Source organism: Kaistella palustris DSM 21579 (genome assembly GCF_000422265.1).
GTDB lineage: Bacteria > Bacteroidota > Bacteroidia > Flavobacteriales > Weeksellaceae > Kaistella > Kaistella palustris.
This window is the reverse complement of the sequence record NZ_AULL01000020.1, coordinates 1-57671: the sequence shown is the minus strand read 5'-3', so window position 1 is coordinate 57671 and position 57671 is coordinate 1. Positions and strand designations below refer to the sequence as shown.

The 57671-nt window shown below is 44.1% G+C and carries 50 protein-coding genes and 1 tRNA gene (1 of these 51 running past the window's edge); 26 read left to right on the top strand and 25 right to left on the bottom strand.

Annotated elements, in window-relative coordinates:
* Positions 1-2200 carry the 5' portion of a putative Ig domain-containing protein gene (locus H562_RS0109990; protein WP_027377378.1) on the bottom strand. Its footprint begins 1280 nt before the window's first position, so only the first 2200 of its 3480 coding nucleotides appear in the window; the start codon lies at positions 2198-2200; the stop codon falls past the left edge of the window.
* Positions 2201-2566: 366 nt separating this feature from the next.
* On the opposite strand from H562_RS0109990, the gene H562_RS0109980 reads away from it, so the two are divergent.
* The 4 genes from H562_RS0109980 to H562_RS0109965 are packed head-to-tail and all read left to right on the top strand — an operon-like array spanning position 2567 to position 11350.
* Positions 2567-6487, top strand: coding sequence for a response regulator (locus tag H562_RS0109980; protein WP_034691058.1), 3921 nt, complete (start codon positions 2567-2569; stop codon positions 6485-6487).
* 2 nt (positions 6488-6489) lie between these two features.
* The gene (locus H562_RS0109975) at positions 6490-6849 is read left to right on the top strand and encodes a response regulator transcription factor (RefSeq protein ID WP_027377375.1); all 360 of its coding nucleotides are present in this window, start codon (positions 6490-6492) and stop codon (positions 6847-6849) included.
* 17 nt (positions 6850-6866) lie between these two features.
* Positions 6867-7916: a HEAT repeat domain-containing protein gene (locus tag H562_RS0109970; RefSeq protein ID WP_027377374.1), complete on the top strand. Its 1050-nt coding sequence runs from the start codon at positions 6867-6869 to the stop codon at positions 7914-7916.
* Positions 7916-11350, top strand: a complete 3435-nt coding sequence (locus tag H562_RS0109965) for a sulfatase-like hydrolase/transferase (RefSeq protein ID WP_027377373.1) — start codon at positions 7916-7918, stop codon at positions 11348-11350. Before H562_RS0109970 ends, H562_RS0109965 begins: the two co-directional genes overlap by 1 nt.
* Here H562_RS0109965 and H562_RS0109960 read toward each other — a convergent pair.
* Positions 11347-12582, bottom strand: coding sequence for a YaiO family outer membrane beta-barrel protein (locus H562_RS0109960; RefSeq protein WP_027377372.1), 1236 nt, complete (start codon positions 12580-12582; stop codon positions 11347-11349). The two genes, H562_RS0109965 and H562_RS0109960, sit on opposite strands and share 4 nt — an antisense overlap.
* A gap of 337 nt (positions 12583-12919) precedes the next feature.
* On the opposite strand from H562_RS0109960, the gene H562_RS0109950 reads away from it, so the two are divergent.
* Entirely contained in the window at positions 12920-14599 is a 1680-nt protein-coding gene (locus H562_RS0109950; protein WP_051190473.1) for an LVIVD repeat-containing protein, read from the top strand.
* A gap of 191 nt (positions 14600-14790) precedes the next feature.
* Positions 14791-17010: a DUF4838 domain-containing protein gene (locus H562_RS0109940; RefSeq protein ID WP_027377370.1), complete on the top strand. Its 2220-nt coding sequence runs from the start codon at positions 14791-14793 to the stop codon at positions 17008-17010.
* Positions 17011-17049: 39 nt separating this feature from the next.
* On the opposite strand, the gene H562_RS0109935 is transcribed toward H562_RS0109940, so the two are convergent.
* Positions 17050-17478: a regulatory protein RecX gene (locus H562_RS0109935; RefSeq protein ID WP_034691057.1), complete on the bottom strand. Its 429-nt coding sequence runs from the start codon at positions 17476-17478 to the stop codon at positions 17050-17052.
* Between the two features lie 256 nt (positions 17479-17734).
* Positions 17735-19000, bottom strand: a complete 1266-nt coding sequence (gene glyA, locus H562_RS0109930; protein WP_027377368.1) for a serine hydroxymethyltransferase — start codon at positions 18998-19000, stop codon at positions 17735-17737.
* 407 nt (positions 19001-19407) lie between these two features.
* Between glyA and H562_RS0109925 the strand changes: the two genes are divergently transcribed.
* The 3 genes from H562_RS0109925 to H562_RS14965 all read left to right on the top strand — a co-directional run bounded on the left by H562_RS0109925 (position 19408) and on the right by H562_RS14965 (position 21486).
* A complete protein-coding gene (locus H562_RS0109925) occupies positions 19408-19902 on the top strand; it encodes a Smr/MutS family protein (protein WP_027377367.1) in 495 nt (164 codons plus the stop codon).
* 216 nt (positions 19903-20118) lie between these two features.
* Positions 20119-20835 carry a DUF3822 family protein gene (locus H562_RS0109920; protein ID WP_027377366.1) on the top strand — a complete coding sequence of 239 codons (717 nt, stop codon included), beginning with the start codon at positions 20119-20121 and terminating at the stop codon, positions 20833-20835.
* A 21-nt stretch (positions 20836-20856) separates the two neighbouring features.
* The gene (locus H562_RS14965; RefSeq protein ID WP_051190472.1) at positions 20857-21486 is read left to right on the top strand and encodes an RsmD family RNA methyltransferase; all 630 of its coding nucleotides are present in this window, start codon (positions 20857-20859) and stop codon (positions 21484-21486) included.
* Positions 21487-21578: 92 nt separating this feature from the next.
* Here the strand turns inward: H562_RS14965 and murI are convergent, their stop codons facing one another.
* The 5 genes from murI to H562_RS0109890 form a co-directional block, all read right to left on the bottom strand.
* On the bottom strand, positions 21579-22409 hold the full coding sequence (gene murI, locus H562_RS0109910) for a glutamate racemase (RefSeq protein ID WP_027377365.1): 831 nt from the start codon (positions 22407-22409) through the stop codon (positions 21579-21581).
* 70 nt (positions 22410-22479) lie between these two features.
* The gene (gene hemW / locus H562_RS0109905; RefSeq protein WP_084466356.1) at positions 22480-23604 is read right to left on the bottom strand and encodes a radical SAM family heme chaperone HemW; all 1125 of its coding nucleotides are present in this window, start codon (positions 23602-23604) and stop codon (positions 22480-22482) included.
* A gap of 57 nt (positions 23605-23661) precedes the next feature.
* The gene (locus tag H562_RS0109900; protein WP_027377363.1) at positions 23662-24612 is read right to left on the bottom strand and encodes a PorP/SprF family type IX secretion system membrane protein; all 951 of its coding nucleotides are present in this window, start codon (positions 24610-24612) and stop codon (positions 23662-23664) included.
* 50 nt (positions 24613-24662) lie between these two features.
* Complete coding sequence (locus H562_RS0109895) at positions 24663-25715, bottom strand: RluA family pseudouridine synthase (protein WP_027377362.1); 1053 nt, start codon at positions 25713-25715, stop codon at positions 24663-24665.
* Between the two features lie 60 nt (positions 25716-25775).
* Positions 25776-26852, bottom strand: a complete 1077-nt coding sequence (locus H562_RS0109890) for a PASTA domain-containing protein (protein WP_027377361.1) — start codon at positions 26850-26852, stop codon at positions 25776-25778.
* A 130-nt stretch (positions 26853-26982) separates the two neighbouring features.
* On the opposite strand from H562_RS0109890, the gene H562_RS0109885 reads away from it, so the two are divergent.
* From H562_RS0109885 to lnt, 6 genes are all read left to right on the top strand, one after another.
* Positions 26983-27840, top strand: coding sequence for a YicC/YloC family endoribonuclease (locus tag H562_RS0109885; protein ID WP_027377360.1), 858 nt, complete (start codon positions 26983-26985; stop codon positions 27838-27840).
* A gap of 254 nt (positions 27841-28094) precedes the next feature.
* Positions 28095-28658, top strand: a complete 564-nt coding sequence (gene gmk, locus H562_RS0109880; RefSeq protein ID WP_027377359.1) for a guanylate kinase — start codon at positions 28095-28097, stop codon at positions 28656-28658.
* A complete protein-coding gene (locus H562_RS0109875; protein WP_027377358.1) occupies positions 28655-29386 on the top strand; it encodes a Rossmann-fold NAD(P)-binding domain-containing protein in 732 nt (243 codons plus the stop codon). The genes gmk and H562_RS0109875 overlap by 4 nt, the downstream gene beginning before the upstream one ends.
* 3 nt (positions 29387-29389) lie before the next feature.
* Positions 29390-30409, top strand: a complete 1020-nt coding sequence (nadA, locus tag H562_RS0109870) for a quinolinate synthase NadA (RefSeq protein ID WP_027377357.1) — start codon at positions 29390-29392, stop codon at positions 30407-30409.
* A gap of 418 nt (positions 30410-30827) precedes the next feature.
* Complete coding sequence (gene folB / locus H562_RS0109860; RefSeq protein WP_027377356.1) at positions 30828-31193, top strand: dihydroneopterin aldolase; 366 nt, start codon at positions 30828-30830, stop codon at positions 31191-31193.
* A gap of 91 nt (positions 31194-31284) precedes the next feature.
* Positions 31285-32925, top strand: coding sequence for an apolipoprotein N-acyltransferase (gene lnt / locus H562_RS0109855; RefSeq protein WP_027377355.1), 1641 nt, complete (start codon positions 31285-31287; stop codon positions 32923-32925).
* Positions 32926-32947: 22 nt separating this feature from the next.
* Here the strand turns inward: lnt and H562_RS0109850 are convergent, their stop codons facing one another.
* Positions 32948-35071, bottom strand: coding sequence for a helix-turn-helix domain-containing protein (locus tag H562_RS0109850; protein WP_027377354.1), 2124 nt, complete (start codon positions 35069-35071; stop codon positions 32948-32950).
* Positions 35072-35197: 126 nt separating this feature from the next.
* Between H562_RS0109850 and H562_RS14960 the strand changes: the two genes are divergently transcribed.
* A complete protein-coding gene (locus H562_RS14960) occupies positions 35198-35662 on the top strand; it encodes a hypothetical protein (RefSeq protein WP_034691054.1) in 465 nt (154 codons plus the stop codon).
* A 2-nt stretch (positions 35663-35664) separates the two neighbouring features.
* On the opposite strand, the gene H562_RS0109840 is transcribed toward H562_RS14960, so the two are convergent.
* Together H562_RS0109840 and H562_RS0109835 are read right to left on the bottom strand one after the other, a co-directional pair.
* Positions 35665-36600: a YihY/virulence factor BrkB family protein gene (locus H562_RS0109840; RefSeq protein ID WP_027377353.1), complete on the bottom strand. Its 936-nt coding sequence runs from the start codon at positions 36598-36600 to the stop codon at positions 35665-35667.
* A gap of 6 nt (positions 36601-36606) precedes the next feature.
* A complete protein-coding gene (locus H562_RS0109835) occupies positions 36607-37119 on the bottom strand; it encodes a gamma carbonic anhydrase family protein (protein ID WP_027377352.1) in 513 nt (170 codons plus the stop codon).
* Positions 37120-37286: 167 nt separating this feature from the next.
* Here H562_RS0109835 and H562_RS0109825 point away from each other — a divergent pair, with 167 nt between their 5' ends.
* Together H562_RS0109825 and hemH are read left to right on the top strand one after the other, a co-directional pair.
* The gene (locus tag H562_RS0109825) at positions 37287-38165 is read left to right on the top strand and encodes a NifU family protein (protein WP_027377351.1); all 879 of its coding nucleotides are present in this window, start codon (positions 37287-37289) and stop codon (positions 38163-38165) included.
* Positions 38166-38309: 144 nt separating this feature from the next.
* Complete coding sequence (gene hemH / locus H562_RS0109820) at positions 38310-39338, top strand: ferrochelatase (protein WP_027377350.1); 1029 nt, start codon at positions 38310-38312, stop codon at positions 39336-39338.
* 72 nt (positions 39339-39410) lie between these two features.
* Here hemH and H562_RS0109815 read toward each other — a convergent pair whose 3' ends face one another.
* Positions 39411-40622, bottom strand: a complete 1212-nt coding sequence (locus H562_RS0109815; RefSeq protein ID WP_027377349.1) for a type IX secretion system plug protein — start codon at positions 40620-40622, stop codon at positions 39411-39413.
* A 149-nt stretch (positions 40623-40771) separates the two neighbouring features.
* On the opposite strand from H562_RS0109815, the gene H562_RS0109810 reads away from it, so the two are divergent.
* Entirely contained in the window at positions 40772-41407 is a 636-nt protein-coding gene (locus H562_RS0109810) for an MBL fold metallo-hydrolase (protein ID WP_027377348.1), read from the top strand.
* Between the two features lie 153 nt (positions 41408-41560).
* Here H562_RS0109810 and H562_RS0109805 read toward each other — a convergent pair whose 3' ends face one another.
* From H562_RS0109805 to H562_RS0109755, 10 genes are all read right to left on the bottom strand, one after another.
* On the bottom strand, positions 41561-42118 hold the full coding sequence (locus H562_RS0109805) for a thioredoxin family protein (RefSeq protein WP_027377347.1): 558 nt from the start codon (positions 42116-42118) through the stop codon (positions 41561-41563).
* A gap of 7 nt (positions 42119-42125) precedes the next feature.
* On the bottom strand, positions 42126-43025 hold the full coding sequence (gene miaA / locus H562_RS0109800) for a tRNA (adenosine(37)-N6)-dimethylallyltransferase MiaA (RefSeq protein WP_027377346.1): 900 nt from the start codon (positions 43023-43025) through the stop codon (positions 42126-42128).
* Positions 43026-43215: 190 nt separating this feature from the next.
* Positions 43216-43554, bottom strand: a complete 339-nt coding sequence (locus tag H562_RS0109795) for a YkvA family protein (RefSeq protein WP_051190471.1) — start codon at positions 43552-43554, stop codon at positions 43216-43218.
* A 74-nt stretch (positions 43555-43628) separates the two neighbouring features.
* Positions 43629-44180 carry a TlpA family protein disulfide reductase gene (locus H562_RS0109790; RefSeq protein ID WP_027377344.1) on the bottom strand — a complete coding sequence of 184 codons (552 nt, stop codon included), beginning with the start codon at positions 44178-44180 and terminating at the stop codon, positions 43629-43631.
* Complete coding sequence (locus H562_RS0109785; protein ID WP_027377343.1) at positions 44181-44744, bottom strand: thioredoxin family protein; 564 nt, start codon at positions 44742-44744, stop codon at positions 44181-44183.
* A 57-nt stretch (positions 44745-44801) separates the two neighbouring features.
* Positions 44802-45869: a chorismate synthase gene (gene aroC, locus H562_RS0109780; protein WP_027377342.1), complete on the bottom strand. Its 1068-nt coding sequence runs from the start codon at positions 45867-45869 to the stop codon at positions 44802-44804.
* A gap of 22 nt (positions 45870-45891) precedes the next feature.
* Positions 45892-47544, bottom strand: a complete 1653-nt coding sequence (locus tag H562_RS15690; protein ID WP_233701992.1) for an LIC_10190 family membrane protein — start codon at positions 47542-47544, stop codon at positions 45892-45894.
* Positions 47545-47603: 59 nt separating this feature from the next.
* Positions 47604-48182 carry a YMGG-like glycine zipper-containing protein gene (locus tag H562_RS0109770; protein WP_051190469.1) on the bottom strand — a complete coding sequence of 193 codons (579 nt, stop codon included), beginning with the start codon at positions 48180-48182 and terminating at the stop codon, positions 47604-47606.
* Between the two features lie 154 nt (positions 48183-48336).
* A tRNA-Cys gene (locus H562_RS0109765) sits at positions 48337-48410 on the bottom strand.
* Positions 48411-48639: 229 nt separating this feature from the next.
* The gene (locus H562_RS0109755; RefSeq protein WP_027377340.1) at positions 48640-50016 is read right to left on the bottom strand and encodes a DUF4403 family protein; all 1377 of its coding nucleotides are present in this window, start codon (positions 50014-50016) and stop codon (positions 48640-48642) included.
* Positions 50017-50160: 144 nt separating this feature from the next.
* Between H562_RS0109755 and H562_RS0109750 the strand changes: the two genes are divergently transcribed.
* The 3 genes from H562_RS0109750 to H562_RS0109735 all read left to right on the top strand — a co-directional run bounded on the left by H562_RS0109750 (position 50161) and on the right by H562_RS0109735 (position 53608).
* Positions 50161-51183, top strand: a complete 1023-nt coding sequence (locus H562_RS0109750; protein WP_027377339.1) for an LLM class flavin-dependent oxidoreductase — start codon at positions 50161-50163, stop codon at positions 51181-51183.
* 69 nt (positions 51184-51252) lie between these two features.
* Positions 51253-52374: a 3,4-dihydroxy-2-butanone-4-phosphate synthase gene (gene ribB, locus H562_RS0109745; protein WP_027377338.1), complete on the top strand. Its 1122-nt coding sequence runs from the start codon at positions 51253-51255 to the stop codon at positions 52372-52374.
* Positions 52375-52759: 385 nt separating this feature from the next.
* A complete protein-coding gene (locus H562_RS0109735; RefSeq protein ID WP_027377337.1) occupies positions 52760-53608 on the top strand; it encodes a cyanophycinase in 849 nt (282 codons plus the stop codon).
* A gap of 33 nt (positions 53609-53641) precedes the next feature.
* Here the strand turns inward: H562_RS0109735 and H562_RS0109730 are convergent, their stop codons facing one another.
* Positions 53642-54151, bottom strand: a complete 510-nt coding sequence (locus tag H562_RS0109730) for a thermonuclease family protein (RefSeq protein ID WP_027377336.1) — start codon at positions 54149-54151, stop codon at positions 53642-53644.
* Positions 54152-54305: 154 nt separating this feature from the next.
* Positions 54306-55529, bottom strand: a complete 1224-nt coding sequence (locus H562_RS0109725) for a hypothetical protein (protein ID WP_027377335.1) — start codon at positions 55527-55529, stop codon at positions 54306-54308.
* Between the two features lie 184 nt (positions 55530-55713).
* On the opposite strand from H562_RS0109725, the gene H562_RS15645 reads away from it, so the two are divergent.
* The 4 genes from H562_RS15645 to H562_RS0109705 form a co-directional block, all read left to right on the top strand.
* Positions 55714-55863, top strand: a complete 150-nt coding sequence (locus H562_RS15645) for a hypothetical protein (RefSeq protein ID WP_156831985.1) — start codon at positions 55714-55716, stop codon at positions 55861-55863.
* A 1-nt stretch (position 55864) separates the two neighbouring features.
* Entirely contained in the window at positions 55865-57022 is a 1158-nt protein-coding gene (locus H562_RS0109715; RefSeq protein ID WP_027377334.1) for a hypothetical protein, read from the top strand.
* Positions 57023-57069: 47 nt separating this feature from the next.
* Positions 57070-57321 carry a hypothetical protein gene (locus tag H562_RS0109710; protein ID WP_027377333.1) on the top strand — a complete coding sequence of 84 codons (252 nt, stop codon included), beginning with the start codon at positions 57070-57072 and terminating at the stop codon, positions 57319-57321.
* Between the two features lie 130 nt (positions 57322-57451).
* Positions 57452-57671, top strand: a 220-nt coding sequence (locus tag H562_RS0109705; protein WP_034691051.1) for a transposase, incomplete at its 3' end; no start/stop codon positions are given.

Sequence of the window (57671 nt, the reverse complement as noted above, 5' to 3'; positions counted from 1 at the left end):
TGAATGAAGAGTTCGCTCCCGCCGTAAAAGAGCCGGTCTGCACGAAGTTCGCGTTATTGTCAACAATGATTTTTCCGTTGTTAGTGACATCGCCGGTCTTCACGAATTCGCTCACGGTTAACGTTTTATTTTCGTTTACGGTTAATGTTTGCGAAGTAAAAGCTGGACCAGCATAATCTGCATCAATAACGGCTGCTTTTGTATCATTAGGAGTTCCGTTAGACCACGCTGCAGGTAAACCTGCCCACATGGTTGTGAAATATAAAGAATTACGGGGATTCGCAGCTAAAGCTTCAAAATCATCACCATTAACGTTTGTATCCTGCTTTCCACTATTTTTTCTAAAAACAGCATTTGTAACGGACGACGCCGGTGCAGCAGCCGAACCTTCATAATAATTTGCCGTTCCAAAGCCTACCAAGTCAACGATATCTCCGTTATTAGTCACAACGCCACTTAAGGGACCAGATAAGGTATGGGTTGTAGACACTAAAGCTACTTTTCCTGTCGTTCCCGACATATCCATTGATGTATTAAAAGCATAATCTGGCGTCGGAAGTAATGCGCCATTTGTACCACTTGTGGTCGTCTGAATAAGAAAATAGTTACCAGGCTCGACACTTACATTTGGTAAATAATTGTTTGAGTTATTTGTCCAGCTTCCGGTTCCTGAGGCAGAAGCATATTGCAAAGTATACCCATTGAGTGAAATAGCGGAATTTGTAGGATTATATAACTCCACATAATCTCTATTGTAAGTGGCACCGCTGTTTCCGCCTGCTCCATATATCTGACTGATCACTAAATGATTTAAAGGGGGAACTGGAGTAACCGTCACCGTAAAAGTATCATTAAACGCCGCGTAATCCGCACTTCCGGCATTGCTGGCCGTAATGGTAGCCGTACCTGCACCCCCAACTGTGAGTGTATTTCCCGAAACAGAAGCTACCGCCATATCGCTGCTAGAGTACGCTATTGTAATTCCGGCATCCGTTGTTGCGGGAAGCATAACCACTGCATCGCCGATCTGTTTATTGAGATCGGGTAAAGTAGCGGTCTGTGTTCCCTGTGCTACAGTTATTTCAAAAGCAACCGGATCAGAGGTCCCCGCCGCGTTTGTCGCAGTAAAGTTTGCGCTAAAGGTTCCCGCCGCGCTCGGAGTTCCTGAGATCTCGCCTGTTGAAGTATTTAAGTTAACGCCATCCGGCAGACTACCCGAAACTCTGGCATAAGAGTCCGGATTTTCCGACGCAACAAGCTGATAACTATAGGGAACACCTACAGTACCTGTTTGCGCAGAAGGCGTAGTAATAACCGGCCTCACAGGCATAGGCGACACTATGCCGTTCAGACTTATGTCCACAGAAGTAGCATCTGTGCTGCTTATCGAGATATTCCCGGAATAAGCTGCCGGCGATAGACCCGCTTTCATTCGCACATATACAACAGTAGACGTCAGGGTCCCACTTGTGGGAGCAAAAGTCAGTATATCAGCAAAACCGGAACCCGAAGCCTTGGAAATCTCAAAAGCAGCCGGCGCAGTGGCAGTTACATTATCTGTAAGGTTTGAACCGGATACATTAAATGATTGTTCAGTCGAGGGGCCACTACCTTCAATGTTAGTAAAACCACTTAGACTTGTCGGAGTAGCAGTGATTACGGGACCTGTTGGACTTGCCAATTTGTAAAGCTGCAAATCTTGTTGGCTTCCCGTATAGCATGCGAAACGCGGCGCGCCAGCATTATATTGTAGAAATCTTGTGGTTAATTGCTTATTTTTTATTAAAAATACTCCCGAAGAATAAGTAACTGTCCATTTTTGATTATTACTGGTAGCGGCGTCAACCAACTGCACATTATTGCTAGAACCTGTATAAGAAACAAATTTGGAAACACCTTCATTATAAATTGTTTTATCTGCGCCGATAGTCTCGATTTTCCAAACCATTTCCAAAGGTGGATTAACGATCGGTTTTACAATAATTCCTGTATAACCTAGACTTCCTGAAACCTGAGTAGTGCTACTATTCATAGCAAACTCATCAGTTTTGTTAGCGATCACGTAATACCCATCAGTTAACTCCGCTAACGAAGTGATTTTATTAAAGGTACCACTACCATAATACTGTCCCAGAACCAATCCTGAAAAAGCAAATACCATCAAAAACAGCATCCGCTGAAATAATAAATCTATTCTCATATTTAAATTGTTTTTTAATTTAAGAGCCAAATATAGAATTATTTATTAAATAAGCAGTTTCCTCCATATTAATTTTTCCGCAACCTGATAAAAGTCGCCATTTTTTGCTGACTTCATAAAATTTAACATTTCCGGCAGCTGTGGCCTTCCCGTACTTAAACACGCTCTTGACCAGTGCCCGCCTTTCGTCTTCCAAAATGCACCCGATTCTGCCGGCAACCCCTCACAATCACGTTTTACTGTCCCCACATTATCTATTATTCAACAATTTATAAATATGACCTGCAAATAAGCACTTTTACATCTTTGGGAAATACTATCTTTGACACCTGAAATCACCTCACTTAAAACCACCGCTTTAGTCCCATGATAAATACGCCTCCCGAGCCTGAAAATGAAAAACAACGCCTCGAGAAACTCGCCTTCCACGATCTGCTCGACGCCAAGAAAAATCCCCAGCTCGATGTACTTGCCGATGCCGCAGCCCTGCTTGCCGACTGTCCGCTGGCCCTGATCTCTACCATGAGCGGCGATACCCAGAACGTGCGCAGCTGCGCCGGGATGAACCTGGAGGCTGTAGCCCGCGAAAACACCATCTGCCAATACGTCATTTCCACCGGCGAAACACTGATCATCAATGATACATTAAAGGATGAACGCTCATCCACCAATCCGGCGGTCCTTGCCAGTGGTATCCGTTTCTACCTCGGTATTCCGCTGACCGACGCCGGCTTTGTCCTCGGCACACTCTGCCTGCTGGCTTACGAACCCAAAACAGTTTCCGAAACACAGCTGAAATGTCTCCACAGCCTGGCTGAAGCCATTACCAAAATGATGCTCGGCAGCAAAAGAAACCAGCAGGCCCGCTACTTCGAAGAAACCTTCAGCATTTCCCACAGCCTCATCGTTATCCTCGACAGGAACCACCTCATCAAAGAGGCCAACCCGGCCTTTCAGCATACCTTTAAACTTACACAGGACGACCTCCTTCATCAGAATTTTTTTCAGCTGATCGGCGACCGCGACTCCTCACGTAAACTCAGCCTCGATCCCTCCGACAACCATACGCTCTCCTTCACCACAACATCCCCTGCCGCCGACGGACGCACCATTACCATTGAATGGAACCTGAAACAGAAGGAAGAGCAGGACGACCTCTTCTGTTTCGGCCGCGACATTACCGACGAACTGGAGCAGAAACTGAAACTCGAAAAGTCCGAGCGCCGCTTCCGGAACTTCTTTGAAAATGCCATCGGTCTCATGAGCATCCACGATCCCGACGGGAACATCCTTGGCGTAAACAAAAAGACCCGCGAACTGCTCGGCTACACCGAGGATGAAATTAAAACACGTAATCTGCGGGACCTTATCCCCATCCGCAACCGGCACCTCCTGGACCAGTATCTCTACCGCATCAACACCAACGGCGAAGACATCGGTAATATGGTGCTGCAGAAAAAAAATGGCGAAGAAATCGTATGGATGTACCACAACCTGGCAGATACCGATGAAAACGGCAACCCCGTGATCCTGAGCACCGCCCTGAACCTCACCAGCCGGGAAAACCTGGAAAAAGACCTTATGTACGCCAAGAAAATATTGGAGCAGACTCAGGATGTAGCCCAGGTCGGTGGCTGGGAGATCAACCTGAACGAAGATCACCTTTTCTGGTCCAATGCCACGCGCAATATCCACCGCGTCCCGCCCGATTTTATGCCTACCTTCGAGGATGCCATGAGATTCTATACGCCGGAAGGTCAGGAAGTGATCTCGCGGGTTTTCAACCGTGCCGTAGAAGAAGGCATCCCTTTTGATGAGGAAGTGCAGCTGGAAAGGGCCGACGGTGTGATCATCTGGGTTCGTGTAAGAGGTGTGCCCGAATGCGAGAACGGCAGCTGCCGGAAATTATTCGGCATCATTCAGAACATTGATGCTACAAAAAAAACCCACCTGGACCTGGTGGCGAAGAAAGCCATGCTCCAGTCTTTCATCGTATATGCCCCGGGAGCTATGGCCATTTTCGATGACCAGCTCCGCTACCTTTCCGTAAGTCACGCCTGGGAAAAAGAATTCGCCACCAACAGTGCAGACCTGCTCGGCAACCACCTCTTCAAAGCCACCGTAGGTGTGCCTTATTCCCGTAAGAAAATATATCTCAACGCGCTGAAAGGCCAGGCCTACCGCAACAATGATTTCAAAGTCAGGCTGCCGCATCACACCACAGAGCAGCATTATATACTGGAAGTCACCCCATGGTACCTGCCCAATGAGGTCATAGGCGGCATCATCATCTCCGCCAATAACGTCACCCAGTCCGTAGAGACCACCCAGCAGCTGAAGATAGCCAAACACACCGCTGATCTGGCGAACCGCGCAAAATCGGAATTTCTTGCCAATATGAGTCATGAGATCCGTACACCTCTCAACGGGGTGATCGGGTTTTCGGATCTTCTGCTGAAGACACCACTTACTGAAACACAGCTGCAGTATCTTAACTTTATTAATGAGTCTGGCGAGAATCTCCTCAGCATCATTAATGACATCCTTGATTTCTCAAAGATCGAATCCGGCAAACTCGAACTGCTTGTGGAGGAAAGTGATCTGTACGAAGTCGTCAACCAGGTGATGAATGTCATCCTCTATCAGTCGCAGCGTAATAAAATTGAACTCCTGCTGAACATTCAACCCGGCTTGCCGCATATTGTAAGGCTCGATGAAACACGGCTTCGGCAGGTACTCACCAACCTCCTCGGCAATGCTTCAAAGTTCACTGAAAAAGGCGAGATAGAACTTAAAGTTACCCAGCAGCACCGTGACGACAAAGAAATAACCCTGCGCTTTGAAGTGCGCGATACCGGGATCGGCATTCCCCTCCATAAGCAGCAGCGCATTTTCGATGCCTTCACCCAGGAAGACAGCTCTGTAAGTAAAAAATATGGTGGAACCGGCCTCGGTCTCACCATTTCGAATACTATTCTCCGGTACATGGGCAGTAAACTCTCGCTGACCAGCGAACCCGATAAAGGCTCCACTTTTTTCTTCGACCTTACAGTGCCGTACGACATCAACAGCCTGCAGGTAACAGATGAGCTGCCCATCCCCTTTCACAATGTACTGGTTGTAGACGACAATGCCAACAACCGCCTCATCCTCCAGGAAATGCTGGCCTACAAAAACATCAAATCCACGCTTGCCGCCAACGGTATGCAGGCGCTCGACATTCTCGCCCGGGGCGACCGCTTCGATCTCATCCTCATGGATTATCACATGCCAGTAATGTCAGGTCTCGAAACCGTCGCCAAGATCAAGGAACTTTTCACCGAACATAACGAAATTGCGCCGCTCGTAGTACTCCATACCTCCTCGGAAGAGCATGAAGTCATCAATGAATTCCGCCGTGATGAGAAATCGTTCTGCCTGCTGAAACCCATTAAGTCACAGGAACTGTACGCACTTCTGCAGCGTGCCGCGCGGCAAAAAGGCGCGGGGCCTGTGCGGATAGAGCAGGCCGTGGAGGTTGCTGCCCAACCCGCTTTTGGCAATAACCAGCATATCCTGCTCGTAGATGATAACCGGGTCAACATGATCCTGAATAAAAAAATAATGGAATCCCTGCTGCCCACAGCCAGACTGACCGAAGCAGGCACGGGACTGGAAGCACTGGATAACTGCAGGCAGCAGCGCTTTGATCTTATCCTGATGGATGTGCAGATGCCTGTCATGGATGGGCTTGAAGCCACGAGGCAGATCCGCCGCCTTCCCGGCTATACCGATGTACCGGTGATCGGCATCTCCGCCGGCACCATTATGGGTGAAAAGGAAAAAGCCCTGGCCGCGGGTATGGATGATTTTCTGCCCAAACCGCTCCGCCAGACCGACCTTACAGAAATGCTTCAGAAATACCTATTGATGAAGGATCCTGATGAGGTCGCTGATGACATCCTATGGGAAGAACATTTTGAACCACAGCTTTTTCAGGAGCAGGTGGGCGATGATGCGGATTTTAAAGCCCTTTTCATCGACCTTGTACTTCAGGAAATGAATCAGGCTGAGGAAAAAATAATGAAGGCAACTGCCGAAAACGATACCGCTGAACTGAAAAGGGTGCTGCACAAACTGAGGGGAACCGCCGGAACTGCCGGCCTCTTTCAGCTGACAAGATTAGCCACAGCCTGCGAAAACAACCTGGATCCCCAGCAGCCAGAACCGGGAATGATTGCACGGGTATGTGGCGAGATCCGGACCGGAGTGGCAATTATGAAACAAATGTTAAATATAAAACCGTAAATATGTTGATATTAATCGCCGAAGACGACGAATTGATTTTAAAGACTATTGAACATAAACTCATTAAAGAAGGCTACCGGGTGATCCTCGCCCGCAACGGCAAAGAAGCCATCGACACGCTGAATGCCAAACATGTAGACCTGATCATTACCGATATTATGATGCCCTTTGCCTCCGGCATTGAAATTCTGTCGGCCCTGAAGAAATTCGAGAAAAAAATTCCCGTCATCATGCTTTCGAGTATGGGCCAGGAAGAAGTCATTCTGGAAGCATTCGATCTGGGGGCATACGATTTTGTAGTAAAACCTTTCAGCCCCAGTGAGTTGGCCCTGCGGATCAGGCGATTGCTTCCCGGGAAATAAATGCTATATTACGGTCCATGTCCCTGCATCTTCTTTTCTTTATCTTACTGGCGATCCTCCTGCTCATACTGTTGCTTATTGCAGTAGTGATCTTCTACAGCTTTTCGAAGTTTAAAGAACTGTTGTCGGAGCAGCTTTGGGGTGCCGTGATCGATGAAAAGATAAGCTCGGTGATCATTTACGGTGCCGATGAAACCGCCGCGAATCCGGCTTTTAACCAAAGACTCCAGAATGTATATTTCGAGCAGCTCTTTCTGGAAAAACTCGTGAAAGCAGAGAGAAAATTTTCCGGTACGGCCAAAAGAGATCTGAAAACTTTGTACGAAAGGCATGGGCTGGCCCGGGAATCACTGCGGAAACTTCAGCAGAAAAAACCGCATCTGATCGTGGGTGCCATTCAGGAAATGACCGCTATGCAGGTTGAGTCTGCTTTGCCGCAAATTGAAACGTTCCTCACCCACCCTTTCCACCTGGTATATGAAGAGGCACAGTATTCTTCTGTTCATTTCAAAGGTTTTGAAGGACTTCAGTTTCTGAATGACCACCGCACGCCCGTTTCTGACTGGCAACAGTTGCGCCTTCTGCTTGCAATACCGGAAATGCCGCCGGACGCCGCTGCCCAACTGCAGCTTTGGCTCGGAAGCTCCAATAGTTCAGTCGTGATCTTCACCCTGCGCCTCATCCGGAAATTTAAATTTTTTCCCGCAGAACCATTAATACAGAACCTTTGGGACCACGACTCCGTCAGCGTACGATGCGAGTTGGTAAAAACCCTGCAGGCACTCGAAGAATCCGAAACCAATCCCGACCTCATGCGCCGCTTTCCCACGCAGCCACTACCGGTACAGACCGAAATTATGAAGATGCTGAAACTCTCCAGCGACCCCCGTTGCCTGGATTTTTTTAAGGAAGAACTTTACGGGCATCCCGAACCCGAAATAAAAATCGCAGCCGCTCAGGCGCTGGTCTCACTCGGATTTACCGAAGACCTCCGGCGGCATGCAGCGCAGGAAAGTACACCCGCTGAAATAAACCGTATCATCAACCACGCAATAGACAATAATTAATGCCGGAATTTTCTTCGCTCTTCTTCGAAACTGTTACCTGGCTTTTCCTGCTCTACGGCGCTGGCGTTTTCCTGATCTACGTGTGGATCAGCGTGTATGCGCTGGGCGCCGTGCTTCGGTATAAAAAACAGAACTCCTTTACAGATTACAGCATCATTGCCGCCAATCCCAATCCGCCGGCTTTCAGCGTTATTGCACCGGCGTATAACGAAGGAATGACCATTGTTGAAAATGTGCGTTCACTGCTGTCGCTGTACTACCACCGGCTGGAGATCATCATTGTAAATGACGGCAGTAAAGATGATTCGATGGAGCGCCTGATCAGTGAGTACGAACTTGAGGCGGTTTCCTTTTATATTCAGGGCAATATTCCTACGAAAGAAGTGCGCGGTATTTACAAGAGTAAAAATCCGGCATTCCGCAAACTTATCGTGGTCGACAAAGAAAACGGCGGTAAAGCCGACGCCCTGAATGTGGGGGTTAATGTATCCTCGGGCGAATATCTCGTGTGCATCGATGTAGACTGTATCCTGGAGCAGGATGCCATCTTAAAACTGGCAAAACCATTCCTTGAGCAGACCGGCAAACGGCTGATCGCCTGTGGTGGTGTCATTCGCCTCGCCAATAACTGCAAAGTAGAGAACGGAAAAGTGACCGACGTAAACATTCCCAAAAGTCTGCTCGGCCGCACCCAGGCACTGGAATATATCCGCGCTTTTGTGTTGGGAAGGATGGCCTGGTCCCGCGCCTCCGGTTTAATACTGATTTCCGGTGCTTTCGGCGTGTTCGACCGTGAAATCGTGCTTGCCGTCGGTGGCTATGATTCCAAAACCGTGGGCGAAGATATGGAACTGGTCGTACGCATGCGGAAATACATGGAGGAAAAGAAGGAGCCTTACGAAGTGCTGACCATTCCGGATCCACTTTGCTGGACCGAAGTACCGGAATCCAAAGAAATCCTCAGGAAACAGCGCAACCGCTGGATGCGCGGCACCATGGAAACCCTTTGGAAACACCGCAGACTTATGCTGAATCCCAAATACGGCAGACTTGGCATGATCAGTTTGCCTTACTGGTGCACCTTTGAGTTTATGGGGCCGCTCGTGGAATTCCTCGGTTACCTCTGTTTCATCATCTTTTTATTTCTGGGGATCATCAGCTGGAAATTCTTTTTTATCCTCCTGGCGCTGGTGCTTTCAACCGGTTTTCTGTTTTCGATCTATGCCATATTGGTCGATCTGGTAAGTCATCAGGTGTATGTCAAAAGACGGGACTTCCTCCGCCTGATCTTTACTGCAGCGTTGGAACCGTTCTACTTTCATCCCATCGTGGTACAGTCGAGTGTGCGTGGTTTTATCGATTATTTCCGGAAAAACCATAGCTGGGGCGAAATGACACGGCAGGGTTTCGGGCCGAATCAGCAGAAACTTCCCCTTTGGCAGCGGATCGGTTTGCTGTGGAACGCGGGCCTCAAAAAATGGGGCGTGCTGGCACTGGTCACATTGGTGCTTTTCGGTGCGGGTGTACTGGCCGAGTGGCTGTGGTACCGCTATGCTTTTCCGAATTTCGATTCAGACCAACTGCTGAAACACCTGGTGTGGAACAATGGTATTTTTATCTTAAAGATCCTCAGCCTGTTTGGAGCCATTTATCTTTTGCTGTGGTTATGGAAGGTGCGCCTGGCCAATATTTTTGCCGTTGCGGCAATTTCCTTCCTTACGCTTTCGCAGTTTATACTCTTTCTTTATTTTTCCGAGTCGCACAATCTTTTGGGTGCCGACCTTTTTTACTACGACCTTCGGGAACTGGAACAGATCCTGGCAGCAAGCGGCATGCTGACCGCTCAAAATCTGGTGCTGATAATTTCCGCTGTCCTGCTGACGGTCTTTATTTCGTATCTGGCTACACGTTTCAGTTTCAGAAAGACCGCCGCAGGCTGGATTTTCCTCTCCCTGGGAATCCTGCTTTTCGCTGTCCCGACTTCTTACACGACCTACAAACCGAAGCGCGGCGTGAGTGATTTCGAGCAGACCGCAGGCAAAAGCAAACTAAGTTATTTCCTTATTTCCGGCTTTGCTGATATTTTGAAACGAAACCCCGAACTCACCGAATTATGGCAGCACGATGAAAACATGACCGTGAGTGCAGACATGATCGATCCGGCCTATCCGTTTTGGCGCGAAGAAAATACACCTGATTTTCTGGGGCCTTATTTTAAAAATTCAGAAAAAACACCCAATCTCGTGCTCGTCATTGTGGAAGGTCTGGGACACGCGTACAGCAGCCCAAGTGGTTATGTCGGTAATTTTACACCGTTCTTTTCCGACCTGCAGTCCAAAAGCCTTAGCTGGCAGAACGCACTCAGTTCTTCCGGCCGGACTTTCAGTGCCATACCTACGCTCACCGGTTCACTGCCTTTCGGTAAAAACGGCTTCCTGGAAATACCTCAGACTCCCGCAAATTTTAATCTTTTCAATGTCCTTAAAAGGAATGGCTTCAAAACTGGTTTTTTCTATGGCGGGAACAGTGACTTCGACCGTATAAAAAATTTCCTGCAATACAGCGGCGTTGACCAAATTACCGATGAGTTTTCATTTGGCGAAGGTTACCAAAAACTCCCGCAGAACCGCGGTGAAAGCTGGGGTTACGAAGATCAGTCCGTTTTCCGGAAAGCGCTCGACATTACACCTGAAAATAACGGACCATATTTTAACGCCATACTGACGCTCTCCTCGCACAATCCTTTTAAAATTAATAATCAGCCCTTTTTCGAAAGGAAATATGATGATATACTGCAGAGCGGCCAGCTCAATCCCTCACAAATGAAATGGGCACGGGAAAATAAAGACCAGTTGATCTCGATCATAAATGCCGACAGTGCGCTGCATGATTTCTTCGAAAACTATAAGAAACGTGCGGATTTTCAGCATACGATCTTTATCGTGACGGGTGACCACAGCATGCCCGAAATCCCGCTTGTAGAAAAAATTGATCGTTATCACGTCCCACTGATCATTTATTCGCCGCTTTTAAAGGAACCGAAAACCTTTCACCAGACCGTAAGTCATTTTGATGTAGCACCCTCGGTGCTGGCTTTTTACCGGACTAACTATCATCTGGCAACGCCAAAAAACATTGCATGGGTAGGCCAGGGTTTTCAGCCTGTTGGCGTGGAGAACGCCACCGGAATTCCGATGATGCAGAGTAAAAACCAGCTCATCGATTATGTGCAGGGTAATTACCACCTTTCCGGTGACCAGCTCTATAAAATGCAGAATCTAACAGGCGATGCGGTAGATCGGCCTGCAATGTATGACCAGCTCAGCAAGAACTTTGAAGATTTTAAAAAGATGAATTCGCAGTTTTACATGAGACACAAACTGTTCCCCGATTCAGTGGTGACAGGCTTTTTGAAGGAGCAAAGCAAACGCTAGAACTTGCGGGTATAACCGATATTGAAATCGTACTGATTCCCGATTTTACCTTTGAGATATTCCTGATTGAAATACATCGCCGACACCGAAAACAGATTGGCCGTATTTACCGTGAAGTTATATCCAAACCCAAACTTATAGGTGGTGAGCTTATAATTTTGATCATCAAGCAGGTTGCTGCGGTAATCCTCGGGACTGATTCCGGTTCCCGCCGTAACGGAAAAATAATCATCAGCACCTTTGGTGTAATACCGCACCGTTCCGGTATATGATTGCGAAATCTCGCTGCCGTCGGGAGTAATGTAAGCGCGCAGATTAAACCAGTAATTTTTGTAGTATTTTCCCACTGCCGCGGTGTACAGCACGATATTATCGGCAAAATATAGCTGCCGCACGCCGATTTCGGCTTCATAGCTTTTAGGCAGATTCGCGTTTAATGAAAGTCCCGTCCGGTATTTTGGGAAAATTCCCACATCACCGGAAAAACCTGCTGCAACATAAAGATAAAACATATCCGACAATCGCGGATAAGCTTCCAGCTCAAGCTGCGTTCCGCCCGAGCCGAATTTATTTGCATAATTGGCGCGCACAATAAACGAGCCTATAGAAGTACTTCTTTTGTAACTCAAACCGATGAGGTGCCAGTCATCTGCAAACTGTTTGTCGAAATGCGTGAAATTGTAGGTAATACCCACCGCGTTTTTCGCCGTCAGGTCATCGAGTTTTAAAAGCAGTGCCCGCGCCTCGCTGTTTTTCGGATCATCTGCCAAGAGTTTTTTAAGTATAACCTGGGAAGCTTCGTAATCTTTCAAACTTTGATATATTTTGGCTTTAAGTAAAAGCAGGTCGGCGGACCGGGGATTATAATTCAGACCTTCATCAGCGAGTTCGAGAGCTTTTGCGTTCTGGTCGTTCCAGTATTCCAGCGAGGCATATGCCAGAAAAAAATCTGCGTCCTCAACTTTCTTTTGATGAAGACCGGTAAAAACCTGCCGGGCTTTTGCAGTATCGCCGGACCAGGTGTACAGCCGCCCAAGGAATACGGAAATGTCGGTATAATCCGGTGCCTGGACCAGTGCTTCTTTCGCGGTCGCGATTGCGGCGGGATAATCTTTCCTGTCAAAAGCTTCTGTTCGCGCTTTCTGGAACAGCTCATCGGCAGTGGTGTCTTGCTGACCGAAAACTGAATATGGCAGCAACATCAGATAAAAAAGGACGAAATATTTTTTCATTAAAGTCGATTAAAAAGTATTAGGCTTTGGCGGCAAAGATATTGAACTTTTTATTTGCAGTTATCGCTGCGGATTTCGCACAAGCTGCAAATCCTGTCACCAAAAGTGTTCCTTTTCAAAAATCACTGCTTTTCACGATGATGCTGAAGAATCACCGCTGTTCCCACTGTTTTCCGGTGTTTTGAATTCCGCAATAAAAATGCCTAAAAAATATTTTATTTTTAATTTTTTGAATGTGCATTTTCATTATCTTTGCAGCCGCTAAAACAGTACTGCAAATCCCACTATACCGGCTGTTTTGGCAAAAACATTAATAAAGAACATAATAAGTTCAACTATGATTAAAAAAATACTAAGTATCCTGAGCATCAGCACTGTTTTATTCGCTGTATCTTGCCGGCAGGACAGCACAGATCTGGATGGTGTAACCGCCGCAAAGAATGAAGTCATCCTGAATTCGGATGCAAACTCGTTAAACGCGCGGTTAAGTTTCAAGAATTCCGGAATTCTGGATTTAAACCAGGGTTTGGGAAGAAAACTCGATGAAGCAGGTGATTTCCCGCTTGTTTTGGTTGCAGAACTTACGCCGCCGGAATACAAGGGAAAGAAACTTCAGGCTACACACGTAGCTGTGGAAGGAAATTACGCATACGTTTCGTATAATACCGAAGGTGAGGAGTATCTGGGTGCGATCGAAGTGATCGACATTTCCAATCCCAACACACCGAAAATGGTAATGCAGGCAATCACGCCAAATGTCGACATTAGTGCAGTGCGATATGATAATGGCCAGCTTTATATAGCCGGTGCAACCAATGCGGAAATCGCCAATACTGCAAGCGCTGCATTCGCCGGAAAACTGACGCTGAACAACGGAATGTTAAGTGACCGTTTTGTAACCACCACACTTCCCGGAAATGTGGGTACGGATGTAACTTCAAATGCTTCAAAATATTTTGCAGTATCGGGTGCTACCGGTGCATTTGCGCAGCTGAATAAAGCTGATGACAAAATAGAATTCAGCATTTCACTGCCGGATCTTCGTGCGGTGGGCATTAACGGAAATAAGATCGTGATCCTGAGCGGTACAGAAGGTGTAAAGGTATACGATGCAAACAGCCTTAAGCAAACCTCCGCATTCGCAGCATACCAGGACGTTGCGGAATCAAAAAGAACACTCGATTTTATGGGTGAAAAACTTTTGGTTTCTCAGGGGAAAAACGGTGTAGGTGTATATAACCTGAACTCGGGTACAAAACTGCAGACTTTGGCATTGCCTACCGATATCACGGACGTAGATCCTGAGAATATCGTGACGAACGCTGTCTCTGTAAATGGCGATAAAGCTTTTGTCGCTAATGGCGGAGCGGGACTTTTTGTATATCAGGACAAAGGTCAGCAGCTGGAACTTCTGGGTGCGCTTGATCTTCTGGGTTCTACAAATTACGTAATGAGTAAAGGTGAGTATATTTTTGTAGCCTCCGGCTCACGCGGTCTGAAGATCATTAAATATGTAGCACCGGCAGGTGGCGTGGTCAACTGCAGTTCATTTGCAGCATATACCGGCGGTGAGTGGTTAAATGTAAATTCAGGTCAGGACCTCGCTTATGGCGGAACAAAAAGTCTGAAAGGCATCAACGTAAATGCAAAACTAACCTGGTGTGGCGCTCTGACAGCAACCGAATCTGTTAACGTGAACAGCAACGCGACCTTTACTATGCTTGGGAAACTTTATCAGGGAAGCCAGCAAAACCCTTGGAACTCCTTAGCAATAAACAGCGGCGCACTGCTTAATCTGGAAGGTGACCTTACCACTTACGGTCACATGATCCTTAACAGCAACGCCAACCTTAAAGTTAAAGGTAACGTGACTATTTTTGGAGACCTTACCATCAACCAGGGTTCAAAAATTGAATTCGTAGGTACGGGATCTACCATTACCATTCACGGTAAAGTTACCCGAAACGGAACATCTACCATTACCGGTACTTTTGTTGATGTAAACCATAAATTATAGGTTTTACCTTCATATATAATTAATGCAGGCCACTTTTTGAGTGGCCTGTTTATTTATAAAACTTTTTAAAAAGATTTTTAATTTTAAAATTAATGTCTTGCTGAACAATCAGAACGGAGAACTGCAGTTGACGGCTTTTTTTTAAAGATGTATATTTACCGCCCAATCCAACAACTTTCATCCACCGAAAGATGCGTGCTTTCCAACTGATCATTTTTGTTTTTCTGATGGGTATTTCTTCCCGTTTTTCCGCACAGGAACTGATTTTAGCCGAGCACAAAAAATCGGCTTATCAGATACTGCTGTCTGAAAATCCCACTTCTGCCGAACGAAAAGGCGCAGACGTGCTGAAGCATTATTTCTTCCGCGTGACCAAAATTTCTCTTCCTGTAAATCAGACGAAAGCAGCAGATCGGGATTACATTCAGATCAAACAGCTGAACGCTTCCGATCCGGCAAAAACGGAAAATTTTTCCATTAAGAATGAAGGTCAGCATATCACCATCACCGGAAATTCTGAAAAGAGCCTTCTGAAGGGAGTTTACGAATTTATATCACGCTATCTTCAGTGTCGGAAATGGGCGCCCAATGAACCCGCGGAGTGTCCGCCTTTACCGATTCTAAAAATTCCGGTACCGATTGATGTGGAGGAATCCGCTTCTTTTGTTTACCGCGAAGTGTACAGCACAGCCGAAAAAGATGCCGAATATATGGATTGGTACGGTCTACAAAGCCTGGACGATCTTTGGGGAATTTGGGGCCACTCTTTCAGCAATTTGGTTCCATCCTCTTTAGTTGGCGCGCATCCGGAGTTCTTTTCATTGACCGACGGAAAGCGGCGCCCCGACCAGCTCTGTCTCTCCAACGGCGAAGTTTTTGATCTTACAGTGAAGTCTTTAGAAGAACACTTTAAAGAAAATCCTACCGCAAAATACTGGTCCGTAAGCCCAAATGACAACAACAATTTCTGTGAATGCAGCATCTGCCGGAAAACTGATGACGAGGAAGGCGGTCCACAAGGTTCACTGCTTCGGTTTGTGAACAGGATCGCGGCACGTTTCCCCGACAAATCTTTTACAACTTTGGCTTACGGTGCAACGGCAGCACCACCGCTGAAAACGAAACCGCGCGCCAATGTCATTATATTTCTGAGCACCATTAATTCCTTTAAAAATAAACCGGTTGAAACAGAGGTTTCTGCGGCGCAGTTCAGACAAAATCTGGAAGGCTGGCGCGCCATAACACCCCATATTTTTATTTGGGATTATTATACGCAGTTTACAAATTACCTGGCGCCATTTCCGGATGTTTTTAATGCCGGCCCGAATATGAAGTACTACCGGGAAAATGGTGTCCGCGGTGTTTTCGCACAGTTGGGCGGTGGGAATTTTGTGGATCATAGTGATCTGAAAACCTATATCATTTCTAAAAAATTCTGGAAGGCGAATCTGGATGACGGTTTGTTGGCTGATGAATTCCTTTCCGGATATTACGGTAAAGCCGCACCTTTGATCAAAAAACATTTAACAGAACTTCAGGCGGCAGTAGAAGCTTCCGGCCGTCGCCTGGATATTTATGGCAATCCGATCAGCGAATACCAGACTTACCTCTCGCCAGAGCGCCTCGATTCGGTTGACCGGCTTTTAGATGAAGCTGAAAAAATTACGGATCAGAAGAATATCCGGAGGAGGATAAGGAAACTGCGGTTAAGTTTCGACTATACGCGTTTGCAGCAGGCCCGCTTTTTTGGGATTGAGAAGTACGGTATTTTCACACCAGACCGCACCGGAAAAATGAAGGTGAGAAAGGAGCTCCGCCAACAGGTCAGGAACTTCGTGAGAAGCGCCGAATCTCAAGGAATAAACCTTCTGTCTGAGGACGGTGAAACGCTCAGCGAATACAGAAAAGAATGGCAGGAAATTTTACGGAAGGGACTTCCGGTGAATAATGCTTTAAGTGCTGAAGTGACCTTGAATACGCCTTTTGTTCCTGAATATCCCGCTAAAGGGAATGTTACTCTGACCGATGGCATGTATGGTTTTACTGATTTCAGTTATAACTGGCTTTTGTTTGAAGACGGGTTCTCCGCGGAGCTAAAACTGACGGCACCTCAACCAGTAAAAACGGTCAAGCTCGATTTTCTGGAAGACCAGCGCCACTGGATATTTTTGCCCAAGTCGGTGAAGCTGGAAGTTTCTGCTGATGGAATTACGTACCGCGAAGTTGCGGAAAACACCATCTTTACTACAAAAGAGCAACTTCAGGCAAGGACGTATCAGGCGCAGTTTCTGGTCGGTGAAAGTATAAAGTACCTGAAAGTGACCGCCGAAAAACTGCCCGCAATGCCCGCCTGGCGAAAAAGCAAAAATAGAAACCCGCTGATGGCCATTGCCGAAATATGGGTCCAGTAACTGTTTTAATAAAAGTAAAGTCAGCGGCAATTCAGTAATTCAGTCTTCACTTTGCGCGATCACTTCTTTTATTTCTTCATATTCAAATCCTTTTGACAGCAGGAATTTGATGGTTTTTGACTTTTTCTGATACGCCTGCAAACCCTTTAACTTCGAATGATACTGTTCATAGAGTTTGGTGAGTGTCTGGCGGTAATCATCATCGTCAATTTCATCAAAACAGCTGTTGATGAGTTTTTCGGGCACACCTTTGAACTTCAGCTGGTTCCGGATCTTATTCCGTCCCCACGATTTCATATAAAATTTACCGCGGATATAGCTGCGTGTAAACCTTTCTTCGTTAAGGTAATTTTCCTGCAAGAGATACAGCAAAATCTCATCTTTGGCTTCGGGAATAAGAAGGAAATCCCGCATTTTCTGCTCCACTTCCTGATGGCAGCGGTCCTGATACACACAGTAATTCGCCATCTTGAGTTTTATTTCGCTGAAAGTGTGGGATTTTTTGTCCAAATCACGGTATTTGTAGTTAATGATATTTGCAGCTGATATAAAAAGCCAAGTTCTTTACCGAAAAGGTACTGACCGAACCGTCGTTAAAATTCTACATTCGATTAACGGCAATTTTCCTGCAGACCGCCCAATCATCGGCAGAACATATCCTAGCTTAACATCCGAATGTAACTTAACTCAAATATTAGCCGTTATCAACCCGACAGATCTAACTCTATCCTGCAAACAACGGCCTTCCTTCCATCATCGCATTCACTTTTTTGCGTACCTCTGTAAGGCGGTTTTCATCATTGATGTTATCCACCACTTCATTGATGTATTCGGCGAGAGTTGCCATATCATTTTCTTTCAAACCGCGCGTCGTTACGGCTGCAGTTCCGAGGCGGATCCCCGAGGTGGTAAACGCTGATTTATCATCAAACGGCACCATATTCTTGTTGCAGGTAATGTCTGCCCTTACAAGCGCCTTTTCGGTTTCTTTTCCGTTCACATTTTTATTACGCAGGTCGACGAGCATCAGGTGGTTATCTGTTCCGCCGCTTACGATATCAAAACCGTGGACCATCATGGCTTTTGCCAGAGCACGGGCATTGGCAACGACCTGTTTTGCATAGACTTCAAATTTAGGATCAAGTGCTTCACCGAATGCCACTGCTTTTCCCGCGATGACATGCTCCAACGGACCACCCTGAATTCCCGGAAACACGGCACTGTCCAGCACCTGGCTCATCATTTTGGTTTCGCCTTTCGGTGTGCGGTGGCCGTAGGTATTTTCGAAATCCTTACCCATCATGATCAAACCTCCCCGCGGTCCGCGCAAAGTTTTATGCGTGGTCGTACTCACCACATGGCAATGCTCAAACGGTGAGCTGAGCAATCCTTTGGCAATAAGTCCGGCGGGATGCGCAATATCGGCCCATAAAGTAGCACCTACTTCATCGGCAACCTCACGGAATTTTTTGAAATCAATATCTCTTGAATAAGCAGAATAGCCTGCGATGATCATTTTGGGCTGCACCTCAAAAGCTTTCCGGCGCATGGCATCGTAATCGATCAGGCCACTTTCGCGGTCAACGCCATAGAAATTGGCGTTGTACTGAATGCCGGAGAAGTTCACAAACGAACCGTGCGTTAAATGTCCGCCCATTGAAAGGTCCAGGCCCAGGATTTTGTCTCCGGGTTTTAAAACCGCCAGATAGATCGCGGCATTAGCCTGAGAACCGGAGTGCGGCTGCACATTGGCATATTCCACACCGAAAAGCTGTTTTGCTCTTTCGATAGCCAATGTTTCAACCTCATCTACGACTTCGCAGCCACCGTAATATCTGCGGCCGGGATAACCTTCCGCATATTTATTGGTTAAAACACTGCCGACTGCTTTCATCACGTTATCCGAAACAAAATTTTCGGAGGCGATGAGTTCCAGACCGTGCGTTTGTCTTTGTCTTTCTTTTTCTATAAGGTCGAAAATTGGATCCATTGTATAGTGAATGTTTACGGTGATTAAAGGATTGTAAATTTATGGAAATTTTAGGGATAAACTCAAGCTTGAATTAATTCCCATAGCTCACTTCGGTTACCATTTCCTGCTTATTCCGGAAATGATAGTATGGGGCGCCTGCTGGGAAGCTAAAGGACAAATATAGTTTCGTTCGTAGCTAATGTTGTACGATTGATATCACCGGCTGCAGGATTCAATTATTTTGAAAACTTTTGAAATCTTCCGAATGTATGATTCCCTGTGATTTACCAGACTGTGAAACTTCAAATGCTACTGCAAGTTTCAAAACTGAATTTGTAAAGTGTTAGGCTTAACTTTAATTTGATTGAACCAAGTTTCCCAAAAAAAGAATTTCCCTAATTTCGCCTTCTGAAGAAAAATTCAATATGAAAATCGGCGATGCAGTTTCTGTGGTAGATGATCTGCTGAAAGGGAAAGTGATTTCCGTTTCAGGGAAAACAGTGGTCATCGAAGATGAACATGGTTTCACCTACGAATATCCGGCCTCAAAAGTGGTGCTGCAGGAACCGGAAATCTACACCGAGATCAAAACCGTACAGAAAACCGAAACTTCAAAATCGATCTCCAAAAAACACCACAAAAGACCTTTGATCCTCGATCTGCATTTCGAAAATCTGGTTAAAGATACGCGGGGATTTTCTGCCTCGGAGCGAGTTTTCCTTCAAAAAGAAAAACTGCGCGACACACTCGATTACTGCCGGAAAAATAATTTAAAAAAGCTCGAGATCATCCACGGAATCGGCGATGGCGTACTGCAGCAAATGGTTTACGAAGTGCTCGAAAGCCAAACCGGCCTCGATTTTCACAACAGAGAGATACTGCATGAACAGAGTGGTACCGTGCTGGTTTATTTTAAGTAAAAATTGTATTTAGCGGGAAAACTCCTCCGGGAATTTGATCTGCAGGAATTTAATCCTGAAAAACCGATGTGCTCAGCCGCCGAAAACTATAAAACTCAAGACCGTTAAAAATAAACAAACTATCCTGCGCTTTTTCAATTGGATATAATCGCTCCGCGCCCGCTTCATTAAATTTCAATAGCCCGGTAATTTTTAATAAATTTGTGGCAAGAACGAATGGAAAAACTGAAATTACTTTTTACGAAAGACAGCGTGCATTACCAGGTGCTTCGCAATAAAACGGTGGTGCAGGAAAATCAGTTTACCGAAACTGAAGATACCGCGGCAGACTTTTTAAAAGAAAAGCTGACTGCCCTGCTGGCGGAAAACAAATTTACCGCCATCAGCGTGGTTTCTGCACTGAACCATTTCACGCTTTTACCCGAAGGCTTTGCAGAGCACAAACTTGGCTACGACCTTATTGCCCTCAACGCGCCGGTTGCAGAAGATAATGAAGAACTCATGCTGTCGGTGAACAAAAAATTCGGTGTACAGTTTTACTATACTTTTCCGAAAAATTTTTACAGCCTGATCAAAGGCACGAAAATGCCCGTTAACTTTAATTTTTCCGGTGAGAAGTTTCTGAATTCCCTCTCGCCAAAAAACCAGAAAGAGATTCACATCAATCTTTACCGGCAACAGGTAGAATTTTTCGCCCTAGACCGGAAAAAAGTCATCCTCTACAACAATCTCGATGTGAATTCAGAGGTTGATTTTCTGTATTTCATTATGTTCACCCTAAGCAAGATCGGCTTCGGTACAGATGAAACGCAGTTTTTTGTTTACGGAGAAACTACCGAAAACGAAACCTTCATCTCCGAACTGAAAAAATTCGTCCGAAACCTAAAAATTGTCTTCGACAATATTCCGCAAAAGAATTTTGTGTTGAATTAAGAACGCTCCAGCCTACAGCATATGTTTAGAATTATCAGCGGCAGATGGAAATCCAAGCGGATTTCTGCGCCCAAAAATTTCGAAGTACGACCGACCACGGATTTTGCGAAAGAAGCACTTTTCAGTATTATCGAAAACCGGTATCATTTTGATTTTGCGTCGGTTTCGGTGCTCGATCTTTTTGGCGGAATTGGCTCTATCTCGCTGGAGTTTGCCTCGCGCGAATGCCAGGATGTGACGGCGGTCGAAATGAATCCCAAACACGCTGCCTTCATTAGTTCCACTGCGGCAGAACTCGAAATGGCACTGCAAATTAATGTGCAGCGTGCCGATGTGTACGATTATTTGAAGAAAAACCGCAACCGCGAAAGTTACGACATCGTGCTTGCTGACCCGACTTTCGATACCACCGAGGAAAAATATCAGGAACTGATTGCGTTGGTGTTGTCCAATGGTTTTTTAAAGGATGACGGTATTTTCATCCTCGAACATCAAAGCCGCCTGAAACTTACCCATTCAAATCTGCTCGATACGCGGAAATACGGCAACGTGAGTTTTTCTTTTTTTAAAGCTAATGAGCCTCAGATCACTGATCATCCAACAGAAGCGCCCGCAACAGAGGACGCCGATCCTGAAAAGAACGGTCTTTAATTTTGTAGAGTATTTTACTGTTTCTTTTTAATAAAAAAAAAAGACCAGGATTTCTACTTAAGCGAGATCAATGCTTAATTTTCCAGGTTTGCTTATAACACTTTCAGTTCCAGGTCGATACTTTTTCCAAAGAATTTTTTAGAGATCTTTTCAAAGTTTTTGGTAATATCCGACAGGAAAAACTGATAAACAGGCTGCGGATTGCCTGAATGCAAAAGGTGATGTTTTTCTAAAATGATCTTCAGCTGATTGGCAACAATTGTAGGCGAATCGATCACGCGTACGCGGTTGCCGTAAAACTGTTTGATCTCATCCAACAGCAGCGGATAGTGTGTACAGCCCAGAATAAGCGTTTCAATATTCCGTAGCTTGCTGTGACTTAAATAATTATAAATGATGGCGTGCGTTATCGGGTGATTCTTAAAACCTTCTTCAATCGCCGGAACAAGCAGCGGCGTTGCAAGTTCATCAACCTTTATAAACTTGTTGTGTTTGCGGATGGACTTTTTATAAAGGCCGGAATTTACGGTAGCTTTAGTGGCAATCACACCTACGTTATTGTGAATTTCGTATGACACTTTTTCAGCTACCGGATTGATCACGTCGATCACCGGTACGCGCTCAGCCACCAGCTCCAGCACTTCTTTCAATGCGTTTGCCGTGGCGGTATTGCAGGCGATGACCACTGCCTTGCAGTTTTTCTCGAGCAGGAAATTAGTGATGCGCGTAGAATAGCCTACGATCGCCTCCCGGGATTTATCACCGTATGGAAGGTGTTTGGTGTCGCCGAAATAGATGAGGTCTTCATGCGGCAGAAGTTTTTTGATTTCCTTTGCTACCGTGAGCCCACCCACGCCGGAATCGAAAATGCCGATCGGTTGGGCGGCGGAAAGATGGCTGTAGTCGGGCTTTTTCTTTTTCAAAGGGGAGGAAATTTTTTACAAAAATACAAAATTCAGCCTGATATCAGTAAGATGAAAGCGTGCTGCTCATTTATATAATAAACAGGTCCGAGGCAATTCCATCCGCAAGGAACCAGTGTTTTTCAGGGATTTTCAGGTGGTTGTTTTCGATACGTAGAATATCTTCTTCCAGTTTGTGCTTAATGGCTTTTTCGAAATGATCCAGGATCTTAGCGGTAAACTTATCCTTTAAGACAGACAGATCAACACCCCAAACCGTTCTCAGACCGATCATCAGCATTTCGTTGAACTGATCCTTTTCCGACAGGATTTCAGATTCTTTTGCCAGCTTATTCTGCGAAAGTAAATCGATGTATTTCCTGTTGTTTGCAATATTCCAGCTCCGCTGCTCGCGGCCGTTATAAGAATGCGCGGATGGACCAAGGCCGAGATATTCATTATATTTCCAGTATGCCGCGTTATGTTTCGAATGAAGGCCGGGTTTACCAAAATTTGAAATTTCATAATGATCGAAGCCGTTCTCCTTTAAAAGTGCGGTCATGTAAAAGAATTCTTCGTGCTGCACAATTTCGTCCGGTGCCTTAATTTTCCCCTGTGTGATCCAGGTATTTAAAGCCGTTTTCGGTTCAATCGTGAGCGCGTAAGAAGACACATGCGGAACCTGCAGCTCAAGGGTTTTTTCTAAATTCTTTTTCCAGATATCCATATTGGAGGTCGGAGATCCGTAAATCAGGTCAATACTAATGTTTTCGAATCCAAAATCCTGCGAACGTTTGATCGAGCTTTCCGCTTCTGGGGCGCTGTGCGCGCGGTTCATTAGTTTCAGGTCATCTTCAAAAAAACTTTGCGTTCCAATTGAGAGTCGGTTGACGGGTGTTTTAGAAAGCGCTTTTACAAAATTATTATCCAAATCATCAGGATTTGCCTCAAGCGTGATCTCGATATTTTCATCAAAAGAAAAATATTTCAACACCTCGTCAATTAAAGACTGAAGCTCATCAGCTGAAAGCAATGAAGGCGTACCACCACCGAAATACAGCGATTTTAAGCGGTCCGACTGCAATTCATCTTTGCGCAGAAAGATCTCTTTCTTCAGCGCGCTTATCATTTCCTCTCTGTAAAGCAGCGACGTGGAAAAGTGAAAGTTGCAGTAGCTGCATTTTTGCTTGCAGAAAGGAATATGGAGATAGATCATGTTGAAGTTCCGGGAAGAAAGTCAGATATCAGGAAATTTAGAATTCTCTAACCGTGCTTAATACCTGAACCCGCGCGTGTTGATGAAATTTTCGATATTATAACCCACGCTCAGCATGAAACTACTGCCTGCATATTGTTGAATATCCGACATACCAAAATTATAAGTCGCCCCGAAAAAGAAATTATTGACTGTAGCTTTGATAATGGGCGAAAGGCCTAAACTCTGATTTCCGAATTTGTTGCTGGCAGACCTGAAACTGGCGCCTGCGGAAAATGAATTTTCATCTCCCAGAAAAGTAGCCATTACGTTCATATCGATCATCTTGGAGGAATTGGTATTGAAATTCATCAGTACCGATGGTGTCACATACATTTGCTCCCCCAGATAGAAATCGTAACCTGCATTCAGGATAATTTTCGTTGGTTCAGGTTCTATGCCATTTACGATAGGGATATCATTGGTAATCGCAATATCATTTACAGAAACCCCCGCGAATAGATTACGGTAAGTCACAGCCATACCTAAATTGGTATAAACCAGGAATAAGCTGTTGGCATCTGAGCTTAAGGTCGGGTCACCGGGATCCTGCGGATTGAGCATCGCCAGATCGATATTCATATTATAGAAACTCACATTGGTACCAAATGAGAACTGACTTTTACGCTCGCCATCATCATCAATAGGAATAAAATAAGACGCACCGGCAGAAATCCCATTAGAAGAAATAGGACCGTTCTGATCGCGGAAAAAGGAAAGTCCCGCGCCAACCCGGTCGAAAACATTTGCATGAAGTCCGATCGACTGCACATTGGGCGACTGATCGAATCCCGCAAACTGTTTCTGGTAATTTAAATTCACCACCACATCATCGGTCTTGCCGTATAGGGCAGGATTGAAGAGAAAATCACCTTCGAGCAGATACTGCTGGTAGTACGGAAGTGTCTCCTGGCTTTTACAAAGACCGAAAAAGACCAGGATAAACAATATTGGGCCTACTTTTCTCATAATTCAAATTGGATGCATTTTTGGCAAAGATAAAAAAACTTTTCCTGCTATTAATCAGCGGTATAATTCCGCCATTTCTCCACGGCGGCCTGCATATCCTGCGGCATTGGACTTTCAAAATACATCTCTTCTTTGGTCACGGGATGTGTGAAACCCAATGTGTGCGCGTGCAGCGCATGGCGCGGCAACACTTCAAAAACATTTTTGATGAACTGTTTGTATTTCGGAAGGTTTACGCCTTTTAAAATCTGGTTGCCTTCATATCTTTCATCGTTAAAGAGCGTGTGGCCGATATATTTGAAATGCGCACGGATCTGGTGCGTTCTGCCTGTTTCCAGTTTACATTCCACCCAGGTGACGTAGCGAAAGCGCTCGAGGACTTTGTAATGTGTCACGGCATGTTTACCCAGGCTGCCATCCGGAAAAACGGCCATCTGCATACGGTTTTTCAGGTGCCTGCCGATGTTTCCGCGGATTGTTCCTTCATCATCAGCGATATTTCCCCACACAAATGCCCAGTACAGCCTTTTTGTTTTCCGGTCGAAGAACTGTTTGGCAAGATAACTCAGCGCATACTCATTCTTGGCAATGACCAAAAGGCCCGAGGTATCTTTATCAATGCGGTGAACCAACCCAACTCTGTCGAGGTCGGATTTCTGGCCGTTCTTTTCAAAATGATAAGCCAGCGCATTAACCAAAGTTCCGTCATAATTCCCGTGGCCGGGATGCACCACCATGCCGGCAGCCTTGTCCACCACCAGAAGGTCATCATCTTCATATACGATACTGATGGGCAGATCCTGGGGTATAATAAGATTTTCACGCGGCGGTGTTGTGAGCAGTACCGAGATCTCATCGCCAGGTTTTACGCGGTAATTCTGTTTCACCGGCGTACCGTTAACCACTACATTTCCCGCGCGGCAGGTCTGTGAGATCTTGTTACGGGTAGAGTTCTGGCGGAAGATATGCAGGTATTTATCAATGCGGAGCGGTTCCTGATTCTTATCTACCTTAATGTTCAGATGTTCGTACAGACCTGTAGATTCGGTATCACCGGTTTCGTGCGGTTGCTCGTCAAAAATTTCGTCGGTAGTATCGCTCATTTGGTGTAAAAAAGCTCCAACTTTTGGTTGAAGCTTCACTATATTTTTTGAAGTTACAATTTATTCGACAATAACCTTTTTTGCCTTTGGCTTTTCTGCGGGTTTTGCCGGGGTTGTTTTGGGTTCCGGGCTTTTTACTGCAGATGCAGGTGTGGCTGTCGTTTTCGGTTTGGGTTCAACGGTTGTTTTTGGCGCTGTCGGTTTCGGTGCCTCTGCGGGTTGCGTTTCCCGGGGAAGAGTTTCAGATCTCGGTGTTTCACTTCTTGGCGCTGCAGGCCGTGGTGTTTCTTCCCGATACGACTCGTTCAGATATACGTCGTTTGGATCACTGGTATCGACTTTAATGCGGTACATAGCGTCGAGCTGGGAGATCTTTCCGCGCATCTCGGCGGGCGTTTTTTTACTGGCCCAAATATCGATCTGCATTCCCTGGTCCCGCACATCAAAAGGTGCCGGATCCTGATAATACACAATGTCGGCATTATCGCTGCCACCGTCTTCGTGTTCCACGAGACCGATTTCAAATAAATTCTGGGCGATGATTGCCTTAGCTTCCTGCACAGTTAAACCAACGAGATTCGGCACGGTGATATTCCGGCGCGGACCTGCACCGATCACAAGATCTATTGTGGTAAATCTTGGCAACAGCGAGCCCGGTTTCAGAACAGAACCGTTGTACATCATCCGCAAAACTGCATCACGCTGAATGCTCGGCTCGAAGATGGTGTCACCAACCTTTAAACCCACCTGCTCCAGCTGGCGGAAAGCCAAGCCTTTATAGCGGTCCAGAATATCGGGAACGGAAACTTGTGCATACGTTCGGGGATTCACTTTCAGAATAATTGTACGGCCATCCTTCACATGTGAACCTGCCGACGGATAGATCTGCAACACCTGAAAAGGGCGGAATTTAGGATCATATTTAAAACTGTCGACTTCATACTCCAGACCGGAATCATCAAGAATTCTGATGGCGTCGTGCACGGACTTATTCATCACATTGGGAACCGCAATTTCTTTGCCGTGATTGGTATGCAGCTCTAACCAGCGAAAAGTTAACCAGACCAACCCCGTAAACACGGCAGCCGCTAAAAGTAAATTGACTAAAACCTTCCAGTGGAAAAGCGATTTAAGCATATTTTGGCATCTTTATATAACTGCAAATATATAAAATAATCTTTTCTGATTGGCGCACAGAACTTAAGGCCTGTATTTTCTTGACCAGGAAAGTTTGGAAATATTTATCTTTGCTGCTTAAAGAAATTACATGATTCTATCCATGACCGGCTTCGGACGAAGCGAAGGTGTTTTCGAAGGAAAAAAAATCACCCTCGACCTGAAATCTCTGAACAGCAAATCCTTTGACCTCAATCTAAAAATGCCGCAGCGGTACAAAGAAAAGGAATTCGAGATCCGCAAAATCCTCAACGACCGCATACAGCGTGGTAAAGTGGACTGCTACATCAACCTGGAAAATCTGGACGAAGGTGCGGAGGTCAACATTAATGAAGAACTCGTAAAATCATATATTAACAGCTTAAAAAATATTGCAGGCGACGGACCGGATTTCGAATATCTTAAAATGGCCGTAAGAATGCCGGACGTGATTGCTGCTAAAACCGACAGCCTCAGCGATGAAGAATGGCAGGTCTTAAAAGAAATTGTACAGGATGCCTTATTAAAATTTGAAAATTTCCGGCAGACTGAAGGCCAGATCCTGCAAGATGAACTGAAACGGAACATTCAAAACATCGAAAAAGCATTGCAGGAAGTAATACCTTATGAAAGCGTTCGGCTGGACGCGGTAAAGGAAAAATACCGCAACACGCTGAAAGAATTCGATCAGATCGATGAAACACGTTTTTATCAGGAAATGGCTTATTTTACAGAAAAACTGGATATTGCCGAAGAAAAAGTACGCCTCACGCAACACCTGAAGTATTACCTGGAAGTCATGCAGAATGAAAACTTCAACGGGAAAAAACTTGGTTTTATCTCTCAGGAAATCGGCCGCGAAATCAACACGCTGGGCTCAAAAGCCAACCATGCCGAAATCCAGAAACTCGTGGTAATGATGAAAGACGATCTGGAAAAAATAAAGGAACAGATACTGAATGTACTTTAAAGACGAAGAGATGAAAGACTTTTGAGTCGGAATTCGCAAGTCAGAAGTCGGAAGTCAGAAGTCAGAAGTTGAAAGTTGAAAGTTGAAAGTTGAAATGGCGCATTATTGAAGGTTCAAAGTTCACAATAAGCTGATATTTTCAGTCTATTATCTATTATCTATCATCTCCAAGTCTATCATCTATTATCTCCAAGTCTATTATCTATTATCTCTCAGTCCGTTATCCAGAATCAATCACCCATCAATAATCGGTTATGAACAAAGTCATCATATTCTCAGCACCCTCCGGAAGTGGAAAGACCACCTTAGTCAAGCATTGCCTGGAGACATTTCCGGAACTTGCGTTTTCTGTTTCCTGCACCACGAGAAATCCCCGGGGCGAAGAGAAAAACACAGTAGATTACCACTTCATTACCCCGGAAAATTTCCGCGAACAGATTGCTTCCGAAGCGTTTGTCGAGTTCGAAGAAGTATATGAAAATATGTACTATGGCACGCTAAAAGCCGAAGTGGAGCGCATCTGGCAAAGCGGGAAAACCGTAATTTTCGACGTCGACGTGAAAGGCGGAATTTCACTTAAAAATTATTTTGGAGACCAGGCACTTTCAATTTTCATCATGCCACCTTCTGTAGCAGAACTGGAACTCCGGCTGATCGCCAGAGGTACCGACGAGCTGGAAACCATTAAAACCCGCGTTCACAAAGCAGCTGAAGAAATGACTTTCAAAAAACAGTTCGATCAGATCGTCATCAACAGCGATCTGGACCGCGCAAAAAAAGAGGTAGAATTTCTCGTCGGCAATTTCCTGAAATCATGAATATTGCCATCATTGGTTGCGGCTGGCTCGGGCAGCGCGTAGCCGCGTACCTCACTGAAAAAAACCACCATGTTCTTGCCACCACGACTTCGCGGGAGAAAATCCCAACTTTAGAGAAAGTCGCCGGTGAAGTCCATCTCCTTGATTTCAACAAAACCGAAAACTTCAGTTTTTTAAATGAAAGCGAAATGGCAATTTTCAGCATGCCCGTGTCGCGGAATTCCTGGCACAGCGGATTTGCCAGACTCCAGCTTTCTTTTCCGAAAACTTTGTTTTTCAGTTCTACAGGCATTTACCCGCAGGACCCCGGAATTTACACCGAAGATTTTCTTCAAAATTTGCGCCCCGATATTCTGGCGTCGGAAACATTAGTTAAAGAAAAATATCCCCAAACCACAGTTCTGCGTTTTGGAGGTTTAATGGGTGACGAAAGGTCACCCCAAAATTTCTTTAAACATAAAGCACCCGCAAATCCCGGAAAAAAAGTCAATTACATTCATTATGAAGATATCGTGGCTATTACAGAACTGCTTTTAACAGAAGAAAAAGGAGCTGAGATTTACAATATCGTGGCGCCCGAACATCCTTCACTTGGCGAAATCCTGCAAGTGACAGTTACAGATTTTAAAAATGATAAATCCGCTCCGGACCAGCGCATTATCTCGCCACAACATTTTATTCAGGATTTTAGTTATAAATTTATACATCCCAACCCCAAATATTTTTAGAAAATGAGCACCGAAACTTTAGATAAAGCCAAATCAAATCTTCCCGTCAGAGGTTTTTTAAAAATCGATGACCTCATTATTCCGCAGGGCGAAGATCTTGTAAAAGCAATTCTTGATCTTAAGAAAGAAAAGAACGCCGTAATCCTCGCCCATTATTATCAGCCGCCTGCCATTCAGGATGTAGCGGATTTTCTGGGCGATTCCCTGCAGCTTGCCCGCCAGGCAAAAGATACCGAGGCCGACATGATCGCTTTCTGCGGCGTGCATTTTATGGCCGAAGCTGCAAAAATCCTCAACCCCACTAAAAAAGTCGTTTTACCCGACACCCAGGCCGGCTGCTCCCTGGCGGATGGCTGCAGCGGCGAAGGTCTGCGTTCCATGCGCGCCCAGTATCCGAACGCGATCATCGCGACTTATATCAACTGCAACGCGGAAACCAAAGCCGAATCAGATGTCATCGTCACCAGCTCGAACGCGGAAACCATCATCAAATCGTTGCCTACTGACCGGCCGATTATTTTTGCGCCCGATAAAAACCTTGGCCGCTATCTCGCCAAAAAAACAGGCCGCGATATGATTCTTTGGGATGGCAGCTGCATCGTGCACGAAGCCTTTTCCATGGAAAGAATTGCCAAACAGCTTGCTGAAAATCCCGATGCCAAACTCATCGCACATCCCGAAAGTGAAACACCGGTGCTGGATCTTGCCTCTTTCGTCGGCTCCACTTCCGCGCTTTTAAATTACGTGGAAAAAGATGACTGCCAGAAATTTATTGTCGCTACAGAAGAAGGTATTTTGCACGAAATGCGCAAACGTGCTCCACACAAAGAACTGGTGCCTGCGCTGGTTTTCGACGAAAGCTGCAACTGCTCCGAGTGTTTCTACATGAAACGCAACACCATGGAGAAACTTTACCTCTGCATGAAATACGAACTGCCCGAAATCCTGATCAACGAAGAACTGCGCCTGCGGGCCCTGAAACCCATCGAAGCCATGCTCGACCTGTCGAAAACCGTAAAATAACGTCAATTCGTTTATAAAAAACTACGGATAAAGAACACTTCACTTTGGGCAATCTTTTTCCGCCGCACCTTTGCCAGCGCCGAAAAAAGCCGGGCTGTCCGTTGCAATTCCTCCCCGCCGCGGCGGGTCCGGGATTTCCACTTCCATCCCTATTGCGGGTTTCTTCCCGGTGAAGGGAAGTTTTTGAAGGTTTAAGTGTTTGAAAATTTGAAAGTTTGAAAATGTTGGAATTGGGGATTTAAAATTAAATAGTTGAATGCACGATCCCGGTGAAACATCCCACTGTTAGCCGTAAGGCTCTCGGCAGGTTGCGGTATCCTTCGCCGCGATTTACCCAAGTTAAAGGGCACATTTTTAAAAATTCAGGAATCTTCCTTACCTTTTCCGTTCTTTGCAGTTGAAATTAAATCAGAAAAAGATGAAATCAAAGATACTCCTCGAAAACCTGAAAATCTATGCTGTTCACGGCGTGCTTGCGGAAGAAAAAATCATCGGTAACTATTTTATTGTAAACGCAGAAATTCACGCAGATCTCGAAAAGGCAACTCAAACCGATGACTTGGCTGACACCATTAATTACGCCGAGATCAACAGCATTATACACCAGGAAATGAAAATCCACTCCCAACTTCTGGAACATGTGGTCGGCCGGATCTTCACCAAACTGGAAGCTGCTTTTCCGCAGATCACCTTCATGAAAATAAAACTTACCAAGACCAACCCACCAATGAAAGGCGAAATGGACGGCGTAAGCATTGAAATAGAAAAATCAGTGAACCGCTAAATGACGCCGTGCCGGAAAACAAAGATATTTCGTTAAATTTGCGTAGATCAAGCTGCAGATCATAAAACCACGCGGCACTTACTTTACACTTATGAAATATTTTCTGCTCAGTTTACTTTCAGCCGTACTTCTCAGTATTTCCTGGCCCACATACGGAATTCCGTTTTTTATTTTCATAGCGCTTGTTCCACTTTTGATGATGGAGCATGACATCACCCATTTTTCAAAAATCAAAAACAAGGCTCGCGCAATTTTCGGCCTGAGCTTTCTTTGTTTTGTAATCTGGAACATTGTAACAACGGGTTGGCTGTACGGCGCCAGAAACCCCGACGGTTCTCATTCATTAATGGCGGTCGTTGTTCCTGTACTTTTAAATTCCCTCTTCTACTCCATCGTTTTCCAACTCTATCATATTTACAAAAAAGCGCAGGGAACTTACTTTGGACTGGTGTTTTTTGTAGCGGTGTGGATGGTTTTCGAACAGCTTCACATGAACTGGGAATTTTCCTGGCCGTGGCTGAACCTCGGGAATGCGTTTGCAGATTATCCGAAAGTGATCCAGTGGTATGACACTTTGGGTGCAACGGGCGGCAGTTTCTGGATCCTGCTCATCAACGTATACTTTTTCTACACACTGCGGATCTGGGAAGCCGGCAGAAAAAGAAAATCGCTGATCATCAATTCCTCTGTTCTGGCTGCCGTCATCTTCCTGCCGATGCTGATCTCTTTTGCGAAATATGAAAACTTTAACCAAAAACCTTTGGAAACAGTAAACGTATTGATGCTGCAGCCCGATCTGGATCCCTACCATGAAAAATATTCGAAAGACAGCCTTACGATTCTAAACGACCTCCTGACCTTGGCTGAAGAAAATTCGAAAGGCCAGATCGATTATTATATCGGCCCCGAAACTTCTTTCCCGGGTTACGGTTCAATCTCCGAAAACGGCTTTGAGCAAAGTCTTCTTCTCAATAACGTAAAAGGTTTCCTCAGCAGACATCCTAAATCCGTGTTCACTACAGGAATTTCATCGCACCGTTTTTACCCGCCCGGCAGTGAACATCCGCGAACCGCTTACGAGACTTCTCCGGGTGTTTTTGTAGACAGTTATAATTCTGCAGTTCAGGTCATTCCCGACCGCAAAGTGGAAGTGTATCACAAGGGAAAATTGGTTCCCGGTGTGGAGAATTTTCCGTACATCAATGTACTTAAACCGGTTCTTGGAGATGCAATGCTTAATCTTGGCGGCACCACAGCCTCACTTGCAACCGATCCCGAGCGCAAGGTTTTCAGCAATCCGTATAACGCGGGAAAACTGGCACCGATTATCTGTTATGAAAGTATCTACGGCGAATTTGTCACAGAATACGTGAAGAAAGGTGCAAATTTTCTCGCCATCATGACCAATGATTCCTGGTGGGGCGTTACGCAGGGCCACGAACAGCTGATGGCTTATGCCCGGCTTCGTGCAATTGAAACACGCCGCGAAATTGCACGTGCCGCAAACAGCGGAATTTCCGCCCATATCAATGCCCGGGGCGATGTGGAAGCTGACACATTTTACGGTGATAAAACCGCTTTGTTTGCTAAAGTGAACCTGTACGATCACCAGACTTTTTACACCCGTGCGGGTGATCTGCTCTCGCGACTGTCGCTTTTCGTTTTTGGCTTTTTGGTTTTTTATACACTGATCAAGAAATTTCAGAACCGGAAGAAAGCGGCAAAGAAGTAAGAGCGGACACTATTAATCCAGTTTAGGATTTCGAATTTTTGTGGTTAAAGTGGTTCAGCAGTAACCGTATTTCATTGAATTCAAAATCGCTGGGCAGAGCGCGTTTCCAGTCATTTAAACTTTCGTGCGAATTGTTCCGGTGTTCTTGCTGAAAGGTTTTAATTTTATCTTTATCGAAAATCCGGCTGATATCCAGCAAACCCTGTTCTGCAAATTTAGCCAGATGTCCGTAAATGGTCTCCGTGACCAGTCCGCGTTCTTTTGCGATTTGCGGAATGGTTTTTCCCTCTTCGAAAAGCTGAAAACTCAGGATATGCGATGGGATTTTTGCAATCTTCGCTGTAACGGGCACGTCGATGGATTTATCAAACAAAGGTTTTTCCAGCAGATGCAGGCTTTTGAGGTCATTCAGGTAATCTTCAAGATCATCTAAAAAAACCCGAAAATCGTCATTATACTGCTTCAGCCCTTTCACGCCTTTCGTTTCGGCGTAGAAATCCTTTAGTGGCGCAAAAACTTTGGCATTAATGTTTTCAAAAAAGAAATTGACGGCACCTTTTGCCTTATTCTCAATTTCGGTCCACTCCTCGGTTCCCTCAATAAATTTCTGGGTTTTCTGCTGAATGATCTTTGCAAACTTTTCGTAAATGTTTCCGTAATTCAGTACGTCGGGTTTCAAAGTTTCGTAAATGAACCTGGCCTTGTCGTGGTCCAGGAACTTACTGATGTTTGCGTTGAAAAACCAGGTTTCGAGCGACGGAGCCATCCATTTGCTGTCTAAACGGTCAACTATTTTTTTAATGCTGTAATCATACTTTTCGCTTTGCAGAATTTCTTCAATACGGCTGTTGGCATGGGTTTTATCCTGAAACTCAGAAACTCTTTTATCCGAAAAAATAACATCCGGCGTAATTTTCGATTTCAGCACAATGCCTTCCAGTGTGCGGCAACGCGAAAGTGCAACATAAACCTGGCCCGAGGCAAAAGATTTTCCGGCATCAATGATAAGGCGGTCAAAGGTCAGACCCTGGGATTTGTGAATGGTCACAGCCCAGGCGAGACGGATCGGATACTGCTTGAAACTGCCCAGAACTTCTTCCTGAATACTTTTATCGGCAGCCAGTGAATATTTTTTCTGGTCCCAGGTTTCTTTTTTCAACTTGTAAATTTCATCTTCACCATCGATGATCACTGAAATATTTTTTTCATCAAGGTCTACGACTTCCGCAAGTTTCCCGTTAAAATATCTGCTTTCACCGCTTGCATCATTACGCAGAAACATAATTTGAGCACCCACCTTTAATTCCAGAACCTCTTCATTGGGATACTGGTTCTCGTTGAAGTTTCCCGTAATATCGGCGGTATAGAAATAGGATTCACCCGGCAGTTCGGCAAGTTTTTTCTGGTTAATGGCATCTGCCATTCGGTTATGGGAGGTCAGATAAACGTAAGGCTCATCTGTAGGTTCGAAATCCGGATCATATCTTTCATTTAAAACATCGAAATCTATATCGCCAACAGCACCGTCGCGGATTTCATTCAGAATATCAAGGAATTTTTCATCTTTCTGGCGGTAAACAGTAGTAAGTTCGAGTGTTATTAAAGGTAATTCCTTTAAGGCATAGCTCTCAAAAAAAAAGGGCGAAGGATAATATTGTTTTAAGACCGCTTCGTCCCGCACCACGGGTGGCAGCTGATAAAGGTCGCCGATAAAGAGCATTTGAACACCGCCAAATTTCTGCTGATTCCGGCGCACGGACCGCAGCGAGAAATCCATCATATCCAAAACATCCGCACGGAGCATGGAAACCTCATCAATAATAATGATCTCGAGTTCGCGCAGGAGCTTCAGTTTCTCTTTGCGATAGCGGAAATGGTGCATCAGGTCGGCGATATTATTGGCCAGATTGCTGTCGATTCGTTCTGTAGTCGGCAGAAATGTCCGCAGTGGCAGGCCAAACATCGAGTGAATCGTGACGCCGCCCGCATTGATCGCGGCAATTCCTGTGGGCGCCACCACGATGTGTTTTTTGTTGGTTTTGCGAACGAACTCATTAAGAAAAGTGGTTTTCCCCGTGCCGGCTTTCCCGGTGAGAAAAATACTTCGGTTGGTGTATTCCGCTAAGTTGAATAGAGATTCGTTCATCGGTCAAATTTAGCCAAAATCCCTTATTTAAACTATAGGAGCGTGCAATATCTGAGTGGTGTTTTTTTTAGATGTTTCCAATTTTTTATAATTTTAAGCGTTCCTAAAATATTGAAACTTTTAATAATGAAAATGCGAAATACCTTGATCATTCTGCTTACTGCCATTGTTTTACATTCCTGCGGAAGCAAAAAAGCCGCCGACAATCCCGAAAACTTTCCGAAAGATATCGCACTGAAACCTGAGAACAATGTATCACAGCAGCTGGATAAAGAGCTGATGACTGCAAAAATTAAAGAAATCGATTCACTGATCGCAACCGTTAGCTGCAGCGATCCTGAAGACTGGACTTTTGCTGCGATCGGGTCCAAACCGTGTGGTGGCCCGAGTTCGTATATCGCCTATCCAAAAAAAGATGAAGACCAAATCCTGCTGAAGATCCAACAGTTTACGGCGCTGCAGTCAGCCTTTAACAAAAAGTACCGACTTATGTCCGATTGCATGATGGTGCAGCCGCCGGCGGGAATTAAATGTGAAGAAGGAAAAGCGGTCCTGATTTCGGGCCATTCGCTCAACACCGCGGCGCAGTAAATTTATGCGGGCTTGGCCGCGCTGTTATCGGCAGGTAAAGAATCGCGCAGTGTTTTTTCGGCATTCCATTTGGCGTGACTCGAGGGTTTTACTTCATAACCCATTTTGCGTGCAAAAACCTTGGTAAACACGGCGCCGAAAAACAGGATCTGGCAGGTATAGTTCACCCACATCATAATCAGGATAATGGTTCCCGCCGCGCCAAAGACCGATGCGGGTTTTGAGATTTCAAAATAAAAACCCAGGAGGAACTTACCGATGCTGAATAAAACCGCGGTAACAAATGCGCCCATCCATACACAACGCCAGGTAATTTCTACATCGGGCAAGACTTTGAACATAAAGGCAAAAAGCACGACCACGACTCCAAAACTAACCACAATATTTAGAATCTGAACCAGGAGATATGTTTCCAGACCAAAATGCCTTGTAATCCAGTCATTGGCCAGGCTCAGAACAGATGTTAAGATCAAACTTATAAGAAGTAAAAATGCAATGATCAGAATCATGCCTAAAGAATTCGCGCGGTCCAGCAGGTATTTCTGAATGGCGCGTTTTGGTTCAGATTCCACTTCCCAGAGGTTATTCAGACTGCGCTGCATGTGAAAGAACAAGGTAGTTGCTCCAAAGATCAAAGTGAGCACCCCAAAAATCTTCATCCAAATATTCTGTTTGTCGAGCACCGCACTCATGATCATGGACTGCAGGCTGTCTGCAATATCTTTGCCTGCGATTCCGCCTGCCTGCTCGGTAATTTCGCCGCGAACCGCTTCATCGCCAAGAAATAAACCTGCGATCCAAATTACAATGATGAGCAGACCGGGCAGCGAAAATATCGCATAATATGCCAGGCTTGCAGAATCTTTTGTCGCGGAGGAACCGTTCCAGTCGGTGAAGGTTTCTTTCAGCAGCTGCCAGACAAGTTTCGGATATTTCATGAGATGTTATTTGTACCAGGAAGCATATTTCACATAATTATCGGCAATACGGTTGACTTCATCCTCCAGGAGTTCCGAAGAAATATCTTTGATTTTACGTGCAGGAATTCCCGCCCAAACTTCACCGGATTTAATATGTGTCCCCTGAATGACCACCGAACCTGCGCCGACGATCGAATTGCTTTCGACCAGACAGTCATCCATCACAATGGCGCCCATGCCGATCAACACATTATCGTGCACCGTGCAGCCATGAACTATGGCGTTGTGACCTACGGAAACGTTATTGCCGAGAATCAGCGGGAATCTTTCGTAAGTACAGTGCAGCATCACATTGTCCTGTACATTTACCTTGTCGCCAAGTTTTATAAAATTCACATCGCCGCGGATTACAGCGTTGTACCAAATGCTGCAATCCGTGCCCATAGTTACGTCACCAATTACAGTCGCGGTTTCTGCCAGAAAAGTGTTTGCACCGATCTGAGGCGTTTTACCTAAAAGTTCTTTTACAATTGCCATACTATTTTTTTAAAGGAAATCCAGAATTGAAAGCTTGCATCAAACCCGCTTTCGCTGGCCGAACATGGTCACATTCAGCATATCGGAATTATCGACAGCGTCTAAAGCGACAGTTCCAAAATGTAATTTCTTATCCGTATTTTTGTACTCAAATTTAAGCAATTAAAATGAGACATATTATTATAGAGCCTACACAAAACCCGAAAGTAATGAAGTTTGTAGCCGACTACAACCTCATTCCGGGATCTTTGGAGTTGGACAGGAGTTCAGATATTTCTGAGATTCCACTCGCGCAGCAGCTTTTTAATTATCCTTTCATTGAAAGAATCTTTATCACTGCAAATTTTGTCGCGGTTGCAAAGCAGGATACGGTAGAATGGGAACATGTAGTAGAAAGTTTAAAGAATATTATTGAAGATGAACTCGCGAGCAATCCGAGGGTTTATCAGCAGAAAGAAAAGGAAGCCCATCAGGTGTACTCAGAAATGACGCCAAATCCTGCGGTGATGAAATTTATCTCCACAAAAACGCTGATGAACGGTTTCGTAGAGGTAAAGAACAGTTCCGAAGCCAATGACGTTCCACTGGCAAAATCGCTTTTTGAAGAATTTGATTTCGTAAAAGAAGTTTTCATCTCTGAAAACTTTGTGGCAGTCACAAAAAAAGTTTCTGTAGAATGGCATGAAGTAATGGTTACCGTTCAGACATTTATTACCGAATATCTGAATAACGGCGGTAAAATTTCCAACGTGGCGCCGCAAAAGCACGAAAGCCCGGTGGAACACCTCACAAACCGCGAATATACGGCGGCGGAGCAGCAGATTTCCGACATTCTTATGGAGTATGTGGCGCCGGCAGTTGAAGGTGACGGCGGTAAAATCTCGCTGATGGAATATGACGCCGAAACAAAAACTGCCAAAATGTTGCTGCAGGGCGCATGCTCAGGATGTCCCAGCTCTACGGCCACACTGAAAGGCGGTATTGAAAATATACTGAAACAGTTTGTGCCGGAGCTCGTGGAGAAAGTGGAAGCGGTTAATGGTTAATGGTTGAAAGCTGACAGTTGACAGTGGAGAGTTTTTAAGAGATTAAGTGAGTTGCGCCCCGACTTGAACGGAGCTCTCCCGCGCTGCAAAGCGCGGGAAGCGGGAGTGGAAGGCGGAAATAGGCGCCCAAAATAAAAAAAATAAATGGCAAAAAAAGGAATTTTATTAGTGAATCTCGGCTCGCCACGGTCGACAAAAGTGGCTGATGTAAAAGAATACCTGGATGAATTCCTGATGGATGAAAAGGTGATCGACTACCGCTGGTTCTTCCGCTCCCTGCTTGTACAGGGAATTATTTTGAACACGCGGCCGAAAAAATCTGCGGCAGCTTACGAAACCGTGTGGACCGACGAAGGTTCACCGCTTATTTTCATTACCGAAAGGATTCAGAAAAAACTGCAGAAACTGGTGGATGTACCTGTGGAGATCGGCATGCGATACGCCGAACCGAGCATCGAAACCGGCTTGCGGAAACTCACTGAGCAGGGCGTAACCGAAGTGGTCCTTTTCCCTCTTTACCCGCAATACGCCATGAGCACAACGGAAACGGTGATCGACAAAGCGGAGGAAGTCCGTGAAAAGTATTTCCCAAATATAAAGATCAATTATATACAGCCTTTTTACAACCGGCAGATCTATATCGACTGTCTTGTCGACAGCATTCGTGAAAAACTCCCGGAAAATTTTGATGCCTTACAATTTTCTTATCACGGTGTTCCGGAACGCCATATTTACAAAACCGACCCGACAAATACCTGTAACCTGAATGACTGCTGCTCGCGGGACAATAATCCGAGCCACCAGTTCTGCTACAGACACCAGTGTTTCAAAGTGACCGAAGAAGTCATTAAAAAATTAAATCTGCCAAAGGAAAAAGTGCTCGTCACGTTTCAGTCGCGCCTGGGAAAGGACAAATGGATGGAACCTTATACCGATGAAACCCTGGAAGGTTTAGGAAGAAAAGGAATTAAAAACCTGGCGATCGTTTGCCCGGCATTTGTGTCGGATTGTTTGGAAACTTTAGAGGAAATTTCCGTTGAAGGAAAAGAGCAGTTTATGCATGGCGGTGGCGAAAACTTTCATTACATACCTTGTCTAAATGACGAAGACCGCTGGATTGAAGTGGTGAAAACGCTGTGCGAAGAAAAACTGCATGAGTTTTATATGGTGTGAAACAGGCTTAATCCTTCAAGGTTTTAAAAACCTTGAAGGATTGAAAAACCTTGAAGGATCGAAAAACAAAATTTATCGCACCGGCGTCCTGAATTCGCCGTAACCGATCAAACCATCGTAATTGCGGCCAAACGGCCGGTAATATAAAAATGCCTGGTACAGATTTTCGGTCTGCCAGAAATTACCGTTGACTTCTCCAAAATTCAACGTACCATCTGGATTCTTTGTAGCGAGAATATAATTATAGAATCCCTGTTTCAAATAGATATTAGCGAGGAATTTTTGGGATTTTTCATCATATACCATCTGGTTTTCTTTGGCAGGTACAAAATCATTGAAACCACCCAAAACGTAAATCTGTTTATCGGTTTCGCGGGAATCCAGCGCAAACTGAACCCAGGAATAATCACCCTCTTTATCGGCATTTCGTTCAATCCCAAGATCATTTCTACGGAAATAATACGCGCCGTTTACGTCGGGTTGGTACTGATAATTCAAAGGAAAAGCCCAGACCGGATGCAGGTAAGTGTAATTTTTTCCATCTAAAGTCTCCGCGCCGGCAACCATATCGAAAGCGTAACTCATGTTTTTGTTGTCGAAATAATAAAACTCATTATTCCCCGGAAAAGACAGACTCAACTGTTGGAAAAGTAATTTATTACCAAGGCTTGCACTTGGTCTCTGATTATAAACTGCAACATTCCAGTTGTTATTCTGCACCACATTTAAACTGGCCGAATTTACATTTTGCATTAATGAAGAATTCCTGCCAATTGCCTGAATCTCAACGCGCTGGTTAATTTCAGGATTTCGGGCATCTGAGGTCCGAGATACGTTTACGGCAATATCGGCACCATCTTCAACCATGCAGAAACGCTTCTTAAAAAGCGGCTTTTCCGGTGAATCTTTATAAACGACGAGCTCGAAATTACCCGAAATTTTGGGTTGGATCTTATCGTTCGGAAAGGTCAGCGTATAATTGGTATAAGGCTGAAGCGTGTTGAATGAATACTGAAACTGATCCAAAAGCGCATTTAGCGAACCGTTAGCGTATTCGGTAAAAAAAAGTCCGTCGTCCTGCCAGTTTCGGTCAAAGTGTTTCAGCGTGTACCGGAAAACCGTGCTGGAATTCGTAAGGTCATCAAACTTCAGGATCAGCCGTTCATTGAATCCGATCACCGCAGTTTCGTCGTTGGTCTGGGGATTAAAAAGCTGAATACTGCGGATATCCTGTGCAGAAATCAGGCAGCTGAAGAACATTAAGATAATACCGGGAACTTTCATTGCTACGAAGTTAATAAAATTTAAGAGATGATGCCTGCGAACCAGCAGTCAGCAAATTCAATGTCTATAACACGGGAAATGAATCCTTATTGTACGCACACATTTTTTTTAATTAAAAATTACCTTTTACCTTTGCCGAAAATTCAGCGATGGTTCACATAAAATCTTTTGTTTTCAATCCTTTTTCAGAGAATACGTATGTTGTTTACAATGACGGTCAGCAGGCATATATAATTGATCCGGGAAACTTTAGTGAAGAAGAGACGCAGCGTCTGGACAAATTTATCGAAGAAAACGGATTGCAAATTCAGAATATTCTGCTTACCCATGCGCATATCGATCACGTCTTGGGCCTTCAAAAAGCCTTTGACAAATACAATGTTCCCATACTTTTGCATGAAATTGAACAGGAGATCCTGGACAGAAACCCGATAGACGCCAACCGTTTTGGTTTTTTCTTTAAACCTTTCGCCGGCGACACTGCTTATTTAAAGGAAAACGAAACCATCAGTTTAGGACATGATATATTTAATATCCTGCATGTTCCGGGACATTCACCCGGACATATTGCCTTTCATAATGAAGACCAGAAATTGATGATCTCGGGTGATATTTTATTTGAAGGGAGCATTGGCCGAACCGACCTGTACAAAGGAGATCACGGGCAGCTAATCTCAGGAATTACTTCGAAGATCTTTCCTTTACACGATGATACGAAGATCTACAGTGGTCATGGCAATCCGACAACCGTAGGTTTTGAGAGGAATTACAATCCTTTTTTTTAAAATCTAAACCCAATCAAAAAGCGACCGGATTTGAGTGTTGACTTATTTCTATACGCCATCAATAAAAAAACCGTGTCAGGATCTTAGTCTTAACACGGCTTTTACTCCAGCGGATTCCAAGTAGTCTGCAAACAACTTTTTACCTGGCTCTTTTTACTTCCACTTGATATTGCAACCCATACTTGGGCGTTGTAATTCTTCCTGCGGTTCGCCGGCGAGCAGATTTTCAAAAGCGATGATCAGATCTTCGCCTGTAATTTCTTTTGTATTTCCGGGGCGCGAATCATCCATCTGGCCGCGGTAAATCAGATCAAGTTTGTCATCAAAAAAGAAAAAATCCGGTGTGCAGGACGCGTCATAAGCTTTTGCAATCGCCTGGCTTTCATCATAGAGATAAGGGAAATCGAATTTTTTCTCCATTTGAAATTCAACCATTTTATCGGGTGCGTCGGCCGGATATTTCTCCGCATCATTCGGGTTGATGGCGATAAATTCTATCCCGCGTTCCCGGTAATCATCATACAGTTCTGCAAGTTTATCAATCACATGCTGCACGAAGGGACAGTGGTTGCACATAAAAATGATCAGCGTTCCTCTTTCGCCTTTCAGGTCGTTCAGTGATGAGATCTCACTGCTCTGCGCAGGATTTGGGAGCTCAAAAAAAGGAGCTTTAGTGCCCAAAGCCAACATATTTGAAGGTGTATTTGCCATTATTTTTTTATTTTAAAGTCTTTAGCAAAGATAAGGATTCCTGCAGCGAATTCTGATAATTTACCCAGTTGATGTTTTCCTCTTTGCGATACCATGTCAGCTGACGTTTGGCAAACCGGCGCGAGTTTTTCTTAATTTCCTCTACGGCAAAATCCAAAGTCCAGTGGCCTTCGAAGTAATTAAACAGTTCGGTGTAACCTACAGTGCGCAGCGCAAGATTATCTTTAAAGGGAAGTAAAGATTGCGCTTCCTGCAGTAAACCGTCGTGCATCATTTGGTCTACGCGGGAATTTATCCGTTCATAGATAATTTCCCGTGGCGCCTCAATCCCAATGCGGATTACGTTGAAATCACGTTTTTTAATCTGTGCAGCAATATTTTCAGTATAGGTTTTTCCGGTTTGCCAAATGATGTCGATGGCGCGGAAAAGACGGCGCGGATTATCCTTATCCACAACCTGAAAATAGGTAGGATCAAGCGCTTCCAGGATTTCCTGTAAAATCTCAATTCCACTTTCGCTGAAAAGTTTTTCAAGTTTCTGCTGATTTTCCGGATTGGATTCGGGTAAATCATTCAGCCCTTCGATGATGGCTTTTTCGTACATCATACTTCCACCCACCAAAACTGCGGCGTCATGGTTTTGAAACAGATCATCAATTTTTTTGAGTGCATCTTTTTCGAACTGACCTACGGAATAATAATCATTCACAGAAAGATGTGCGATAAAATGATGGCGCACAGCAGCGAGCTCCGAAGCTGAAGGGGTTGCTGTACCAATTTTCATTTCTGAAAAAAACTGTCTGGAATCACACGAAATAATTTCGGTTTCAAAATGTTTTGCAATTTCAATCGCGAGGGCGGTTTTGCCGATACCGGTTGTGCCGACGATGGAGATCAGGGTTTTCACGCCGCTAATTTCCTGATTTTTTTTTAAAGTTTTTGGTTGATGTCTACAGTCCCATCAATTAAACAATTTCAAAAAGGTTCATAAATTCTGACCAAATGATCAAAACACGTTTTCGTGTTACATGTTCTAAGAATTTCCATCTTTCACAAAAAAAACCGTTCAGATTTTGAACGGTTGAGTTTGTAAGAATTTAGCGAACTATTTCTGCTTCAGCAATCCGGCTGCCAGATTTATTTGAAACTTCCCAGGCGATAAAATTTTCAGCTTCGCGAATCAGCATCGGCATTGCAAATGCAAGCAGCGCCAGATCGTCGAGTACACCAATTACAGGAATCCAATCCGGTATGACATCCAGCGGAGAAACAAGATATACCAAAACCAGCGCTGGTAGAATTACGTTTTTGAACTGCGGCTTATAGCCATCTTTTGACATGATGGATTTTACCATCCTGATGAGTACGGGGATTTTCTTCAGAAAACCTCTATGTTTAAATGCTTCTTTGGCCAGAGCAATTTTTGATAATTTCATTTTGTATTTTATAAAGTTGATAACCCCGCATAAATCACAAATTGCATACCAACATTTCGTAAAAACAGTTAAAGTTATTTGGTAAACGTATCAATGAAGTTATTTACCGACTTGCTGTTCCAGTCTTTTGATGCATCCTCTTTCAGCAGGATCCGGCCGTTTTTATCCAGAAGAAAAGTGGTGGGAAAAACTTTGGGCAGCACGGCTGCAGAAATAGGACTTTCGGCAATATAAACCGGCGCCGTGTAATTATTGTCTTTCAGGAATTTGCGCACTTTCTCCTCCTCATCCTGCATGGCGATGAGCACAAAAGTGACTTTATCATTCTTGGCATTATACAGTTTTTCGATGGTCGGCCACTCCTCGCGGCATGGTGGACACCACGTGCCCCAGAAATTCAGGAAGATAAGTTTGTTTCCTTTCAGATTCTTCAGGTTAGTGTCGGCTGTGTTTATGCCTTTCAGATCAATATCCATGTCGGAATCCTGCAGCATGATCGCATCTTCAATGGCAGCCACCGGGAAGAACATATCCTTCAGTTTGAGTTTTACTTCAGGAAAGATAAATAGCACCGCCAGAAAAACAATGACGATAATATTGAGGATATTTTTTTTTAAAAACTTCATTTACAAAAGATTTATGATTTCATCAATAGCGTCTTTTCCGCGGTTCCTGGCATAATATACCTGAAGATCATTGTAGAATTCTTCGCGTGGGTATGCGGCTTCATCTTCTTTAAACTTTTTCAGCAACTCCAAACCGTACTGCGGCCTTGGTCCCCAGACAGCTTTTACAGAATAATCTTCATTCAAAATAAGGACCTTCGGAATCGACTGGGAGCCGCCCGTAAGATATTGGTCGATTAAACTGTGATCGGAATCCCGCAGAAAAACACGGACCTCATTTCCGGCAGCTTCAAAAAACTTCGATACAGCAGGAACTGTAGCGCTGGCATCGCCACACCAGGGCTCTGAAATGATCAGAATTTTACCTTTAAAGTTTTTTTCCTGGAGTCTTGCCAGCTCATCAACGTTTACCTTGAAGGTTTTCAGGGTTCTGTTGGTACGCTGAAGTCCCAGTTCGTAATACTCCTGATGCGCATCATTCGGATCGGGATTGTGGTGTACGCGTTCTTCTGATATCTTTAGATAGTTTTCGAAGGTGAGGGCATTCTGCCAGTATTCTTTCATTTTATTTATTTATTGTACAAATTTCGGGACAAATTCAGCAACTGTTGGTGATCAAGATCACACGGGAAACTTCCGCAGTTTATTAATTAAAAATAAATCCGCAAGAACAAAAGCGGCCAGATTTTCGACTATTGGAACTGCCCGCGGCAGTACACACGGATCGTGGCGACCTTTTCCTTCCACCGTTACTGCATTCCCGTTGGTATCATAACTGTCCTGCGGACGTAAAATAGTTGCAACCGGTTTAAAAGCGACACGGAAATAGACATCCATACCATTGGAAATGCCACCCTGGATTCCGCCTGAAAGATTGGTTTTGGTGGTAAAATCTTCATTAAAAAGATCGTTGTGCTCTTTGCCGGTCATTTTTGCACCACAGAAACCGCTGCCATACTCAAATCCTTTGCAGGCGTTGATATTGAGCATTGCTTTGCCGAGTTCTGCCTGAAGTTTACCAAAAACAGGTTCTCCGATTCCAGCAGGTAAATTTTTAATGACGCATGTAATTGTGCCGCCGATGGTGTTGCCTTCCTTTTTGATCTCCTTAATTTTCGTGATCATTCTTTCGGCAGTTTCAACATCCGGGCAGCGTACTTCGTTGGAATCGATCTGCGAGAAATCGAGTTGCTGGTAAGGTTTTTCGCAGAAGATTTCGCCTACGGATGAAACGTATGCGTAAATCTCCACTTCGTTGGGTAAAAGTTGTTTCGCCAGGCTTCCCGCCACCACCCAGTTTACGGTTTCACGCGCCGATGATTTGCCGCCGCCGCGGTAATCGCGAATCCCGAATTTGCGGTCGTATGTAAAATCGGCATGGCTTGGCCGGTACGCTTTTGCAATATGGTCGTAGTCTTTGGATCTTTGATTTTCGTTTTCGATGAGGAAACCGATTGGTGTCCCGGTTGTTCGTCCATCAAATATGCCGGAAAGAAATTTTACGGTGTCGCTTTCTTTTCTCTGTGTGACGATCGCAGACTGGCCGGGTTTTCTTCTGTCGAGCTGATGCCGAACCTGCTGAAGATCGATTTGCAGACCTGCCGGAAAATTAGTGAGAATGCCGCCGTATGCCGGTCCGTGGCTTTCGCCGAAAGTAGAAAGTGAAAGAAAGTTTCCTAAGGTGAACATGATACAAAGTTAGTGAGATAATTTAGTTTTTGCGGTAAGACTTCTGCAAATTACGGCGCTCAATGCTGTTTAAGATCATCTTAAGGTTCTGCTTTTCTGCGGAAGTCATTTTTCTGTGGTTAAAACCTCTTTTTAAAGTTTTTCCTTCGGCTTGCGGAACGATGCCCGCATTATAATCTTCTTGCAGATAAGCCGGTGAAACTGCAGGCAGAGGCGTATCAAAACTGAACGGATAACCCTGCACCACATTAAATTTCAGATTTCCGATTTGATGAGTTTGGTAGTTTTTCAGTTCAAACACCGAAGGTTTATAAAACTGGCCGACGCTAAAACCCGTCATGTAAAACCCGAGATTGAAACTGGGAACGTAATTCTTTAATAAGTACGGAAAACTCAATATAAAAAAACATAAAAATGAGAGTCCGGTGAAAATTCCGAAAATTATTTTCCGGGAAAAGATTTCATTAAAGAAAATGAAAAAGCTGACAAAAAACACATCAATAAAAAAACGGTATTGCGCCGAAAAATAAAGAATTAAAATACTTTTCACCAGTACTGAAATAAACAGAAACCACACAATCCTTGTGTTTTTTTTCAGACAAAAAATAAAAAAAGCTGCGATCACACCGATAAAACCCAAATGTATGACACCTTTTATTCCCGGCAAACAAAGCCAGTTCCGGATATATTCCCACAACGAGAACTGGCGGATCTGCGCGTAACTGAACTGCAGATCATAGGTTTTTTCAAGAGCCAGTTTAGCGGAGGTTGCAAGAATTTCCTGAGCTGGAGTCCAGGAAAATCCAAGGTTTACAAAAGCTACCGGAAATATAGGAAACCCAAAGGTCCAGATGTTCTTAACAATAAAAAAAGCACCAAGCACTAAGCCACCGGAAATAAATTTGAAGCCTGCTTTTGTAATAAAAAGGCCATAAAACAGGGCGAACAGCGGCATCCACATCATCGTGGGTTTCAGCAGCAGAACAAAAACCGAGAAGGCAAAGAGCAGAGTCATTTTATGATTCCTCAGAAAAATTTCCTGCAGAAGAATCAGTGACAGGACCAGACCTGCAAGATCCGGACTCGGCGACTGCGAAAACAGGAAAAGTACAGGAAAAGCCAGCAGATGAATCCACCGCTTTTTTTCAAAAATATAAATGAGAAAAACGACAAGGATTAACGTATTGATCCTCAAGAACGGATCCGTGAAATTGGAAAAACCCGCCTGAAAAATATGCCATACCGACATCTGCCCCAAGAGAAGATCCAGATTTGAGATTCCGCGCACCAAACCAACTTCTGCCAGCCATTTTACCGATGGAACGTAATATCCGAAATGGTCTAAGATAAAGGGAAAATATGAACCAAAGAAAACAGTGATCAATAAAACAGCAAAAAAAAGCGCGCTGATCTTATGAAAAAAAGTCCAAAATCTGCAATAGACTTTTGCGAAGAAAAATGAAAACAATCCTATCGCAATCGTCGTGATTTCAACGAATATATTTAAGGGAAATATAAATGCGGTTAGCGTGAACAAAACTGATACGAACACAAGACCGCTGAGCAGTAAACCGGCAAGACCGGAAAATATTTCACCAAAAAAATGCTGAAAAATTCTGCCGAAGCCTGCAAGAACAGACAGCAGAATTACCAGCATGCACAGGATGTAAACCATAAAAAAAGATTGCTTAAAAATAAGCAATCTTTTCCTTTATATGCAGTAAATATGTATTATTATCGTGGTTGCACACGACCGTCTTTCCGGTCACCAGCCCTACCAATGGTATATCCCGTGGCGCCACCTACAACACCACCGATCACAGCACCCAAACCACGGTTTTTCTTGCTGATGATCGCACCGGCAGCCGCGCCACCAACTGTACCAATGATGGTACCTTTCGCCGCTTTACTCATGCCTTTCTTTTGGGTTGTTCCCTGTGAAGTCCCGGCATAATTTCCGTTACTTGAACTCGAAGAACTCGCCGCTCTTCTTGGTGTATTATTTACGTAAACTGTTCTGGTTTCGCGAATCACCTGTGGTTTAGCAGCAGCTCTGGCTTGAGCGACCTGCTCCACGCTGTCGGCTTTTTTCTGCGTTTCGTAAGCCATTTTTTCTTTTTCGATGGCTAATTTCTGTTTTTCAATTTCCAGTTGTCTGGATTGGAATTCCATCTTCTGCTGGTCGAGCGATTTTTCAGCAACCGTATTGTCTTTGGTACAGGCAGCCAGCATAAAAACTGAAAGAGCGCCCGAAATTAAAAAACTCTTGCCAAAAAATGCCTTGCTCTGTGTATGTGGATTCGTCGTCTTCATAATTTTAAATTTTGAAATGATCTTTTTTAGGAATCATTTGATTATTTCACGGGGTTACTTCCAAAAGGTGACCAATGTAGTGTTAACAAAACGTTAATTTATACAAACTTTATTAATAAAAAAAGCAAGCTACTGAAAATCAATAACTTGCTTTTGGAGGTTCCTAGCGGATTCGAACCGCTGTAAATGGTGTTGCAGACCACTGCCTAGCCACTCGGCCAAAGAACCATAAAGGTTTGCAAATATATAACTTTTTCTTTTTTGAAAAAAATGATATTGTGAATTTTCTTTATTACCAACGGAACCGGGCGTGTTCGAATATATTATTGCGTTTTCTCCACTTAGAATTTGGACCGATATTCATTCACTCAGTTCCGAAAAACCCAACTGAAAATGATTTGCTGCTGTCAAGTTTAAAAAAATAGGCAGGTATATTTTCATGAGGAAATCAACCCAGTCAAATTCCCTGAACCGAAAGCTGTAACTGCGCCTCCGTATCGATCACAGCTGTAATTCCGAAATCATTTAAAATGATTTGCGAAGGTTTCAACATAAATACTTTGCCACGCATTTTCAGACCTTTGTAATATTCTTTGTTAAAGGCTTCTTCAATACTTTTCCGCGCGGTATCTTCCAGTTCAGCGGTGGGTAGGCCGTATTCATCCTCGATCATGTGAATGATTTTCCGCTGAAAAAGTAAAGTCGCGGTTTTCTGCAAAATATTCTTCGTCTGGAGTTTAAAATGCGTATCCGAAAGAACGATCATTCTTTTGCTCCCGTCATAAACCGGTATACCGGAAATGTACGAAGTTCCTTCTACTGTACCTTCGGTGCTGACTGCAATTTCCAGTTTCCCATTGTTTTGCTGCACCTTAATACCGGTGACTTTGATCCTGGATTTTCCTTCCCGGAACAGAAATTCCTTACCCAGAAACATTTTTTCCGCAATTGAAGTTGCCTCTGTGTAGGGAATGTTGGCAGTGGTCTGCAGCAGAAATTTCTGCGGTAATTCACCATTATAGCTAAAATTTGGTACTGTTTTCACAAGTGATGAAGAAGCAGGCTTCTGTCCTGAAAATGTTTCAGAAAAAGTTTCAATTCCAACACTGGTTTCAATTTGATCTCCATAAAAAACAAGCGGCGTAAGACTTATCTTTAAAGGCGTCACCTTCAGCCAGGTATTGTATTCTTCAGATATATTAAAAGGCTCTGAAAATGTATTCCAGGCGCTCACCGCGTAAGGTTGAAAGTTGAGTTGCTGCAACATCATTTCATCGATCGTAGTGCAGAATTCGGCCTGCTGCTTTTTTAAACTTGATTCTACCAGCGGCGTGATCGGTATGCGGACTGCACCGTAGTCCAAAACCGGCTTTGTTACCCATTTGAAACCCATTGGAACAGTTTTAGTGATCATTTTCCAGTTTGTGTTGAAAGTGATCTGCGTATTAAAATACATGACGGTTTCGAAAGTGGTATCCTGGTAAGTATAGAATCCGAGTGTGCCGATACCTTTTTCAGCGTGGATCTTCAGCGGGACTTCTATCAGCAGATTCTGTTTCGTTCCACCTACCAGGCGGATGGGCCGGGTTCGCCAGACTTTTACTTTGAACTGATCATTATTATTGTCGGTAAAGGAATCGTCCTCAAAAATTAAATCTTTCACTGAACCATTGATCAGATTGGCAATTTCAGCCAGTGGAATCTTGACTGGCATCGTGACCGAGGATCGCATTTTCGGAAAATTATACACCGAAAGTGTGGTGGTTGGGGCAGGCTGCTGAGAAAAGGACCGTACAGCGACCAGGATAAAGTATATGATAAAAAATCTCCTCATTCTTAAATTTTCAGCTGAGGCAAATTTGCATAAATTTTGCTTACCAGTTTGAAATATGATCAGAACTTTCTGCAGGTTTCATTCCAATGTATTTTAAAAGAGATAACCTTTAAAAGTTTAATTCTGATTCCTTATATTATAATTATGAAAAAATTTGACCTTTCGGTGCTGGATCTGGCACCCGTAAAACAAGACAAAACCATTCACGATACTTTCAACGACAGTCTGGATCTCGCCCGTGCCACCGAAAAATTAGGCTATAAAAGATTTTGGCTCGCAGAACATCACAACATGGCGAGTATTGCAAGTTCTGCTACATCTGTCCTTATCGGATTTATCGCCAACGGCACCGAAAAAATCCGCGTTGGTTCCGGCGGAATTATGCTGCCCAATCACAGTTCGCTGGTGATCGCTGAACAGTTCGGGACTTTGGACAGTCTCTTTCCGGGTCGGATTGACCTTGGCGTTGGTCGCGCCCCCGGAACCGACGGTCTTACTGCAAAAGCACTGGGCAGAAATCCATTAAACATCAACCAACACTTCCCGAAACAGATCGCCGAGCTGCAACAGTACTTCTCCAGCGAGAATGCTTCCAGTGCTGTGCGTGCAATCCCGGGCGAAGGCTGTGATATACCGATTTATGTGTTGGGCTCGAGTACCGACAGTGCGTGGCTAGCTGCAGAGTTCGGATTACCCTACGCATTTGCCGGACACTTCGCCCCGGAAATGATGGCCATTGCATTTGAACTTTACCGTGAAAATTACCGGCCAAGTGCAAGATTCCCGAAACCGTACGTAATAGCCTGCGTAAACGGGATCGCCGCGGAGTCGGACGCCGAAGCGAAAAAACTTTCAACTACACTTTACCAGGCTTTCATCAACATCATCAGAAATGACAGAAAACCATACGCAAAACCGGTAGATGATATGGATGAAATCTGGAACCCGATGGAAAAAGCCCACGTTATGAATATGTTACGGTACAGTTTCATTGGCAGTATAAACTCGGTCACTGAGCAGATGAAGCAGTTCCAGAACCTTTTCCAGGTCGATGAAATGATGATCACCTCGCATATCTATGAACACCATGCGCGTGTAGAATCTTATCGCATTTTCCGGGCAGCCTCAGAAGTACTGATGTCAAATAACACCCAAAAAGTTTCGTAAGATAAGAGCCGGACAAATAATTGTCGGTTGCGGCAAATCGGAGTATCTTTGCAAAAATCTTAAAGTACAATGTCAGATATTCAGTTAAACACGATTCCGGAAGCGATTGAGGATTTAAAAAACGGGAAAATAATCATCGTTGTTGATGATGAAAACCGCGAAAATGAAGGCGATTTCCTCTCCGCCGCGGAACTGACGACGCCTGAAATAATAAACTTTATGACGATTTACGGGCGCGGACTGATCTGCACGCCGCTTCCCGAAAAACGCTGTGATGAGCTTGGCCTGGATATTATGGTCACGCGCAGCAGTGATCCAAAAGAAACTGCTTTTACCGTTTCTGTCGATCTGCTCGGCCCTGATGTATCCACCGGAATATCGGCAAGTGACAGAAGCAAGACTATTCTCGCATTGATGGATGAAAAAACAAAACCTGCGGATTTTATGCGGCCCGGACATATTTTTCCGCTTCGTGCGAAAAAAGGAGGTGTCCTTAAACGCGCCGGCCATACTGAAGCCGCAATTGACCTCACAAAACTTGCCGGTCTGAAAGAAGGTGGCGTGATTTGCGAGATCATGAATGATGACGGGTCGATGGCAAGATTGCCTGAGCTTGTGCAGCTCGCAAAAAGGCATGACCTGAAAATTGTCTCCATAGAAGACCTGATTCAGTATCAGCTGAGAAAAGGTGATCTGATCGAAAGACTGGAAGAAAGAAAAGTAAAGACTTTTTACGGTGACTTCGATTTTTATGCCTTTAAAGAGACCAGCACCGATCAGATCCATTTCGCGTTAACCAAAGGACACTGGTCCGAAAACGAACCTGTACTTGTACGCGTGCAGGCATCCAATTCCTATTTTGATGTGCTGAGCAGGCTGAACTCCGGCGAGAAACCTTTGCTGGAAAAAGTAACATCCATGGTAAACGCGGAAGGTAAGGGCGCAATCATCTTCATTAATAACGTTTCCAATTCCGAAAATACCATGCGCAAACTTCAGCAGTTCCTGGATTTTCAGGATGGTCAGGAGCGCCGGCCAACGTTGGCTTCCAATTTCCGCGATTATGGCATCGGCACGCAAATCCTAAAGAATCTGGGCATCAATAAATTCCGCGTTATTACCCAAAACGTTAACCAGAAACCTGTGGTGGGCGGCTATGATGTAGAAGTGACGGAAATGGTGCAGCTTTAAACAGAGTCTGCCAGGTTATTTTTTAATTTACCCTGTCTGTTTTTATACCAAATAAGATTTTTTTTCCTTTTAAAATCGGCGGAGACTTTTGCCGGGATCTTTGTGCACTTCCGCACCAAATTTCACATTTGCATTAGTAAAATAAACGGCAGCGAAAAGATCAGCTGATTTTTTATACTTTCAGCCCGCCTTGTCAAAAACCTTAATTTATTCCGAATGGTTTTCAGTTCGGCAAATTAATTGATATCGATTTTTACAAACAACAGTGAAATGGCCGCACTACGGTAATAATCAGGATCCTTTGGATTACGATTACAATTAGCTAAAACTGTGGATTATCTAATTTTCATAACACCATTTTAAGCATAAAAAAAAATCATGCGTGATGAAAGGCAAATTATTGATTATCGGCGGTGCCGAAAGTAAAGGCAATAACTTCAACGATTCGGACAGTTCATCGGCGACCATTCTCTCTCGTTTTATTGAGGAGTGCCGCCTGAAAAAAAGATCCCGGATAGAAATCGTAACCACGGCTTCGACCGTTCCTGAAGAGGTCGGGCCCGAATATATAGAAGTCTTTAAAAATCTCGGAGCAAAAAATGTTGGCGTATTACCGATCGCTCACCGTAACGAAGCCGATGCACCCGAACAACTCGAAAGACTAAAAAAGGCTGATGCCGTATTCTTCTCCGGTGGTACGCAATTGCGCTTAACCTCGATTTTGGGCGGAACTCAGTTCCATAATCTGCTTCATGAGCGCCTGCAGAAAAGCCACTTTATTTACGCGGGAACCTCCGCCGGAGCGGCGGCTGCGTCCGAAAGCATGATCGTGGACGGCAACAGCGACAAAGCTGCCTACAAGGGAGAAGTTGTCACCACAACAGGTCTGAGGCTACTGAGCAATATTATATTTGACACCCATTTCATAGCGCGCGGCCGCATCGGCCGGTTGTTCGAAATTGTAGTCACCAATCCAAACGTGCTTGGTGTGGGTCTGGACGAAAATACAGCGTTGCTAATTTCCAATAAAAAGATGGAAGCAGTTGGGCCGGGCATGGCTATTATTATTGACGGTCTAACGATATCCAACAGCAACCTGCTCGACATTCACGAGGGCGCGCCACTTTCCATTTCAGATCTCACGCTGCATGTAATGAGTAAAACCGATGTATATGACCTCGAAAAGCGGAAACTGAATATCATCACGCCGCGCGAAGAAAGAGTCAACGACTGACGGCCGAACGTATTATTGAAATCCTGGTAAAGATTATTTGGCTCTGCGAAAGTCCCACGGAGCAACCCAGTGCTTATCCCGCCAAAGACCAATTTTATTTCTGCGTGCAGCATCTTCCAGCCGGGCGTATTCCAGACTTGACGAATATTTTTTATAATGCCAGGCGAGGCCGGATTTCACCATTTCTTTGTTGATGTTTGTTTTATCATTCAGTATAATTTCCGCAATCAGTCTGCCGCGCGCGTCATAATTCCCTTTTTTTCCGGTGCTGATGAGTGTGACCTCTTTTCCAAAACAGAGGTCCGAAAGTTTCTGTTTGGAAACCATTCCGAAGGGCTGTTTCTTCTCAGGTGCATCGATATGTTCGAGGCGAACCACAATCGGCAGCTGATAATAAAGGACTTCGACAGTGTCGCCGTCTTTGATGCCGATCACTTTTGCTTTCAGGACCAACTGACTTACCTGTGAATAAGATTGAAAAGAGGCCGGAATAAAATCATTCCCGAGGAATATAAAAAGAAGAAGGAAGAGCGGTTTTTGCATGAAGGAAATTGTATTTTCAGATAAATATACCTAAAATGCGGTTAATTTCAAAGAAGCGGTTTGGCCAAAAAATTCACGATGATTCCCTTCTCGATTTTCAACTATCTGCTTAAAAGAATGACAAAGCAGCAGAGCACCGTAAATCATTACGGGATCAACTTACTAAAACCCGTCGATAATCCCCAGACCGTTCAGTTTCCTTTTCCTCTCTGTTAAATTTTTTAAGGTGATCATCGAGTAAAGTCTGGAAATAACTGAAGTAGGTTTCATCGATCAGGGTTTTCAGTTTTGAAATAATAGTGAGCTGCTGATTGCAGTTGTCAGTTTTCAGCTGAATGAAATAATAAATGATCGAATAATATTTTGCCCAGCCGATTTCTAAACGATCTGGATCAACATTATCTAAATACTTCGCGGTATTTTCTTTATCACCCATTTTCTCATACGCTGCTGCACAAAGGATTTTCCAGACTTCATTATGTGTATGCATTCTTTGGGAAGGAATAAAATCTTCGTCACTGTTTTTCTGGAAGGTATTGTTTTCAATCAGATATTTCATTTCGGTGGTCCTTTTGGTAAATATCAAAGACTCTAAAACGGTATACTCAAAACTGCAGACCGATTTTTCTGAGGCTGCTATATAATGTAATCGCATCCTCTTCATTTCGGCAAAATACTTTCGAAAAAGAAATTCGTTACCAATAAAATCGGCATAAAGCAATTGTACGCCAAATTTCAAACCTGCGGGAATGACATGAACTTCTGCGTGGAGATCGGTATCTTTTACTTTATTATAATACAACTCCATCAGTTCTGCATTCTGCAGAAGGAAAGCACTCTGAAAAAGAAAACCATAGGCAAAGATCTTGGCCTCGCTGCCGGTATTAAATTTCAGGTAGGCAGAAAAATATTGGGAATAAACCGTACCGATCATATCCCGCAAGGGATGATGCTCCATAAAATATTTTCTTGCCTGAGGAAAAGCCATCAACCGAAGATGAGTACTTACCAACAATTCCGGGGAATCTGTAATCTGCCGGCAAAGCTGTTCGCTTTTCTCCCAGTAATCATGATCATTAATTGTTTTGTTTGAGAAGAAAAGTTCGAGTTCCGTATTACTGTAAGAACGGCTGAAAGCTTTAAAATCCTGGAAGCCACAAAATTTGGACAAATTATCAAGCGTAAAATGGCTCGATTTAGAGTGCGATTTGATCAACCCAAAAAAGCGGCGAAGCGTTTGGGAACTTATGTTTACACTGAGTTTTTGTGCCAAAACCGCTGCCAGTTTATCACAGTCTGTCGAATTGCTGATCTGCTTGCCGAATTGCGTACCGACTCTTTTTTTGAGATGCGCTAAAATATGGACTTCTCTATTCATTTCTTTTAATGAAATACAAATATAAGTATTGGTTTGTAGATTTTGTACAGGATTGTACACCAAATGGTGTGTTAAATTAACATAAATTTATGAGCTAATAAGAAATAAAATTATCCTGTTTAAAAGACGCAGTTTGTCATATGACTGGAATAAATTTGTTTATAAACCGAGTAAAAATTGAACTATGGCAAATGAAAACAAACTCTTAAGTATTGGTAAGAAATTACTAGTAGTAGCCTTACCAATTATTTTACAGAAAGGGAGCGAGATAGCTAAAGAGTGGGCCGAGAAAAATGGCAGCGGCGAAATCAAAGGAAACAAGAAGTTAAAATAATATGGAAAATATTTCTACTGAAATTCAAGAAAACACAAATCAGCAAGTATTAGAAATAAAAACTGTTGATGAAATGAATAATTACTTAGAAAGTCTTCAGGACAACGCATCTAGTTCAGTCTCAAATGCACTAAGTGCTCAACTTCAAGTGATTAGATATGTGAGTTCCCCTGATCTTACAAACAGTACGTTTGATCTGCTTTTTAAAAATTTAGATCTTTCTCTAAAATCTGCTGAAAGTGAAGATGAAAGGACTAGGATGAGAGAATTATCACAGTTAATGATTCATAATTATATTTTTTTTGCAAATGCTAAACTGGAATATTCGATTACAAAAAATAGAGAGGCGGGTAAGGAAGTTTTAAAAGATGCAACCCGGGAACTGCTGAAATCTTCGGCAACCGTTATTAAATTAGCCGAAGAAAATATTAAAAAGCTTGGCGGCAAACTTGGTGATCATGTTACGGAAAAGATTTGCGAAAACGGCAAGTCGGGGGTCCAGATGGGTGACTTGCCTAGGAAATTCGCTGGAGCTACAACTACTATGACAGGAACATCCGTTACTGCCGGATTCATTGCGCCAATAGCAACAGCAGCGGCCGTTATTTTCGTTGCTCTAGTTGCGGCAGACTTTATAGAAAAGATTACTAAGCAGGATGGTCTTTGGGACAAAGCTGTAGACTGGGCTTTTGCTGCAGCGAAAAATAAGAGAGATAAGGAAAATTTTATTTTAACTATCGATGGTATTATAAATAAACTCGACAAATATTTTTACATCATTGGAAAGTCAAATTTAATGTCTGATATTATAGACAGGTACAGTGGAAACCTGATAACTCTTAAAACGAAACACCTTGAAGATCACGCTAAAATGAGAAGCAGTATATACAAACCTACGTTAGTTATTGTTTCAATTATAGGTGCGATTGCGCTTTCTATTATCCAACTCGTTAGCAAAGGTTTTAGTGGAGTTAAAAACTTAATAATTAAAGACGCTTCCATTGTTGAAACCCATTATTCTTATTACTGGTTCGGTCTGCTATCTTTTGTAATCTTAGGCTATTTATGGATATCTATACCGAAATATCAGTTAAACAGCAAAATAAGAGTTTCAGAGAAAAGATATCGCATGTTGTCACAAAAGTTTTTAGAATTCTAAGTAGGAAGGCTGTAGCGGTTCTGTACTAATTAATCAAAATAGTTATTATGTCAAATTTTTACTGTGAATACTGCGGAACAAAAGCATCAAGCATTGCCAACTTAACTGCAAACTCTTGTCATCGCCACCCAAACGGGTCAAACAAAGGAAAACATAAACTTTACGAAGGAAGTGAGAAAAGCAAATACAGCTGTAAATACTGTGGCAATTCTGCTTCCACCATTTCGAATTTAGTTGCAAATTCCTGCCACCGCCATCCTGACGGAAGTAACAAAGGAAAACATGCAGTTGCTCTATAGAAACCTTGTACGCTCATTTCAAATATTTAGAAGCCGTCTCAAAACTGAGGCGGTTTTTTTGTGATTTTTTTTGCAAAGTATTGTCTATTTTATAGTTGTTTTGTATCTTTAAGTATTGATAATCAATGATATGAATATTAAATTTAAAGATTATAATCAACAACAAAACTGGTTATTCCCGCCCTCAATCGAGGAATTGATTCCGGAAAGTCATCCTGTTCGCATCGTTAATGGGGTTATTGAGCAACTTGATCTGAGACTGCTCATTGAGGAGTATAGTAAAGATGGCAAACCCAGCTTTCATCCCAAGATGATGCTCAAGGTAATGGTTTACGCTTATATGGATAATA

Coding starts and splice junctions, on each gene's coding strand:
- H562_RS0109980 (WP_034691058.1), top strand. CDS start 2,567: ATGATAAATACGCCTCCCGAGCCTGAAAATGAAAAACAACGCCTCGAG.
- H562_RS0109975 (WP_027377375.1), top strand. CDS start 6,490: ATGTTGATATTAATCGCCGAAGACGACGAATTGATTTTAAAGACTATT.
- H562_RS0109970 (WP_027377374.1), top strand. CDS start 6,867: ATGTCCCTGCATCTTCTTTTCTTTATCTTACTGGCGATCCTCCTGCTC.
- H562_RS0109965 (WP_027377373.1), top strand. CDS start 7,916: ATGCCGGAATTTTCTTCGCTCTTCTTCGAAACTGTTACCTGGCTTTTC.
- H562_RS0109960 (WP_027377372.1), bottom strand. CDS start 12,582: ATGAAAAAATATTTCGTCCTTTTTTATCTGATGTTGCTGCCATATTCA.
- H562_RS0109950 (WP_051190473.1), top strand. CDS start 12,920: ATGATTAAAAAAATACTAAGTATCCTGAGCATCAGCACTGTTTTATTC.
- H562_RS0109940 (WP_027377370.1), top strand. CDS start 14,791: ATGCGTGCTTTCCAACTGATCATTTTTGTTTTTCTGATGGGTATTTCT.
- H562_RS0109935 (WP_034691057.1), bottom strand. CDS start 17,478: ATGGCGAATTACTGTGTGTATCAGGACCGCTGCCATCAGGAAGTGGAG.
- glyA (WP_027377368.1), bottom strand. CDS start 19,000: ATGGATCCAATTTTCGACCTTATAGAAAAAGAAAGACAAAGACAAACG.
- H562_RS0109925 (WP_027377367.1), top strand. CDS start 19,408: ATGAAAATCGGCGATGCAGTTTCTGTGGTAGATGATCTGCTGAAAGGG.
- H562_RS0109920 (WP_027377366.1), top strand. CDS start 20,119: ATGGAAAAACTGAAATTACTTTTTACGAAAGACAGCGTGCATTACCAG.
- H562_RS14965 (WP_051190472.1), top strand. CDS start 20,857: ATGTTTAGAATTATCAGCGGCAGATGGAAATCCAAGCGGATTTCTGCG.
- hemW (WP_084466356.1), bottom strand. CDS start 23,604: ATGATCTATCTCCATATTCCTTTCTGCAAGCAAAAATGCAGCTACTGC.
- H562_RS0109900 (WP_027377363.1), bottom strand. CDS start 24,612: ATGAGAAAAGTAGGCCCAATATTGTTTATCCTGGTCTTTTTCGGTCTT.
- H562_RS0109895 (WP_027377362.1), bottom strand. CDS start 25,715: ATGAGCGATACTACCGACGAAATTTTTGACGAGCAACCGCACGAAACC.
- H562_RS0109890 (WP_027377361.1), bottom strand. CDS start 26,852: ATGCTTAAATCGCTTTTCCACTGGAAGGTTTTAGTCAATTTACTTTTA.
- H562_RS0109885 (WP_027377360.1), top strand. CDS start 26,983: ATGATTCTATCCATGACCGGCTTCGGACGAAGCGAAGGTGTTTTCGAA.
- gmk (WP_027377359.1), top strand. CDS start 28,095: ATGAACAAAGTCATCATATTCTCAGCACCCTCCGGAAGTGGAAAGACC.
- H562_RS0109875 (WP_027377358.1), top strand. CDS start 28,655: ATGAATATTGCCATCATTGGTTGCGGCTGGCTCGGGCAGCGCGTAGCC.
- nadA (WP_027377357.1), top strand. CDS start 29,390: ATGAGCACCGAAACTTTAGATAAAGCCAAATCAAATCTTCCCGTCAGA.
- folB (WP_027377356.1), top strand. CDS start 30,828: ATGAAATCAAAGATACTCCTCGAAAACCTGAAAATCTATGCTGTTCAC.
- lnt (WP_027377355.1), top strand. CDS start 31,285: ATGAAATATTTTCTGCTCAGTTTACTTTCAGCCGTACTTCTCAGTATT.
- H562_RS0109850 (WP_027377354.1), bottom strand. CDS start 35,071: ATGAACGAATCTCTATTCAACTTAGCGGAATACACCAACCGAAGTATT.
- H562_RS14960 (WP_034691054.1), top strand. CDS start 35,198: ATGAAAATGCGAAATACCTTGATCATTCTGCTTACTGCCATTGTTTTA.
- H562_RS0109840 (WP_027377353.1), bottom strand. CDS start 36,600: ATGAAATATCCGAAACTTGTCTGGCAGCTGCTGAAAGAAACCTTCACC.
- H562_RS0109835 (WP_027377352.1), bottom strand. CDS start 37,119: ATGGCAATTGTAAAAGAACTTTTAGGTAAAACGCCTCAGATCGGTGCA.
- H562_RS0109825 (WP_027377351.1), top strand. CDS start 37,287: ATGAGACATATTATTATAGAGCCTACACAAAACCCGAAAGTAATGAAG.
- hemH (WP_027377350.1), top strand. CDS start 38,310: ATGGCAAAAAAAGGAATTTTATTAGTGAATCTCGGCTCGCCACGGTCG.
- H562_RS0109815 (WP_027377349.1), bottom strand. CDS start 40,622: ATGAAAGTTCCCGGTATTATCTTAATGTTCTTCAGCTGCCTGATTTCT.
- H562_RS0109810 (WP_027377348.1), top strand. CDS start 40,772: ATGGTTCACATAAAATCTTTTGTTTTCAATCCTTTTTCAGAGAATACG.
- H562_RS0109805 (WP_027377347.1), bottom strand. CDS start 42,118: ATGGCAAATACACCTTCAAATATGTTGGCTTTGGGCACTAAAGCTCCT.
- H562_RS0109795 (WP_051190471.1), bottom strand. CDS start 43,554: ATGAAATTATCAAAAATTGCTCTGGCCAAAGAAGCATTTAAACATAGA.
- H562_RS0109790 (WP_027377344.1), bottom strand. CDS start 44,180: ATGAAGTTTTTAAAAAAAAATATCCTCAATATTATCGTCATTGTTTTT.
- H562_RS0109785 (WP_027377343.1), bottom strand. CDS start 44,744: ATGAAAGAATACTGGCAGAATGCCCTCACCTTCGAAAACTATCTAAAG.
- aroC (WP_027377342.1), bottom strand. CDS start 45,869: ATGTTCACCTTAGGAAACTTTCTTTCACTTTCTACTTTCGGCGAAAGC.
- H562_RS15690 (WP_233701992.1), bottom strand. CDS start 47,544: ATGGTTTACATCCTGTGCATGCTGGTAATTCTGCTGTCTGTTCTTGCA.
- H562_RS0109770 (WP_051190469.1), bottom strand. CDS start 48,182: ATGAAGACGACGAATCCACATACACAGAGCAAGGCATTTTTTGGCAAG.
- H562_RS0109755 (WP_027377340.1), bottom strand. CDS start 50,016: ATGAGGAGATTTTTTATCATATACTTTATCCTGGTCGCTGTACGGTCC.
- H562_RS0109750 (WP_027377339.1), top strand. CDS start 50,161: ATGAAAAAATTTGACCTTTCGGTGCTGGATCTGGCACCCGTAAAACAA.
- ribB (WP_027377338.1), top strand. CDS start 51,253: ATGTCAGATATTCAGTTAAACACGATTCCGGAAGCGATTGAGGATTTA.
- H562_RS0109735 (WP_027377337.1), top strand. CDS start 52,760: ATGAAAGGCAAATTATTGATTATCGGCGGTGCCGAAAGTAAAGGCAAT.
- H562_RS0109730 (WP_027377336.1), bottom strand. CDS start 54,151: ATGCAAAAACCGCTCTTCCTTCTTCTTTTTATATTCCTCGGGAATGAT.
- H562_RS0109725 (WP_027377335.1), bottom strand. CDS start 55,529: ATGAATAGAGAAGTCCATATTTTAGCGCATCTCAAAAAAAGAGTCGGT.
- H562_RS15645 (WP_156831985.1), top strand. CDS start 55,714: ATGGCAAATGAAAACAAACTCTTAAGTATTGGTAAGAAATTACTAGTA.
- H562_RS0109715 (WP_027377334.1), top strand. CDS start 55,865: ATGGAAAATATTTCTACTGAAATTCAAGAAAACACAAATCAGCAAGTA.
- H562_RS0109710 (WP_027377333.1), top strand. CDS start 57,070: ATGTCAAATTTTTACTGTGAATACTGCGGAACAAAAGCATCAAGCATT.